Origin of the sequence: Pontibacter sp. 13R65, from assembly GCF_047525655.1 — a bacterium.
Taxonomy (GTDB): Bacteria; Bacteroidota; Bacteroidia; order Cytophagales; family Hymenobacteraceae; genus Pontibacter.
In genome coordinates, this window is record NZ_JBLIQL010000010.1 from 1 (window position 1) to 57671 (window position 57671).

Genomic DNA, 57671 nt, shown 5'->3' on the forward strand with positions numbered 1-57671 from the left:
AAGAAGCTCGCCTACCGGGGCGGGAACTGCTTTGCCGAGAAGGACCTGGCCAGGGGAACCACCGAGATCATCCCCAGGTGGAAGCTGGGCATCTACAAGTCCGACTGGAACAACGGCAAAACCACTGACACCAAGAAGCGCGTGCTCTACTTCGACGAGATCAGGATGGGAAACGAGAGGGCCACGCTTGCTGACATGAGCCTAAAACCGGCGCATCCTCCTTATTAACTAATCAAAAAATCTGAGACATGCTTTCCCTAATATTTACCTGCCTGTAACAGTTCTTTCGCCAATTGGCTTCATTTACCTGGACAGTGCAGGTTGTCCTAACTAAGTCAGCGATGGGAGCAGATAAGATACCACAAACTAACCTTAGCCATGAATCAACTAGATGTGTATCAGTGTCCTTATAATAGGCAGCTTCCGGTAGCCTAACAAGATGGTTTGTCCAAGCAAATTCTTTTTAACAGGTGAATTGACTTGTGCTTTAAAAATCACAACTACTTGTATTATGACAATTAAGATTCTCAAGAAAGCATAAAACTCTTGCTTTTTTGAGAATCTGACAGAGCATTGGCAAGCTTTGCTAGGGGTAGCAAAAACCAATTTAAATGAGCGGGAATAGTGGCCGGAGCAGTACGCAGCGCCACAAGGGCAACCTGCTGGTATTATAGAACCAGAAGCTCATGAACCGGCGCCCGTTAACGCGCTTTTTGAGCTGGAAGGGAAAAGACAATGTTTAATAAGACAAAATTTACCATTAACTGAAGTACAGCTCCTGGCTGATTTCTGTAGAGTTTGGGCTCCCGGTTTTGACGCGGCAGATATTGTAAGCCATGACCAAAAGTAAAGATAAACTACAAAAGCAAACGGAAAAGTGGCAGAAACAGAGAAACGGAAGGCAGGTGAAGGTTAGCAGGCATTTTACAACAAAGAATATCTGTTCAAACCTGAAGATGAACAGGAAGGCTTTTTGGCAAATTGTAGAAAAGGAGACGTTTTACCTACAGATTATTTGAATGAAAAGGCCCTCGTCGTATCCCCTTTACTGCTGATCTGGCTTATACCCGTTATGTTTAACTTGAGTAACAAGAGCATACGGAGCAGCTTCCTTTTGAACGCCTGCTCCCTTTTAGTGGCAGAGCGAGGTGCCAACCTTCTAGAAAGGCGAGTTAAAAGAAACGACGTTGGGTACTTTCAGACGGAAATTAATATACAGCAGAACTTATAAAATTCTAAAAGGCTGGGTGGAAACAACAAAATATGTTTCCACCCAGCCTTTTAGAATCCTTTTTAGATAATGATAACTATAACTCTCTAAATTAGGTCAATCCTCCAGTTTCCATTAATTTACTGCTCAACAACTTCTATAGCAGAGACAATGGCGTTGTTCTTCAGAGAAGCAAAGTCGATGTTGAGCGTCCCGTTGGTAACCGATACACCGGTGAAGGTTTTCACCACGGCACGCCCGAAGCCCGCCTCACGATGGATGTCGTAGCTGCTCAGCACGCGCTTGCCCTGCACAGACACATCAAAAACCCGTGCGTTGGAGGCTTTGAAGTACGGCTCCACAAAGTGTAGCTTCACGGTGTAGAGACCAGAAGACTTTACCGGCACGCTGTAGCCGAAGGTTCTCCCGGAGGAGGCATAGCGGTAGCTGCGGTAGAGGTTCGCATCACTGGTGCCTGATACGCTGATGGATTTCTCAGCCACTACTCCGCCCGTGAAGCCCCCGTCAGCCGACCAGGTACGCGATTGGCTGTCAATCAACTGCGTGCCTCCGACGTTAGTCAGCATGCTACCAGAGACAGCCGGCGGCGGTGAGGTCGTCCCTTTGCGTGGTGTCATGTCAGCAAGTGTGGCCCGCTCATTTCCCATCCTGATCTCGTCGAAGTAGAGCACGCGCTTCTTGGTGTCGGTGGTTTTAGTGCCGTTCCAGTCGGACTTGTAGATGCCCAGCTTCCATCTGGGGATGATCTCGGTGGTTCCCCTGGCCAGGTCCTTCTCGGCAAAGCAGTTCCCGCCCCGGTAGGCGAGCTTCTTCTCGCCGTTGACCCACATGTCGGTCACGCCGGCGTGGTGGTCGAAGACGATGTGGAAGACGATGCTCACCCACTGGTCCTTGGGCAGCGGGTTCCACCCCTCCACGGGCAGCTTGATGCTGCTGCCGGCAAAGCGCCGCACGTCGAGGAACATCCGGTCGTTGATGATGCGCAGGGACATGGGCGGGTTGGTCGGCCCTTGGTGCCACTGGGTAATAATTTCTTGCTTACTATCGCTCTGCCAGTGCTCCGAGGGCAGATACAACGAAAAAGCGTACCACCTGTCCATACTGTTCTGGGCGGGGAACAAGACTTCTGACCTTGTTCCATTACTAACCAGAGGATCAGAATCTCGCAACTCAAAGCGCCCTGCTTTGCTGCCGTTGTACACTGTAGTGCTAGATACACTAAAAGCATGGCTAGTACCGAACTGTTGCCTTATCCCCGAAAACAGAGAGCTGGTCTCAAAGGTCTCTTCAATTAATAAGTTAGCGGATGTGGCGAATTTTGTGTTCTCTAAGGAGAGGGTGTTAGCAGGGGCAATCTCTTCTAGTTCTTTTGGTTCACAAGAAATTGCTAATGCACCTATCAGTATAGGGGCAAAAATACCACTAAGTTTAAGTTTCATAAAGTTGGCTAATGTTGGCTAAAAGTTGAAATTTAATTTGGCTAAAAAAATTTATATAATGTGTATTGGTGAAGACATCCCTAAGAGACCGAAATAGTTAAAATAACTGATTCTGCAGGTTTAGCATTATTTCAATTATCAAAACATTAATTTATTGTTACTTTTTAATCAACATTGTATAAAAGTAGAGCAAGAGACAAGGCTTCAATCTTACTGTTGTTTAAGACTGGTTTATTTAATAACGTGGATTAGTTTTGCACATTTTATTTAAACAACCATGTACAAATGTAACGCACTAATAACCAATAATAAAAGCAGCATAAAATAATTCATGTAAATGGAAGAAACCTATAGGCGAATTGCTACTTTTAAAGGGTAAAAATAATTGTTCAATAAATTGCTAGAACTATAATAGCACTTATATTATTAAAAGTATTTCAAGATTTAAAACTGCCGATTAAAATAAGAATTTCAAGATTTAAATTTTATACAACTTCTACTGAATTGTTCATCTTGAATATATTTATACTATAAACTATCATCATATGTAAATACTTTGAACAACCTATTATAACTCCTTCCATATCGGAAAGAGGCAGCTTAAGAGTAGCTATATAATAAGTCTTACTTCTAAAGCTTTTTAACAATAGAACACCTGATGTTATGGAACCGGAAACTAAATATTATGAGTGCAACAATTTGGGCAAAACGCGATTTTTGAAGGATTTTTCAGACTCTTGTTTTAACACAGATTTAAAAGGAGTTTATAGGTCACAAGAGAAATAAGTAGTATGAAAGTCAATTTTTATTCTTAGCCATAGGAGTAGCGGGTAGTTCCTGTCTGCTCTTACTTTAGGCAAAAGTGTATCAGGTACAAAGAGTAGTTAGGACGTTAAAAAATGTAGAGATGCTAGAGGCAGCACGAACAAAAGCAGGAGCATAGCAACCAATACTAGGCAAAGGGCTAATTGGATTATGAAGAAATTACTCTAATGAAAATAGCCTTCCAGAGGGTTTTTCAGCTAATCCAGGCTTAGGGTATGTAGGTGGCGGCTAAATATTTTCGCCGGCTGATGTGTTGTCCGGTTGTTTCTGTGGCTGCTCTTCGTCTCCGTACACTTCCTCTGCAAATTTGCCCGGTTCCGCATTAACGGCAGAATGCCCCACCTCCAGCTCCTGCCGCACGAAACGCACCGCATAGTCGGCAGGGTAAATGTTGTGGCCGTATTTACGCGAATACACAAATGTGAACACAGCTCCAAAAAAAATCATCTGCGATATAAAGAATACCCACGAGAGAATAATGATTACCGTACCGGCAGCACCGTAAGCCGAGCCTACATCTGCCTTGCCCAGGTAAAACCCGACAATACCTCTGGCTATAGAGAACAGGACAGCTGTTACAAAGGCCCCAACCCATACATCGCGCCATTTTATTTTTACATCGGGCAGGTACTTGTAAATACAGGCAAACAACAGCATTACCAGCACCAGGTTCGATACAAAGTTGGCCGCATGCAGCACATAAAATACCCAGCCTGAAAAGCGCGCAGTCAAAAAGTCGCCAATAGCCACCAGCACCGCATTAGCCAGCAAAGACACCAGCAGCAAAATGGCAACGGCCAGTATCATACCAAACGACAGCACCCTATCGAGCAGCGCCTTCAGGTAGCCGCGTTTGTAGTTGGGGCGCACATGCCAGATCTCATTCAGCGAATCCTGCAGCGACACAAACACGCCCGTAGCCGCCACAAAGAGCACCACCGTGCCAACGAGCGTGGCAAAACTTATGTCGGTAAAGTCGTTTATGCTCTCTACCATTTTCTGCACCTCATAAGCCCCCTCAGAGCCAATTAGCTCTTTTATCTGGTAGTAAATTTCGCCAGACACAGCCCGCTCGCCAAAAAAATAGCCTGCTGCGCTAATAATAATGATTAGGATGGGTGGCAGGGCAAAAACTGTGTAATAGGCAAGGGCCGCTCCTTTCTGAAACGAATTATTGTCCAGAAACTCCAGCCAGGTTTCTACCAGCAGATACCACACTTTTTTTAACCTTCTTATTATCATCAGTGGGAGTCTCTAAACCTTTTGTTAATTTCTTACAGATACGGAAACCACTGATTATGTTTTTATTAGAAACTCAGCCATTTTTAAAGCTTAATATAGGTACCCTCCTACATTGCATGTACCCGCCATTACCGAAACGCAAGTTTATTTTGTACCTTTGTGGCAGATTTAGATAAGAATTTTTCAGTAACCATACATGGAAAGAGAAGTAAGAGTACGCTTTGCACCGAGTCCGACAGGGCCTCTCCATATAGGCGGCGTTCGCACGGCCTTATACAACTACCTGTTTGCCAAGAAAATGGGTGGCAAAATGATTTTACGCATCGAGGATACCGACCAGAACCGTTTTGTGCCTGGCGCTGAAGACTATATCATCGAAGCCCTGAATTGGTGCGGTGTAACGTTAGACGAGAGTCCGGTAGTAGGTGGCCCCTATGCCCCATACCGCCAATCGGAACGTAAACCCATGTACATGCAGTATGCCCTGCAGCTGGTAGAGAGCGGCCACGCTTACTATGCTTTCGACACAGCCGAGGAGCTGGACGAAATGCGTGAGCGACTGAAAGCCGCCAAAGTAGCCACTCCGCAATACAACGCCATTACACGCGCTACCATGAAAAACTCCCTCACCCTGCCTGAGGATGAGGTAAAGCGCCGCCTGGAGTCCGGAGATCCTTATGTAATCCGCCTGAAGGTGCCCCGCAAAGAAGAGGTACGCTTAAAAGATATGATCCGTGGCTGGGTAATGGTACATTCTTCTGCCATAGACGATAAAGTACTTATGAAGTCTGACGGTATGCCAACTTACCACCTGGCCAACATCGTAGACGACCACCTGATGGAGATCACGCACGTAATCCGGGGGGAAGAATGGTTACCTTCCGCACCACTGCACGTACTGTTGTATCGTTACCTGGGTTGGGAAGACACCATGCCCGAGTTCGCTCACTTGCCCCTGCTCCTGAAGCCAGACGGCAATGGCAAACTGAGCAAGCGCGATGGTGACAAACTCGGTTTCCCGGTGTTCCCGCTCCGCTGGACCGATCCTTTTTCTGGTGAACTCTCCAGCGGTTACCGCGAGGCTGGTTACTTGCCCGAGGCTTTCGTAAACTTCTTGGCATTTTTAGGATGGAACCCTGGTACGCAGCAGGAGATCTTTTCGCTGGAGGAGCTGGCGCAGGAGTTTTCGGTAGAGCGCATTGGCAAGTCTGGGACTCGCTTCGATATACAAAAGGCCCGTTGGTTTAACGAACAGTACCTGCGCGCCAAGCCGGATACTGAACTGGCCACTTACTTACTGGCGGCCCTGGAAGAGCACCAGATTACCTGCACACCGGAGAAGGCCGAGAAAATTGCCGGACTCATGAAAGAACGCGTGAGCTTCCCTCAGGATTTCTGGCAGGAGGCGGCCTACTTTTTTGTAGCCCCTACGGAGTACTCCGAAAAAGTAGCCTCTAAGAAATGGAACACGCAGGCAGTGGAGGTATTCCAGGAATTCAAGAACGAACTTCCGGCGCTGTCAGACTTTAACGCCGATTCGGTGAAAGCATTGCTGTTGCAGATTCTGGAGCGCCGTGGCATGAAGATCGGACAAGTAATGCAGGCCCTTCGCCTGGCTGTAACTGGCGCTGAGGCAGGACCAGACCTGATGCAGATTATAGAGGTAATTGGCAAAGAAGAAACTGCCAACCGCATAGATATGGCTACTGCCAAACTAAGTCATTTCGCCACTGCCTAAGCAGTCGCACTCAAAGCAAAAGAGGTTAGTCCATTTCGGTGGGTTAGCCTCTTTTTTGTTTACGGCTTTTGGCTTTATAAAACAGCTTAAGCCACCATTTGCAACTATTTCCTGATTTCACCTTATACAAGTGTTTAAGCATAAAGCGTTAGATACTAGTCAGCAATCAAGTACAGGTTCAGGATAGCAGCCTTACTGGCTATAAAGATCCTGCGCTTTTACACTGATGTCCCTCTTAAAACTAAAACTATGGCAAAGAACAAGAAAGAAAGCAAAAAGAAATCGCGGGTACACAAAGACCTCGAAGGCTTTGAAATAAAAGTAAACCAACAGGGAGAAATTATTTCGAACTACAACATAGATCAGATAAATGAGTTTCTAAACAAGAACGTAGAAGACAAAAAGCTACTGAAGCGCGATGCCGCTGAAAAAGCCCTTCGCCAGGAAGAAGACGAGTTTCATGTGGAAGAGACAGAGGAAGTAGAAGAAACAGACGAGGATTTTGTACGCAACACCAATGCCGTGTCTGACGACGAAGACGATGTGCCTGTACGCGGCAAAAAGAAAGACAGCGGTGAAGATGAGGACGAAGATTAACAAAATCTTATATTGCTTCTGAATCAAAACCCTGTTCAGACTATGAGAAACTCCCACGAAGTCGACTACAAGATCTTTGGCAACGATATACAGGTGCTGGAGATCGAACTAGACCCCAACGAAACTGTAATTGCTGAAGCCGGTGCCATGGTGTACATGGAAGAAGGCATCGATTTCCAGACTAAAATGGGCGACGGATCCAATCCTAGCCAAAGCATTTTGGGTAAATTAGCCTCTATGGGCAGCCGCATGCTTACGGGCGAGTCGCTGTTTATGACGCACTTTACGCACAGGGGCTATGGCAAGAGCCGGGTAGCTTTTTCGGCACCTTACCCTGGCACTATTTTGCCGATAGACCTGGGGCAAGTGGTCGGCAATACGCTTATCGTTCAGAAAGATGCATTTCTGGCGGCGGCACTGGGCACTAAGGTAGCCATGCACTTTAACCAGAAGTTAGGAGCAGGCTTGTTTGGTGGCGAAGGCTTTATTCTGCAGAAACTCTCCGGCGATGGCCTTGCCTTTATACATGCCGGTGGCACCATTGTAGAAAAGCAGCTTCAGAACCAGACCTTGCGTGTAGACACAGGCTGTGTAGTAGCCTTTGAACCTGGCATTGATTTTAGTGTGCAACGGGCTGGTGGCTTAAAGTCGATGATCTTTGGTGGCGAAGGCATTTTTCTGGCTACCTTGCGCGGCACAGGCCGGGTGTGGCTGCAGTCTATGCCAGTGAAAAAACTAATCGAAGCCCTTATGCCCCGCGGCGAAAACGCCAAAAAAGAGGGCGGCTTTATGAGCAGTTTCCTGGAGTAAACGGCAGCTTGAAATGGGCAGTAGTTTATTGCTGATAGCTATGGCTTTATATGTTTTTCACTATATTTTGCAAGCAAGCTCAGATCCTTTATTTTTAGATATTCTTAATTTAAAACGATGACATTAGATATCAAGAGTAACTGGAATACCATTAATAGTGCGTTGACCATTATCAACCTATTTCTATTTATGATGCTTACAGCGCAGGGTTTTAATTATGAAGAAGTTAAAGACAAGAAGGTCCCTATCGCGCTCAATATGCTTCTTCTGTTATTCTTAGGCTTCACAGTATTTGTAGCCATTTATAAATTGGTTTAACCTTTCGTTCAATCCAATGCTACACCACTATAACAAAGGTATAGCAGCTTAACAAAGAATGCCCGACAGGTATAAAAACTGTCGGGCATTCTTTGTTATGATTTCGGTTAGTGGGGAAACCCTGTGAGTATGAACAATGCTAATTACTTTCCATGGCACAAGCACCTTCTCTCGTGGCAACTAGTAATTTGTTTTGAAATACCCAATGCAGCTAATTACCCCTGAATTATTCTAATGAAAATGGCCTCCAAGAGGCTCTGCTAGCTAAAGTATTTCAAGGCGCCGGACATTTTTAATGATTAGCATATTAAATCAATAGTACATTATCCCAAGCCGTTTACCTCCATTATTTCCTCTAAGTATTCGCGGCTATTGCTGAGCCTTGGCACTTTGTTTTGGCCGCCCAACTTGCCTTTTTTACTGAGCCAGTTCGTAAAAGTGCCTTGTGGTGCAGCATGAATAATGGGTGCTACCAGGGCAATGTCTTTGTGTCGTTTGGCATCGTAGTCGGAGTTAATTTCGCGGAGAGAATCGTCGAGAACCTGCGTAAACTTTTGCAGGTCGCTGGGTTGTTTCTCAAACTCTATTACCCACTCGTGCCCGCCACGCTTGCCGCTCTCCATATACACCGGAGCGGCCGTAAAGTTGGTAATAATGGCACCGGTGGCATCGCAGGCTTTGGTAACGGCTACCTCTGCATTCTCTACAATCACCTCTTCGCCAAAAGCATTTATAAAGTGCTTGGTGCGGCCCGATATTTTAATGCGGTATGGGTCTATGCTCGTAAACCGAACTGTGTCGCCAATTTTGTAACGCCACAAGCCAGCATTCGTCGAAATAACAAGGGCATAGTTCTTACCCAATTCCACCTGGTCCAGCGTCAGCACACGAGGGTGCTCTTCTTCAAACTGATCCATTGGGATGAACTCGTAATACACGCCGTAGTCCAGCATGAGCAGCATTTCGTCTTCGGTGCCTGCCTGGTCTTGTATACCAAAAAATCCTTCGGAAGCATTGTACACTTCCAAGTAGTTCATTTTACTCGTCGGAATAATTTCTTTAAAGAGCTGCCGGTAAGGGCCAAATGCTACGGCCCCATGCGTAAACAGCTCCAGATTAGGCCATACTTCCAGAATATTCTGCTTGCCGGTTGTTTCGAGAATTCGCTTCAGGAGTACGTAGGTCCAGGTAGGAACTCCCGACATGCTGGTTACATTCTCCTGCACCGTGAGCTCCACCATCTTGGCTATTTTTTCTTCCCAATTGTCCATTAAGGCAACTTTTAGCGGTGGGGTACGCATGGCTTCGGCCCAAACAGGTAAGTTCTGCATAATCACAGCCGACACGTCGCCGCAAGAAGTTTTGGAATTGAGTTCGTTCGGGTGGTGAGTCCCTCCTATCGATAAGCCCTTGCCCGAGAATAACTTTGTTTCCGGGTAAAGGTTTACGTAGATCGAGAGCATATCTTTGCCGCCTTTGTAGTGACACTCTTCCAGCGCCTCAGGGCTTACGGGTATGTATTTGCTACGGGCATTGGTCGTGCCCGACGATTTAGCAAACCACTCAATATCGCTGGGCCAGAGGATATTCTGCTCCCCCTTCATACCCCGCTCAATGTACGGAAAAAGGTCCTCATAGGCCGATACAGGCACCCGCTCCTGATATTCTTTTACCGACTTAATGTCTTTGTATCCATACTTTTTGCCCCACTCCGTGTCTTTGGCAGTGCTTATCAGGTTATGGAACAATTCCTCCTGCACATCGTGCGGATATTTGCGAAACAGATCGATCTGATGGATCCGCTTTTTCATTACCCACGTTACTATCGAGTTTATTATTTCCACTGTTCTGGTTGCTGTTTGTTAATTGTTGATTGCTAAGAAGCTACTGCTGCAGGTTCATATTTGTTACTTTCATCAAGCTGTTAAGCTTTTTAGGCAGGTTTTGAAGTACAGAAAAAACATGGGCATAATCTTCCTGAGTCAGGAGTTTTCGTACTCTGCACTTCTCATTCCAATCCAGGCACTTGTATACAGATCCTCGTGTATACCTGAAAAACTGTATTTTCTCCTTCTTACCGTGCCGGCCAAAGCCCTCGGCTATATTAGCTGATATACTGTCTATAGCTCTTACAAACTGCTGTCCCACCGTATTACGGGCAAAGCTCTCCCATTGCTCTACCCTTAGCTATAAAAAATTACTTAGGTTGAATGCAGTTTTGTAAACCTCCACATCGTTTAACTGTACATGTTTTCGTTCCTGCATACTACAAACACAAAACAAATAACAATCAACAACTAAACCTTCCGCTTCAGCTCAAAGTGTTTGCCCAGGTATACACGGCGAACAGTTTCGTCAGCAGCCAGGTCTTCGGCAGTACCAGACTTCAGAATTTTACCTTCGAACAGCAGGTAGGCTCTATCGGTTATAGAGAGGGTCTCGTTTACGTTGTGATCCGTAATAAGGATGCCTATGTTTTTGTTCTTGAGCTGGGCTACAATACCTTGGATCTCTTCTACGGCAATAGGGTCTACACCGGCAAAAGGCTCGTCGAGCAATACAAATTTTGGGTCTACGGCCAGGGCCCGGGCAATTTCGGTGCGGCGGCGCTCCCCACCCGAAAGTACAATGCCTTTGTTTTTGCGCACATGCGTGAGCGAGAACTCCTCCAGCAGCTCCTCTACCTTCTCTTTCTGCGCCTGCTTCGACATGTTGGTCATTTCGAGTACGGCCAGAATATTTTCCTCCACGGTCAGCTGCCGGAATACCGATGGCTCCTGGGCCAGGTAGCCTACTCCCCGCTTCGCCCGCTGGTACATGGGCATGGTGGTGATGTCTTCCTTATCCAGAAAAATCTTTCCTTTGTTGGGCTTTACCAGTCCTACTATCATGTAGAAAGAGGTAGTTTTACCGGCACCGTTCGGCCCCAGCAGCCCTACAATTTCGCCTTGGTTTACTTCTACGCACACATCGTTTACCACCATGCGCGACTTGTATTTTTTAAACAGGTGTTCTGCCTTTAGTATCATTGTTGTAAGTTACTTAATAAACCTACGCCCTGCAACGGACGCTGCTACTGCATATTTCAGACTTTACCACTTGTGCCGGATAACGAATTTAAGCATCTTCCAGCTGAATTCTTCTAATGAAATTGGCCTTCCGGAGGCAATTTGCTCGCCAGGGTACTCCTGGTTAATATGGCTTAAGAAATAGATACCGGCAAAGTTCATGCTTATTTAGGTAAATACTCTATAAAAAGCTTGATTTTTACTCGCTTCGTGCTTAGCTTGTAGTAGTTATCGTCACCACTATGTCTTTTGTTTTCCTTTTATTTATTTCACAGAAGCTGGGCCACATTGGCTTACTGTTCCTGGCTGGCTTTGCCAGCTTAGTAGGTATTTCCGAGCCAGTTACAGAAGACGATGACAAAACCACCACCACCAAAGTCAGTAGCCTAAAAGGCATTGATGTATCAAGGTGGCAGCATGAGGTAGACTGGCACCAGGTAAAGGATGCCGACATTACCTTTGCTTTTGTAAAGGCCTCGCAGAGCGACTGCCGGCAAGACCCATACTTTGAACGTAATTGGCAGGAAACGAAACGCGTGGGCATTAAGCGTGGTGCTTACCACTTTTTTATTCCCACTGTACCGGCCATAGAACAGGTAAAGATATTTAAAAACCTGGTTCGGCTCGAAGCTGGCGACCTGCCTCCGGTGCTCGATGTGGAAGTGGCAGACCCTACTATTAGCGGGGAGCAGTTTCGGGAGCAGATAAAAATCTGGCTCGAAGCCATAGAAGACCACTATGGCATGAAACCTATGATTTACTCGAACCAGAATTTTTACCGCCGCTGGCTCAAAGGTCACTTCAATGATTACTCCTTTTGGATTGCCCGCTATAACACAGCACAACCCGTATTACACCAAACCGATAAGTGGACTTTCTGGCAATACACCGACCGCGGTATACTGCCTGGTATAAAAGCAGCCGTAGATCTTAACTTTTTTCCTGGCGATTGGGATACCCTGCACGCTCTTTGTCTGCCAGAGCTGCCAGCTCCTAAGGAGGACCATCTGCAACAGCTTAAGCATAGACAGCCACTGCCATAGCGAGCAAAGCATTACCTAATGGGTTGCAGCTTTTCGCAACAAGAAAAGAAAATAAGCTGTTTAACATTTATCATCAAAATCATGAAGCTAGCGAAGTACTTTTTCGGCTTTTGGTGCCTTGCCTTTTTGCTTTTCGCTTACTGGCAATTAAACGACCCAGATGCTTGGCTTTGGATACTGATTTATGGTTTTGCAGCACTTATGTGTGGGTTAGCTGCTTTTGGTATTTGTTACCGGTATTTGGCCGCAACAAGCGCTATGTTATTTATTTTTGGTTTTGCACTGCTTTACCCAAGCTCTATGTCGGAGTGGTTTAATCAGGAATGGGCTCAAAAAGATCTCTCCATGAAAACCGATGATATGGAACAGGCACGCGAATCGTTTGGGTTACTGATTGCCGGTGTTATAATGGCAATTGTGGCGTGGCATGGCTGGAGACAATCGGCAACAACGGCACCTGCAAAAACAAAGACCGCTGCTGGCAAAGCATAGGACTCCATTACTTGTTACCACCTTCGCCCCTGCCACCAAAGGAAAAGTAACACCATTGGTACAGGCTGAAGCAGGTATGAATTAAAACTCATAGCATACATGTGTTCCTGCCGTGAGTATAGGCGCAGCTTTAGTTCGTGGTAAAACTATTTTTCTCAGAAGCTATCTATCGGTTTCCGCACCCCCATTTATTCTAATGAAAATGGCCTTCTGGAGGCATATTAAGCTTTTGGAATACGGATGTCTTTGATGCGGAGCTGCAGATTAGACACTCCTCGGAACACGTTTTCTTCGATGGTATAGCATACATCAAAAGGAATGCCTTTGGAAATTACGTCGTAGTAGTCGCTGAGGCCAAAGCCAATGGCATCGATGCTGTGGTAGCCGTCTTGGGTAAGCGTTAGCTTGAGGTGCGAGCTACCTACCACACGCACAGCACCTGTATCATATACACACTCCGACACAAATACTGGTTTCATATTGCCAGGTCCGAATGGCTCCATTTGTTGCACGATCTTGTAGAAATTACGCGTGATCTGGTTTAGCTTTATTTTGCCGTCTATCTCGATCTGCGGTATCTTTTGCTCTTCGGTAATGGTGTCAGATACAAAGGCTTCGAAACGCTTTCTGAAGGCCGGTATATTCTCTACTGGCAGCGTAAGACCAGCGGCGTACATGTGCCCGCCAAACTGATCAAGCAGATCTGAGCAGCTCTCTATCGCGTTGTGCACATTAAAGCCATGCACCGAGCGGGCCGAACCGGAAGCCTTGCCATTGGAGTGAGTTAAGATAATGGTGGGGCGGTAATATTTTTCGATGCAGCGCGAAGCTACAATGCCAATAACGCCTTTGTGCCAGGAGTCTTTGTAAAGCACTGTAGAGTTAGCGGTTCTCAAAAACTCGTCTTCTTCTATCATCTGAAGCGCCTCTTTGGTAATGTTGGAGTCTTTGTCGCGGCGCTCCTTGTTCGATTCGTTTATGATGTCGGCCACCTTATAGGCCTCTTCTTTCGTTTCGGCAAGCAGCATTCTAACCGATCGTTTGGCATCACCCATACGGCCAGCGGCATTAATACGCGGCGCAAACCCAAACACAATGCTGGTTACGTCCATTTCGCCGGTAATGCCAGCTAGTTCTTTGAGCGCTTCCAGCCCAGGTCGCATCGGTTCCGGACCGTTTATCTGCAGCAGGCCGTAATGCGCCAGCACGCGGTTCTCGCCTGTAATGGGTACAATATCGGCAGATATACTTACCACTACCAGGTCCAGCAGCTTAAATGCTTCCTGCTGCTCTATATTATTCTGAAAGCAAAACGCCTGGATGAGCTTAAAGCCTACCCCGCACCCCGATAGTTCTTTGAACGGATACAGGCAGTCCGGCCGTTTGGGGTCTAGCACCGCCACTGCCTGCGGTATATCTTCGTCGGGGAGGTGATGGTCGCAGATTACAAAATCAACTCCGAGGGAGGTGGCAAGGGCTACCTTGTCTGCCGACTTTATGCCACAGTCCAGGCTGATGATAAGGGTAAAGCCGTTTTCAGCTGCCCACTCTACCCCCTGCCGCGACACACCGTAGCCTTCTTTATAACGGTCCGGAATATAAAACTCAATGTGCTCGGTGTGTTGGCGCAAAAAGCTATACATAAGGGCAACAGAAGTGGTACCATCTACATCGTAGTCGCCGTAGACCAGAATTTTTTCGGACTTGTGGAGCGCCTCATTAATACGGTTCACGGCTCGGTCCATGTCCTTCATCAAGAAGGGGTCGTGCAGACTGCTCAGGCAAGGGCGGAAAAAAGCTTTGGCTTCTTCAAAGGTGCAGATGCCACGTTGACAAAGAATGCTGGCCAGGGTTGTGCTGATTTTCAGACTTTCTGCCAGGCCAGTAATTACCTCCTGCGGTGCCTCTTCGTTGTAAACCCATCGTTTCTCCATATGCTTCAGCTACACGTATCGTATTAAGTTGCAAAGGTAGGAAATTTAGCAGGATTTTGCCTGCCGCATTAAGCCGCTGCAACACCCTGTCTCCGAAAATTTGTATCTTTGTGCTGCTATAACAGGTCAGGAGATGAAACGATTCAAAGAGTTTTATGAGAAGTGGAAAGATTATTCTCTGGATATTGTGATGTACGGGTTCTTCTTTGTTTTTCTGCTGCTGCTCTTCATTTTTTTCGGCGACTAAGGCTCTTTTTTATTGGTTCATAGGTTATCGCCGCGCAGGTTACGGAAGCGCTTACGGGCTTCTGCCACAAAAATGCTTCCCTGGTGCTTTACAAGCAGGTCGTTGTACAGCTGTTTAGCCTTCTCCGTATCTTTCAGGTTCTCTTCATAAATGATAGCCATTCTAAACAGGGCATCATCACTCAGAATATCTACTTGCGGGTTGCTCACGATCTTATCTAAATTGGCTATTGCCTGCTCAAAATTCCCCATTCGTTCATAAAGCGAGGCCTTCTTAAAATAAATTTCGTCGGTGAGGCTGTGGCCCGGAAACTTTTGGAGCATAGCGTCCAAGCGGGTGTGCGCCTCCTCCAGCTTATTCTGGAACACGAGCAGCTCTATGGCAGCATATTCTTCCATAGCCACAGTAGAGGTGTCGAGGCCGGTGTTGTCGGTAATGAGCAGGCTCAACTCCATGGCATCGTTGGCTATTTCGCGGCTGGTGGCCAGCTTCAGAATATCCAGGTGAGCCTGTGCCAGCTCAAAGTCGCCTTTGTAATAGTTCAGGCGGGCGTTGCGAAGTTTGGCCTCGTGCCCTATACTTGTTTCTTTGTGGGTTTTCTCTACTTGCGAATACAACAGCGTAGATTCCCAGGGCTCCCCGTTCAGGAGGTGAATATCACCTAAAGTCAGTTTGCATTCGGCCACCAGGTTTGGGTTGGCGCGCGGCATGTCTATGGCTTCCTGCAACAGCCTGATCGCTTTATCTTTTTCGTCGAGGTGAAAGGCGTAAAGGCTGGCCATGTGCGGCAGCACTTCCACAGAATTGGCATTGCGCCCCACTTCTGACAGCAGCGCCTCATACTCTGCAATCAAGCTTTGGATTTTGTTTAAGTCTACCGGGAAGGTGTTCTCCACCTGCTCCTCGCGGGCATTGATGAGCCGCTGCCGCGCCATAAAGTAGTAAGGTCCATCCGGGTACTCCTTCACCATATACTCATAGGCCTCAATGGCACCTTCGTAGTCTTTGTTTTTTGCGCTAATAGCTCCCAATTCCATTACACGGGTGCCGCCACTGCGGGTGCGTTTGTCTACGGACCGGGCCTGCAGCAAGGCGCTGTAAAAATCTTTGCGCTGCGTGTATAGCCAGATCAGCAGTTCGCTGTAAGCCAGCTTATCCGGTTCCTGTTGCACCTTAGAGAGCAGTTCCTTCTCCAGCACATCAAAGTCTTTATCTTCACGGAGGCTGTTCTGGAGCATGTTCTGAACATAGCCTAGCTCCTGCTCATTCTCCTGCAGCAATTTCAGCACTTCCTGTATCAGCGGTTCGTTTTTCTGGCGATGGGTATAGAGGGCAATCAGCGGGCGGTTATACTCCAGTGGGTTCTTGCTTAGCTCTCGCCCCTTCAGGTAAGTTTTTTCGGCGTAATCTAATAGGTTGTGCTGCATAAAAATACTGGCCACGCCTATTATCTCGCCCTGGCTCAGCTGACCAATGAGTTTATCGTAATGCTTTTCGGCTGCGGCCTTGTCTCCGGACTCCTGGTACACAATGCCCAGGTCTACGGCATAGGTAAGGGAGTTGGAGGAACGCTTCATGGTCCTCTTCACTAGTTTTTCTGCCTCTTTGTAATTACGCTGCGCCAACAATGTTTTCAGATAGTCGGGGTACACCACGTGGAACAGCCGCTGATCGTCTATTAGCTTAGAGAACAGGTTTTCTGCCTTTTCCAGATCTCCTTTACTTAAATACTCGCGCGCCAACTCTACTTGCTGCTGTTGCGACTGGGCAAGCAGGCGCAGAGGAGCCAGCAGCAGTGCCAACGAAAAAAACAGGCTTAACAATCTTCTTATCCGCATAATAAATCTACAACGCTATGGCAGCCATTTTGATATGAAAAATTACTCGTATTTTAAAGATAAGCAAAAGAACGCCGGCTCGGGAGTAATGCAGGCAAGACTTTTTTATCTTGCTCCTCCAGGTTTAAATTATACTAATGAATTTGCCCTTCCAGAGGCATTTTCTTCTTGCAAAGCCTTAGGCAAGCCCTGCTCCTCTTTTAAGCGATAAGGCGCTGGAAGCCCTGTTTCATTTGAATAATTTGCAAAGCCTGCTTCTGCTGGGTTATACCGCTAACATTTGTATTAAAAAGAAGAGCCGCTCATTGCTGAGCGGCTCTTCTTTTTAAGGTTATTCTTTATGTATTAAAAGAATTTTACACGGTTGTCTTTTACATCAGCCTTTTCTTTGATGGCTTCGTAGGCGTTAGACTGGTTGCGGCCGCTGCGGGTATTTACCAGCTGCTGCTTCACCTCAGTGTAATCGTTGGTTTCCGGCGCTTTGTTCAATTGCACCAGTTCTACCATCAATACACCATTCTGACCTTCGAAAGGAGCTGTGCGGGCACCTGGCTTTAAACCAAATGCTTTGCCAACAGCCACAGGCTCGAAACCTAAACCTGTAATAGAGCCAGCGGCAAACGTTACATCATCAGCGGTTCTTACAGTAGCTTCTGCACCATAGGCAGCTGCAATGGCTTCAAGCGTATTGCCTTTAGCGCCTTTCAGCTTTTCGGCAATTTGTTGCGCTTTCAGCTCGTTGCGTACAGCAGCCGTCAGCTCGTCTTTGATATCCTCTATTTTAGCGTATCCTTTTTCGCGCTTGGCAGTAAGGGCAGCTACCACATAGGTATCATTTACTTCAAACACCGGCGATACATCTCCTACAGATCTGTCTTTGGCGTAAGCCCATCGTACCAGCTCCCTTGCATTTTGCAAGTTGTTTACCATTACGTTGTTTTTGCCAATGTTCGGAGCTTCTTCTTTTACAAGGGTTCCGTTCTTTTCTACATTCTCTCTGAAACCTTGCAGGTCGCCGCTGGTACCAGAAAGCTCATCGGCTATACTGTAGGCAGCTCCACGAGTTGTTTCGCTGGCTTCTACGGCACGTTGCACTGCAGCAAGCTTGTATGTTTGCTTCGTTTTAGGAGCTGTAATTTTAATGATGTGGTAACCAAACTCAGTTTCTACAGGGTTTGGCAGCAAACCAACAGAAGATGCTCCGAAAATTGCTTTTTCGAAGGCTGGCACCATTCTGCCTTCTCCGAACCAACCCAGATCACCACCAACTGCGGCAGTTCCGTCTGTGCCATGTTGCGCGGCCATCTGGGCAAAGTCGGCACCGTTCTGGATCTGCGACAACACGTCTTTTGCTTTTGCCAAAGCAGCAGCTTTTGCTTCAGGAGAATCGTTGTCTGGTTTAATTAGTATATGGCTGGCACGAGCCACACTAGACTCACCTTCTTTAGCATCAATAACTTTGAACAAGCCTACTGTTCCGTTAGCAGTAAACGGACCGTACACCTTGCCTTGCTCCAGTGGCAGGCTGTTGCGCAGTTGCTCCGGCAATTCGCTTACAGGCAGGTAAGAGCCATCGTAAGACATATCGGAGTTCATGTTCACAAAAGCGGAGTCGTTATCGGCTGCGGCAAACTGCTCTTTCAGCGTGCTTATTTCCTGTTGGTAATATGTGCTGTCTTCAGCAGAGGCACTTACCGGAATGGTAACAAATTCGATAGAACGGCCTTCTTCTACTTTATAAGCATCTTTGTGCCGCTCGAAATAGTCCTTCAGCTGGGCATCTGTAACTTTCACGGTAGAATCGGCAATAGCACCATAAGGCACAAACAAAGCCTTGATGCTGGCTGTGGCATTTTGTGCGCTGTGGTAGTTCTTAGCTTCGGCAGCGGTAATGTAAACAGACTTTGTCAGCATGTTCATGTACTTGCTCTGGATGCGGTCTTCCACGAGGCCTTGCTCAAAATTAGTCCACATAGGGCGTGCCTGCGGCTCCATCTGGTCGAGGTTCTGCAGGTACTGCACAATCTGGTTACGGTCAAATTCGCCTGTTTGCGGATTGGTGAAAGCCTGGCGAACAGAAGGGTGAATGTTCTCCCCCTGTACCATGTCAAACAATTCTTCCTCTGTTACCTGTATACCAAGTCTGTCGTATTCTTTCTCAAGCGCAATCTTAAACACCAAGTTGTTCCAGGCTTGCTCCCGGATCATGGCCAACTCTGTTTCTGTTGCCGAACGCCCAGACTGGTTCTCGTAATTGGCTTTAATTTGCTGGAATACCTGATCGAACTCTTTGTAATCAATATCTTCGCCGGCTACTTCGCCAATTGTGGTGTCGTTACCGCCCATAAGTCTCGAGTTTGGAGCAAGCAGATCACCGCCTACCACAAACACACCAAGCCCTATGGCGATAAAGCCAACTGCCCAACCAGACTTCTCTCTAATCTTGTTAATTAATGCCATTTGTTATACAACTTAATAAAGGAATGTGCAAAATAAGGTTAATCGCGCTAAATTTCAAAATTTTATAAATATCTGTTTCAGAGCTTCATCAGATTCACCATTTTGAGATGCAAATGACTCTGGAAATAACAAGTGTTCGCATCTGTATTAGTGAATCTAAAAATATGAAACATTCCGGCTCGGGATTTTAATTCCCTGCATCTTCCTGATTTTCTGATGCTTTAACCAACTTTACCGCATTTATCCGGTTCTCGTCCATAGAAAGCACTGTGATGGTAAACGGCGGCACCTCCACTACATCGCCGGGCAATGGTATTTCGCCAGATTCTGACAATATAAAGCCTCCTAATGTTTCGTAATCGCCCTCCGGAATACCAAGCTCGTATTTATCGTTCAGGTAGTCGATTTCATGGCGGGCACTCAGCAGGTAAGTTCCTTGCTCCGGCAGCACCTGCTCCAGCAGCGAATCTTCATCATATTCATCGTGTATTTCGCCGAATATTTCTTCTATCACATCTTCTACTGTTACAATACCCGACGTGCCTCCAAACTCATCTACCACCACCGCAACCGAACGGTGCTCTGTTACCAGCCGCACAAACACTTCGCTGGCCAGCATACTCTCCGGCACCAGGCTCACCGGCGACAGTATTTCGGCAATAGTAAGCGGCTGCTTAAACATGTCGAGCTGATGGCAATAACCTACAATATTATCTATGGTTTCGTCGTAGACCAGTATTTTAGAATGACCAGTACTCACAAAAGCCTTCTGCAGTGCTTCAATGTTGTCACTAAGCTCCACGGCTTCTATCTCGGTGCGGGGAACCATGCACTCACGTACCTTCACCGTTCTAAATTCCAAAGCGTTATGAAAAATCTCAGAATCTACCTCTGGAGCATTTTCTTTTTCTGGGTGGTATAAGCGGTTCCGGATGTAAGCATTCACATCTGTGAGGCCAAACACGGGCTTGTCGACAGAGAATTCTACCCGCAGCACTTTTTCGGCCATCCACTGGCTCAGGCTCACGATGAGGTACACCACCGGGTAAAGCAAGTAATAGAAAAGCAAAATGGGCACTGCCAGCACCTGCAGCATACGGTTTGGGTTAATCACAAACAAGCTGCGTGGAATATACTCGGCCGTAAAGAGTACAATAAGGGAAGCAATCAGGATCTGGAGCACCAGTATAAGCAGGTTTAGCTGCAGGGGCTCAGGTAGCAGGTAAAATAAAATATTGTGGAGAATGCCTGCTATAATAAAGCCATAAAACACCAGCGCCAGCACGTTTCCTATAAGCGCCGTGCCCATAAGCCGCGACGGGTTCTTGAGCAGAAACGTAAGAATACGACCTGATAGTACGCCATTCTTCTCGTCAAGCTCAATCTGTATGCGGCTGGCTGAGGTAAAAGCGATTTCTATGCCCGAAAAAAAGGCTGAGCATAGCAGCGACACAAGCAATAATATAATCTGACTGGGGTCTATCATAGAGTTAGAGCAGCATCAGGCGCTGTTACGCTTTTTCCTGTGGCGGTACACCATAAACAGGATCAGCGAAATCATGAATATCCAATAATTAGTGGCTATATCCGACTCGTAAATGCTTTTATGTATGCCTATTACCATGGCCACAAATGCCAGCGATAATAAAATAGTATTTAACAGACCCTGGTTCATTCTTTTTCTAGTGCAAAGCTGCCGGTTACCTTTGTCATTACCCAAGGTGAAAACTTCTGGTTAGTCCGCAGCCCGTATCCTGTAATTACTTCGCTGTCTGTGGTTATTTTCACAAACTTATCAGTATAGATCTTGTCTCTGTTCTTATCCCAGAACAGCTCCTCGGTTTCTATCTTTTCTTTTTTCTGCAGGTTCTCTACCACTACGTTGCCTGTAACGTGGTAAAGGTTTTTGTTCCGATCCTGCTTGCCGTAGTTAGACCGTAAGGTAGATGTCATCACACCTGGCTCATCGTAAAACTCAATGTATACTCCCTTTGGGAAAATAGCGTCTCCATTTTCGAACTCCTGCTGCACCGGCGCCTTCATTTTAATGAGGAGCCTGGCCGAATCGCTGAAAAGCGTTAGCACATTGTTGTTTTCTATCAGCGGCCCGGTGTATTTTATTTCCTTATCCGGATCTTTCAGGTCTTTATCGCAAGCAGTGCTTACCACAGCTAAAACTGCCAGCAGCCCCACTATCCACGCTTTTGGCATAGAACAAAATATTTTATTTAGTGAATATACTAAAAATTGCGAATTCTGGTGTTTTGCCCCTAACATATTACCCAAGAGCCAACAAGCACCGATTCATAAAAAAAGCCGCTACAAGAACGGCTGCTTTTATATTATAATGCTTTTTTTATTAAAAAGGTTTATTCTAAACGACGCTTTAAGAACCATCTGCTGTTAATGGTAAAGCCTATGCTAAAGTCAAAGTAGTTTTCCTGAATCAGGCCATTGGCATTAGTCCCTCTTCTACCAACCGAGAAGGCAGTGTTCATCTGGTAGTAATCGTACATAGAGGCTTGTCCTATAGGAAAGGTGAACCCCCAAGTTAGAGCCATATCTTTGAGCTGCTCTCCGTTAACGCTGTAAGGTGAGTCGCCAAATCGTGCTCCCGCTCTGTACGTAACACGTTTAAAATAGCCGCTCACTGCGTTAGGATTGGGAGTATACTCGGCACCCAGGGCAATGGTATAGCTATCGCTGAGTTCGCGCACACCATCAAAGCTGCGGAAGTCAGACCATTTTTGTGTGGTGTATTCGGCGGCAAGGGTAAAATTGTTGCCATTATCGATGCTGAGGCCGGCACGAATGCTCGCAGGCACTGTAGAACTGCCCTTGGCACTATCTGCCAATATATTATCTTCTATAGTACTACCAGAAAGCGACCTGCGCTCATAAGCATTGATGCGAGTGGTATTCAAATCAGAATTAAGACTGTATACTGCTCCGGCCCCTAAAGACCATTTTTCAGTAAGTTTTCTACGATAGCTTGCTCCAGCCTTAAACAAGAGATCGCTGTAACGGGTGCGTTCGCTATACACGACCATCTCCTGGCTTATGTTCACTAAAGAAGTGTCTTGTATAACAGACGCAGACTCTTTTGTAATCGTGCCGAAAAGGTAAGAGGCACTTGCGCCTATACTAAGTCCATCTGCAATTCGGACACCATGCGCAAAGTTTACTTCTGTTATGCCACCCTCTCCGGTATAATACCGGTACTCCATGGCTTGCGGGTTACTGGCTAACTGGCTTGACTGTGTTATCTGGTAATTTACTGTACTGTAAGGGCGCAAACTAAGTGCTGATGTCCATCTTTTAGACAAGGGCACGCCCAGTGTAAGATAAGACAGGTTGGCGTTGCCATCGGTGCGCGACAAGGCAGAATTTTTGGCAGTACGAAGCTGCCCGGCAATGCCTATATCGAAAACCGTAGTTGTATTATAGTAAAGAAGCGCAGGATTAGCAGTATTGGCCTGAAAGTTATTACCGGCACTCACGCCCACACCAGCCATACCATTTGTACGAATGGTGCCATGATTTTCGTTGATGTCGCCTAAACCGTAGCGGGAGTAAGGGGAGTTAGAGAAATTTTGCGCCTGCACAGCCTGCGCCAGGCAAACTACAGCAGCGCAAATAAACAATCGGAGTATTTTATACATTATATGCTAATATTCTTTGAAGCCCAATCAGAATCAGTTCAGGAATTACAAAGATGCGTCCTTTTAAGTTACTTTCAAAAAAAGCTGCGTCGCCGCCACAAACTATAACCACCAGATCCGACGCATTTTCCGAATAATTCTGTATTATCCCGTTTACTTCGGCTACTGTTCCGGCTAATACTCCGCTTATGATAGACTCTTGGGTAGTTTGCCCGATCAACGAAAAATTCTGATCAATTTGCTGTACTAACGGCAACCTACCGGTAAAATTATGCAAGGCCTTGTATTTCATTTGCAAACCAGGCGAAATGCCACCGCCATGGTACTGCCCTTGGCTATCCAGGAAATCGTAGGTAATGCAGGTACCCGCGTCTATTACCAGGCAATTTCGGCCCGGAAAAAAGTAATGAGCGCCCACTGCACCGGCCTTGCGGTCGGCTCCAAGGGTTTCAGGGCTCTTGTATAAGTTAGAAACAGGCAAAGCTGTTTGTGCCGAGAGCTCCAGAAACTGGCCCGACACAGACAGCTTTGCCTGTAAAAAATGCGCTTTGCCAGCCACCGAGGCCACTATGGCATGCTCAAACTCCTGGTCCAGCAATTCCTGCGGAATACTGCCTTTGTTCCCGAAGCTGCCATTTGTAAGCAGGATCTCGTTCTCGAAAACTCCATACTTACTGCCTGTGTTCCCTATATCGATAACGAGGCTGCGCATAAGTTCTGATTACATGAAATATTTCAGCCTAACCACTTCTTTTTCGTTCAGGAAGCGCCAATTGCCGCGTGGAAGGTCTTTTTTGGTAAGACCTGCATACTGTACCCGATCCAGTGAAACCACATCGTAGCCCAAGTGCTCAAAAATACGGCGCACAATACGATTACGACCAATATGAATTTCAACACCCAGGAATCTGTTGGAATCACCAATCAGCGCCAAGTCGTCGACATCTGCTTTACCATCTTCCAGCTCAAGCCCTTCGCTTATCTGCTTAAAGTGTTCTTTGGTTATTGGCTTATCCAGTTCTACCTGATAAATTTTCTTGATGTCGTTTGAAGGGTGCGTCAGCTTATGGGCCAATTCTCCGTCGTTAGTAAACAGCAGCAGGCCTGTGGTGTTGCGGTCCAGGCGCCCAACCGGGAAGATTCGCTCTTTCGATGCGTTAGCCACCAGGTCCATCACTGTCTTTCTGCCTTCCGGGTCGTCGGTTGTCGTGATAAAGTCTTTTGGCTTGTTCAGCAGCACGTACACCATCTTCTCGCGGCTCAATAGTTTTTTGCCGTAGTGCACCGTGTCGCCAGGGTTTACTTTGTGGCCCATTTCAGTTACCACCTCCCCGTTTACTTTTATCTCACCAGATTCGATAAGTACATCGGCTTCGCGACGAGAGCATACACCTGCATTGGCGATGTAGCGGTTCAGTCGGATAGAGCCATCCTCTTCTTCGCCGGTACGGTTCGTTTTTTTAATGCGGGTACTGTCTTTGTAGCGGTTCAGGTTATAAGTAGGAGCTTCGGCTGCGTTTTCATCGTAGCTGCCGCGACCTTTTTTGCGATCGGCAGCATTTTGGCCTAAGCGGGAGCCTTTATCAAATGGCTTTTTATCGCCATAAGAGGAGCTTCTTTCGCCACGTTCCGGTCTTGCACCTCGGCTATCATCTCGTCTGTTGGAGTCGCCGAAAGAACGCCGTTCACCACGATCAGCACCAAACGACCTTTTCTCACCGCCTTCTCTTCTATCTCCTCCGAAAGAACGACGCTCTCCACCTTCACGGTTTCCTGTTCCAAAAGGTCGTTTTTCGCCACGGTTGTCGTCTCTGCGGAAGCTTCCCTGCTCATTACGGCCACCTTCTCTTCTGTCTGGTCTATCCCCTCCAAAAGAGCGGCGCTCACCACCTTCACGGTTACCAGCGCCAAACGGTTTTCTTTCACCGCCTTCGCGCCTGTCGTTGCTAAAGCTTCTTCTCTCGCCTCCTTCTCTTCTTTCCGGTCTGTCGGACTTGTAGCTTCTGTCGGAGTTAAAAGAGCGGCGTTCGCCTCCCTCCCTGTTGCCGGCGCCAAATGGTTTTCTGTCGCCACTCTCTCGTTTGTCAGCACCGTAAGATCTTCTTTCGCCTCCTTCGCGGCGGTCGTTTCCGTACGGCTTGCGTTCACCACCTTCGCGGTTACCGGCTCCAAATGGGCGTCTTTCGCCGCTGTTTCCACTTGGTCCTCTGTCGTCGCGACGGAAGCTGCCTTCTCCGCGGCCTCCTTCTCTTCTGTCGGACCCAAATGAGCGGCGCTCACCGCCAGCATCTCTGCTGTCTGGTCTGCCGTCTTTATCTCTTCTGTTAAAGATTTTCTTCTCTCCTCTGTCGTCAGATGGTTTGTTGAAGTTTCTTCTTTCAGAACCTCTTTCGCCTGCACCGCTGTTGTCGCGGGCAGGTCTTTCGTTATCTCTTGCCATTCTATAATTATTAATGATGCAGTATCGCTACTGTACCGGTATGTGCAGTAATAAATGTTAAAGTTGGGTAGCTTCTGGTTTGCTAATCGGCTATTTCGCCGATCATATTCTCTTCTGTAGTGAAGTCTTTGAGCTGAGGGAGGTCTTTGATGTGGTTGATGCCGAAGTAATCCATGAATTTTTGAGACGTGCCGTAGAGTACGGGTCTCCCAATGGTTTCGGCCTTACCTTTTATTTCAATAAGTTCTTTTTCCAGTAATTTATGGATGGCGTAGTCGCAACCTACTCCACGTATCTGCTCTACGCCTGATCTGGTAATAGGCTGTTTATAGGCAATAATGGCTAACGTCTCCAGCGCAGACGTAGACAGCTTCTTCTTTGACTTCTGTTTCAGATACACGCCTACCGTATCCTGAAACTCAGGTTTAGTAAGAAACTGATAGCCACCGCCTATGGCATAAATTTGAAAAGCGAAGCCGGCATTTGCCAGCTGCTCGTTTATCTCTTCTATACTTTCCAGCACATCGCTCACCAGTACTTCCAGCTCCAGCGATTCGGTAAGAGCACGCTGAATCTCTTCTATGCTGATTGGCGACTGGGCACAAAAAACCAGTGCCTGTATATGGTTCTGCAGAATATTCAAATGCAAATGGTACTAATCGTTACGTTGTAATTTAGCTTCGATAGAGTGCTGCGTATGCGGTACCGCACGCAGTCTTTCTTTTGGTATCAGTTTGCCAGTTACAATACAAACGCCGTAGGTGCCATTTTTAATACGTATCAGGGCATTTTCTAACTGCTGCATAAACTTCATCTGCCGAGAGGCCAACTGGTTTAAGCTTTCTTTCTCTGCCGTGTCAGCACCGTCTTCCAGCACTTTAGTTGGAGAAGCAGTATTGTCTGTTCCTGAATCGTTGCGGCGGCTTAGCGTTTCTTTGATGAAAGTTACCTCTTTGCGGGCATTCGTCAGTTTTTCAAGAATAATCTTCTCAAACTCTGCGAGTTCTTCTCTGGAATAACGCTGATTTTCTTGGTTCGTGCTCATTCTTATATTTTAGAACTTGATTTCTAGTTGATCTTTACTTCTGTTATGCTAACATTCGCAGCCTTACAAAGTTCATTTACAGATAAAAACAAAGGGTTGACGAGCAATTACCTGATTTAGTGTCTTTTACCCCTAGCTGTACCTATAGCCTGCTTAAAATAGCATTTGTACTAAATTTGGTGCAAAAATAGCAGTAATATCCTTAATACGCCACCTTCTTCTAAAATTTAATCTTTTAGCAACAAATAGAATCAGGAGCATACAATTATATCTGCTAACAAATGTACATTCAGGAGAAATTACACACCCTACCAAATAATTTCTTCATTAATTACCTGAGGCACCCGTACTCCCTCTTTCAGCCAAGCATCTGTAAAAGCATATAAGGTAAAAACCTAAATGCGAGCCAAATTCTCCTAATGAAAACGGCCTTCAAGAGCTGTTTTTTATCTTTACATTCCGACGCCTTTAATTTTAACAATGTTTAATATAAGTCACAAGCAAATTACGACAAAAATTTATTTTTAAAAGTAAAATTAAGTATACCAGGTTTGGCATGAATTTAGCTTCCAGAAATTTCATTATTCTACCAAAAAACATTCAAAAACTATGAAAAAATTTCTTATTATCCTGTTTGCACTTGTAGCAGTTGCCTCTGGAGCCGCAAAAGCACAAACCAACATTTTTAAAGTAAATGTTTTTAGCCCCATTGTTCGGACCGGCTCCGTGTTCTATGAAAGAAACATTTCTGCAGACAAAAGTGCACAATTAGGCCTGTTTTATACTGGCTTCTCAGTAGAAGGCACCTCTTTCAGAGGCTTTGGCGTAACACCGGAGTTCAGGCAGTACCTATCTAAGTCTAAAGAAGCTCCCGAAGGATTTTATGTGGCTCCTTTCTTGCGCTACCAATCGTTTAAGCTCACTGCCGACGAAGATGTTACAGAAGGCGCTGAAGGAAAAGCAACCTACAATACGTTTGGTGGTGGCTTGCTTATAGGTAACCAGTGGATATTAGCTGATCGTTTTGTAGTTGATGTCTTCTTAGGGCCGAGCTATAATAAAGGCAATATTAAAGTAACCAGTGGCACAGAAGACGATTTCGATACAGATGCTTTTGGTGGCTTTGGTATCCGAACAGGACTTGCCTTTGGCATTAGGTTCTAAAAAGCATTTGTAACAATATACAAAAGAAGCGGGGGCAGGCCATATAAATAGCCTGCCCCCGCTTCTTTTTAAGGCCTATATTTATCCTAAAAGCTTAGCATATGTATAACCGCTGCCGCCGCCTCTACACCTTTGTTGCCATGCTTGCCTCCTGCTCTATCTAACGCCTGCTGCAGGTTATTGGTAGTAACCAGCCCAAACGACACCGGCTTATTATATTTTAGCGAAACTGTAGTAAGCCCATTGGCTACCGCATGGTTTATGTAGTCATCGTGCTTGGTATCTCCTTTAATTACTACTCCTAAAGCTATTACTGCGTCTATTTCTTCATTCTGGGCCAGAAATTGTGCTCCTAACGTAAGTTCAAAGCTACCGGGAACAGTATTTCGAAATATGTTCTCCTTTTGAGCCCCATGTTGCAGCAGTGTTTCTATGGCTCCGGCACATAATGTATCTGTAATATCGTTGTGCCAGTCGGCCACTACAATGCCAAATTTTTTATCTGAAATATCTGCAAAGCCATGTTTGCTGTACTCGTTCAGGTTCTTTAATGAAGTTGCCATGGTTTTAGTATGCTGATTTATTAATATGCTGAAGCGCTAATTTAGCAATTTGAAAACTTGAAGATGTGGAAATTTGGAGATCCTAATATAAAACAGTTGTTCTACCTAAGGATTTATTTTCAGATGCCTAGGCATCTGAAATCCGAAAAAGCCTCTGGAAGACCCTTTTCATTAGAATAATCGTCTGCTCTGTTCCAAACATGTTCTTGCCTGCTATTTCTATTGGCTCTACAGACAATGGTCGCCAAGGGCAAAGCTACGAAGAGAGCAGTCTAACTAAGGAACTGGACCAAACAAAAAGCGCTTTTGCCCTGCATGCAAGACAAAAGCGCTTTATAAATTCTGGCAAATGCCGGAAGATTCTTAGTTTGTTGCTCCTGCTAATTCTTCTGCGCGTGCTTTGTACTTTTTAGCATCAGAAACCTCAGAGGCAGCGGCATAGTCTGTTATTATTTTATTGTAAGCATCGGCAGCTGCTTTAAAGTTGTTTCCAGCCTCAAATGCAATACCTGCTTTCATCAGGTACTGTGGCGAGAAATACTGGTTAGCATTGTGGTTGGCTGCTCTCATGTACATGTCGGCGGCCTCGCCATTTTTACCTTGCTCCAGCAGTGCATCGCCGATCAGGCTATAAGCACGAGCCTGCAACAAGTAATCTTTCGAGCTGAAATCTTCCAGCTGATCGATGGCCTCCGCAAACTTACCTTGCTTTAGCAAAGCTACACCAGCATAAAAGCGTGCTTGGTTACCAGCATCTGTTCCGCTGTACTCATTGGCTATTGCCAACAAGCCATCGTACTGCCCGTCGCCGTTCAAAGCTTTACTCAAAGAATCAGCTTCGAAGTAATAAACAGCCTGAAACATAGCTTCCTGCGCCTTCTGATTTTGTGAAGTCCGGTAATTATAATACAGAAACCCACCTACAATAAGCGCGGCAATTGCTATAAACACTCCGAGCAGCGTAGTTTTGTTCTTCTTTACAAAATCTTCCGACTGAGTAAAGCGATCTGCCAACGCATCCGGATTTTCTACCAACTCCTCTAACTCGTTGTGCTTTTTAAGTGTTTCTTTTGCCATTAGCTTTGAAAAAAATAATAATCTATGCGTAAAATTTGAGAATTAACGTCAAATATACCGCTCTTATGTGTTAAACCACAAGTGGTTACTTATTAATTCCGTCCTTTTATATTTTTTTTAATAAATTAATCCTGGATATAAGGATAATCTTGCTCCACGTAGATGTCGGTGTACAGTTCTTTCGGATCTGGATAAGGAGACTCCTCAGCAAATGTCACTGACTCAGCTACTAGCTGCTTTATTTTCTCGTCGATCTGGTTAAGTTCTTCTTCTGTAGCCCACTCGTTTACCAGAATAGTTGCTTTAACTGCCTCTATAGAGTCGCGGCCTTTGTAGTCTTCGAGCTCCTCTTTGGTTCTGTATTTGGCTGGGTCAGACATAGAGTGTCCTTTATAGCGGTATGTTCTGAACTCAAGTAAGCTTGGTCCTTCGCCGGCACGGGCACGCTCAGCAGCCTGCGCTACGGCATTGTGCACGTTTTCTACCGACATAGCCTCTACAGGCTCAGAAGGTATATCGTAAGAAAGGCCCAGTTTATAAAGCTCTGTTACGTTAGAGGTTCTGTTTACAGAAGTACCCATGGCGTAACCATTGTTCTCTATTACAAAGATAACAGGCAGTTTCCAGAGCATGGCCATGTTCAGGGCTTCGTGGAAAGCACCCTGACGCACCGCGCCATCGCCCATGTAGCACATACACACGTTTCCGGTGTTGTTATATTTCTCGGCAAAGGCAATACCTGCTCCAAGCGGAACCTGAGCACCCACAATACCGTGGCCACCCATAAAATTTACTTCTTTATCGAAGATGTGCATAGAGCCGCCTTTGCCTTTAGAGCAACCGGTTGCCTTAGCAAACAATTCAGCCATAATGGCGTTAGGGCTTGTGCCTAGTGCCAAAGGGTGTGCATGGTCGCGGTAAGCGGTAATCCACTTATCGTCTTTGGTAAGAGCCGAAACAGCTCCTGCCACACACGCCTCCTGGCCAATATAAAGATGGCAAAAGCCTTTAATTTTCTGCTGACCATACAGCTGGCCTGCTTTCTCTTCAAACCTACGCATAAGCTTCATTTGCTCATACCAGGTCATGTAAGTCTCCTTTGAAAATGTTGGTTCTGTCTCTACCTTTGCTTTCGCCGGCTTTGTTCTTTCTTTTGTATCAGCCATGGGTAATATTTGTATTCGTTATAAAATATCCGTTGTGTGCTGTTGAGGAGTTTTTACATCCTGTAAAACCAGAGGCATAAATGCCTAAACGGGTTTGGCTTGCGAATTTAAGGAAAAAGAAATCAAAGTAGAAACTAATGTTCCTCGAAAATATCAATTTGCTCTTTTTCAAGAACTACGAAGAAGCTTTCGTTAGTTTCTCGGAACATATAAACTGCTTTATCGGCGACAACGGAAGCGGCAAAACAAACCTGCTGGACGCGATTCACTACCTCTCTATGACCAAAAGCGCCTTTAGTAGCTCCGATGTGCAGAGCATTAAGCAGGACGAAGATTTTTTTATGGTAAAGGGGCGTTTTCTGATTGAGGGGGAAAAACACACGGTGCAATGCAGCCTGAAAGCAGGCCAGAAAAAGACTGTAACGCACAATAAAGCCGTATATGATAAAGTAAGCGACCACATCGGCCGGTTCCCGGTGGTGCTGATCTCACCCTACGACACCGATCTGATACGGGAAGGCAGCGAGGGCCGCCGCAAGTATTTCGATAGCCTGATTTCGCAGCTCCACCACCCTTACCTGGAGCAGCTCATAAAATACAACCACATTCTGAAGCAGCGCAACTTGCTGCTCAAGCAGTTTGCCGAGCGCCATACCTTCGACCGCGACTACCTGCACATCCTCAACGAGCAGCTGGCTCCGCTGGGCGAAGAACTGGCACAGCAGCGGCAGGCTTTTCTGCAAACCTTCGTTCCTATTTTTCAGAAACATTACCGCCACATCTCCGACAGCCACGAAACTGTGACGCTCGATTACAAAAGCCAGCTGCCTGGCGCCAACTTCCGGCAGCTGCTTGAGCAGAGCGAGCGCAAAGACATGGCCCTGCAGCGCACCACTGTGGGTCCGCACAAAGACGATTTCGTGTTTCTGATGGATGAAAACCCTGTAAAGCACTTTGGGTCGCAGGGGCAGCAGAAGAGCTATGTGATTGCCCTCAAGCTGGCGCACTTCGAGGTAATGGCTGCCCAACAGCACCACAAGCCCCTGCTCCTGCTCGACGATATTTTTGACCGGCTCGACGAGAAGCGTATTACCAAACTCATGCAAATGGTGGCCGCCCATACCTTCGGCCAAATCTTCCTAACGGACACGCACCTGGAGCGCACCGACAAAATACTTGAGAACCTATCAGAGCAAATTCGTAGATTTAAGGTATCGGAAGGAACGGTCTCTGTAATTTTGGATGAATGATCTTTGCTAATTCTGAATTTTGAATGAGCGGATGAGTGAATGAAATGTAGCAGGAGCAGCAGCAAATCAGGATAGGCATTTTCATTCAAATAATTTATTTTGAACATTCTATGACTCCATAACTTCTTGAAATAAGGGCTCTATTTAAAGATCCAGACAAAAATCACTCACTCAAATCTCTAAAACGTGCGCTATATATTCAGAAAGAAAAGTGACATCAACTACCGCAAAGCGGATATTCAGCCAATTGGGGAAAGTATTCAGGCGCTGCTGAAGGCCTATAAGCTGCAGGGCAAGCTGAGTGAGGTAAACCTGATCCAGAGTTGGGGCAGGATTATGGGCAAACCCATCGCCATGAAAACAAAAGAGCTATACTTCCGGGACCAGAAACTGTTTGTGCGCCTCGACTCTGCTCCGCTTAAGCACGAACTTAACATGTCGAAATCGAAAGTAATAGAAATACTGAACCGCGATGCCGGAGCAGAAGTAGTAAAGGACGTGGTGTTCTTATAGATTGTTGAGTGAGTGAATGAGAGGATGAGTGAATGAATTTTGTCGGAATTAAAATTTAGAATGTTCAGAATAGGTGTTTCTGAGAAAAGTTATTATAAATCTGTTGCTGCCACCACAGCGTAATTATTATTTATTCAGGCACTGATTCATCCAAAATTATTAATTCGCTCATCCACTCATTCAAAATAAAAAAATGACAACTCCAGTTTTCCGACCTGTATCGCACTCCCGCACTACGCTCACCGAGCTTATGATTCCGAGTTATGCAAACTTTGGCGGCAAGATACACGGAGGCATCCTGCTCTCGCTCATGGACAAGGTGGCTTACGCCTGCGCGGCTAAGCATGCCGGCAACTACTGCGTAACGGTAACAGTAGACGGGGTTAACTTTCTGCAGCCGGTAGAGGTAGGCGAGCTGGTTTCGCTTATGGCATCGGTAAATTATGTGGGCAACACCTCCCTGATGGTAGGCATAAAAGTGATAGCCGAAAATGTGAAGACCGGCCTGGTAAAGCACACCAACACCTCCTACTTTACCATGGTTGCCAAAGATGAAAAAGATCAGCCCACTCAGGTGCCCGGGCTGATACTGGAAAACCACAACGATGCCCGTCGATTTCTGGAAGCTCTGAAAAGGCGTGAACTCTCCCGGCGCTATCAAACCGAATTTACTGAAGCCAAAACAGTACTGGCCGTGGAGAAGGAGCTCTATAAGCTGCAAGGCGAGCGCTGCAAAATAGCTTACGCCGATTGATTGCACTTCACCTCTAAAGTAATTTTAAAAGTAAACGCGTACTGCACTAGCAGAATAGGCCTAGGCCAGTGCCTGCGTTCTACTTCTGTATTCTCCTGCCCAACTTTCCTTTTATAGTACTTCCTCAAATAATACAGCAAATTATGGAAGCAGACCGCTTTTATTAGGTCCACTTCCATAATTCTTCAAAGACGATTCAATTTTCTACCTCCTCCCCTTTTTTACTTTCTAACTAAAAAGATATATTTAACGATTCAAAACAGGGCACTCCTTCTCAACCAGTTTGTCTTACCTCTTCGTGTGCCACATTGGCTTGAAGAAAATTGGTCTGGCTGTTGCGTCTTTTGCGCCTTGTTTAGTAGACCTGTAACCATAAAACGCTAACTCTATCTACATGAATATCTCTACTCTTTCTAAACGGCTACTCACGCTGCTGTTACTCCTCTGCACCGCTACCACTTTTGCCCAGGTAAATGCCAACCAGGACGAAGACATACAAGAAATGGTAGGCGAAATATCAGCTCAGAACCTACGAGCGCTGGTAGAGAAAATGGTGAGTTTTGAGACCCGCCACACCCTGAGCACCACCACCGACAGAAAAAGAGGCATAGGTGCCGCCCGTGAGTGGGTAAAGTCGGAGTTTGAGAAATATGCCAAAGCATCAGGTGGGCGCATGACCGTGGAGATGGATCGTTTTATAGTGAAAGCTGACGGAAGGCGTGTGCCGCAAGACACGGAAATGGCTAACGTAATGGCGACTCTAAAAGGTACTGATGCTAGCGATAACCGCGTGATATTAGTTGGCGCCCACCTCGACTCTCGTGCCACCGATGTGATGGATGCTAAAAGCAAAGCCCCCGGCGCCAACGACGATGCCTCTGGCGTGGCCATGGTAATGGAAATGGCGCGTATCATGGCTTCTCGTCAGTTTTCGGGTACACTGGTGTTTGTTGCCTTTCAGGGCGAAGAACAGGGCTTGTATGGCTCACGGCATCTGGCGGAGCGGGTTAAAAAAGAAGGTTGGAACCTCGTAGCGATGCAGAACAACGACATTGTGGGCAACTCCTTTTCCGGTGAAACTGGCCTCCATGATAATACCCGCGTGCGTGTGTTCAGCGAAGGTACTCCCGCTAACGAAACAGAAGAAATGACAAAGCTGCGTCGCACCCTCGGCTCCGAAAACGACAGCCCCAGCCGCATTCTGGCGCGCTACATGAAAATGACCGGTGAGGCTTATGTAGACCAGATAGAAGTGGTGCTTGGTTACCGGGCCGATCGCTTTCTGCGTGGTGGCGACCACACGCCGTTCAACCAGCAGGGCTTTGCTGCGGTGCGCATGAGCGAGATGAACGAAGATTTCGATCATCAGCACCAGAACGTACGCATGGAAAATGGTACCCAATACGGCGACCTTATTGATTTTATGGACTTTGAGTACCTGCGCAAAAACACAGCCGTAAACCTGGCCACCATGGCCAGCCTTGGCCGTGCCCCATATGCTCCCGAAGCAGTGGCTGTTATCACCTCTAACCTCACCAACAAAACCGATCTTAGGTGGCAGGCACCAGCCAAAGGCAAAAAACCTGCCGGCTACTACGTACTGATGCGAGAAACCAGCAGCCCGGTTTGGGAAAAGAAGTTTTTTGTGAAGGATACCAAAACAACCCTTGGCTACTCTAAAGACAACTACTTTTTTGCTGTGCAGGCCGTTGATGCAGCAGGCAACGCTAGCCTACCTGTTATTCCGGTGCCAGCCCGATAAAACCTGTCCTATCCATGAAATCAGTGAAAATGCTACTTCGGCTCTGCCTGTTCTTGTTGCTAACAGCACCCGTTTATGCACAACAGCTGCAACTAGAGGTAAAGGAACTGGCGCCGCAGGTGTGGGTACACACGTCTTTCGGAGTTTTTGGGGGCAAAACGTTTCCTTCTAACGGCCTAATAGTGGCTACTACAGATGGTGTGCTGCTAATAGACACCGCCTGGGGCGAAGAGCAGACAGAGCAGCTACTAAGTTGGGTACAGGAGAACCTACAGCAGCCAGTAAAAATGTGCCTTATTACCCACGCCCACGACGACCGCATGGGTGGCATTGCGGTGCTACAAAAGCAACAAATACCTGTACTTAGTTCTGCCCTAACAGCTGAACTGGCCCCTGGAAAAAACCTTGGTAAGCCCGACCCGACGCTAGCTGTAGGTAAAAAACAGAAAATCGGGGGCCAGCAGTTCGAAGTATTTTTTCCGGGAGCAGGCCATTCACCCGACAACCTGGTGGTGTACCTGCCCAGGCAGCAGATTTTATTTGGTGGCTGCCTGGTAAAAGATGTCACCGCCACTAACCTGGGCAACCTCGCCGACGCCGACCTGGAGAGTTGGCCAAAAGCCATCCAGGAGCTACAGCAGCGGTTCCCCAAAACTAAAACAGTAGTACCCGGCCATGGCCACTGGAGCGACACCAAAGCCCTTGACCGCACCCTGCAACTCTTACAACAGCACGCTAACAAATAGCAAAGCCGGCCTTGTATTCAAATTATTCTAATGAAAATGGCCTTCAGGAGGCTATTTGAAGACTCAAGACATAGGACACAAGACACAGGGCTTTTTTGGTACAGGCTCCTCTAGTAAGTTTTTCATCATTTCTAATTTTAAATTGAGCGCAGCTACACCAATTCTTCTAATAAAAATAGCCTCCCGGAGCCATTTTAGGCCGTAGGTGGCTTAGGCTCCGTTACCTAAAATAAGCGGAATTAAATAAAAAAAGCAGCTCAGAAAGCTGCTCTTTAACTCAAATATGAAGTGTAATATCTTATAGCTTTGACACTTTGGCCGCTGCTGATGTTTCTGATGTAATGCTGGGGCTACCTCTGTAGGCTACATGCGAAGCTCCTGAAGCATTTATTTCCAGCGATTCTTTTGCAAACACATTTACCTTACTCGCGCCGCTTGCTTCAACTTCTACTTTTTTTGCTTCGAGCTTGTCGGCCATTACCTTAGAGGCGCCAGACAATTCAAGTTTCATATTATCTGCGCGGCCAGACAGGTCAATTTTAGCAGCGCCGCTCATATCGGCTGCCAGGGTTTTTACATCCATGGCCAGCGTTACTTTAGAGCCACCGCTCATGTCGAGTTTCAGTGTATTTGTTTTTACTGTGGAATTACCTACTACCTTCACGCCACCACTAACGTCAATAGAGTTAAGCTCTTTTAAGGTAATATGAGCCTTCATGCCTTTGCTGGTGCTTATATTTCCTTCATTATAAATGTGCAGCACCCCGTTTTTTACTTCCGTAGAAATCTGGCTCAACAGGTTCTCTTCTGCCTCCAGCACCACTCCCTCGTTGTTGCCCAAGGTTATGTCTACTGCAAATCCACCGCTCACATTTATGCCTTTAAAGCCCGAAACCTTTCTAGTTTGCTTCTGTATGTTACCGTTGCCCTTTAGCTGCTGGGCAAAAGCCGGCGCTTCTACAAGCAATAAGGCAAAGGCAAAAAAGGCCAGCGTGGTCACATAAAATTTAATGACTTTCATAGTTTTATTTTTTAGTGTATGGATAAATGACGTACTCTAAGCAGAAGCCGGCTTTCTGAATCGCTTCGGAACTAATAGATGCAGCAGAAAATGAAAGGTTGCTCGGGCCATGAAAATTTTCTCATTTTCTTTATGGCTCAAACAACCTTTTTACTAAAAAGCACGCTTACAGGCTAAAATTCTAAATTCTGGCCTTAAAGGAATGTGTAGCCTATCATTTCAGTTCGAAAAAGGCTCTTTTCCCTATTTTAATTTTCGTTTTTGGTACGAGTTTTATTTCAGCAAAAGGCGCTGTTATTTTCTCATTGTTTACCTGTATCGCGCCACTTTCAATTAATCTTTTTACCGCCGATTTAGTAAGGTCCCCTTTTAACAGGAGGCACAAATCGGCCAAGGCAAGAGATCCGGAACCTGCTTTTAAGTCTGCTATTGCCATCGGTGAAAAGCTCTTCTCCTCCAGGATCTTATTCTGAAACTGATTGGCAAAAAACCGTTCTGCTTTTTCCGCATCTTCTGCACTATGGTATTGCGAAATAATGTTTTTGGCCACCAGCTTTTTTATATTCATCGGGTTCTCGTGCTGCAGCTTTTGTTTTAAAGCTGCTTTTTCCTCTACAGAGAAATCAGTTACCAACTCGATAAACTCCACCAACAGACTATCCGGGATAGACATTGTTTTGCCGAACATCTCGTTTGGCTCGTCTGTTAACCCAATGGTGTTGTTCAACGATTTACTCATCTTTTCTTTACCATCAAGTCCCTTCAGCAAAGGCATGCACATTACAATCTGAGGGCTCATCTCATGCACCTCCTGCAGTTGCCTACCCATTGTACAATTAAAGAGCTGGTCTGTTCCACCCATTTCTATATCGCTGGCAATTTTAACAGAATCGAAACCCTGTAGTATGGGGTACACCAGCTCATGCATGGCAATGGGCGTGTTTTCGGTAAATCGCTTGTTAAAATCGTTGCGGTGCATGAGTTGGGCCACCGTTACTTTCGACAACAACTGAATTACCTCCGAAAAAGGCACATGATCCAGCCAATCGGAGTTGAACACGATCTCTGCCTTTTCCACGTCTATTATTTTAGCGAGCTGCCGTATATAGGTTTCGGCATTGTGCTTTACCTCCTCCACCGTTAGAGGCTTGCGACTTTTGTTCTTTCCGGTTGGGTCACCAATTCTTGCAGTAAAGCTTCCTACTAAAATAATGATATGGTGCCCCAGCTCCTGGAACTGCTTTAACTTCTTTAACACAACAGCATGCCCCAGGTGTAAATCGGGTGCTGTAGGGTCAAAACCGAGCTTAATCACCAGTTTCCGGTTTTCCTTGCTGGCTTGTTCCAATTTTACTTCCAGCCCGTTTTCAGGCAGAATAATCTCGACGTTTTCTTTTAATTTTTCTACGATCTCCATTTTTAGACAAAAAAAAGCCCGAACATTTCTGTTCGGGCTTTGGTGTATGATATACTAAATAATTACAATAGCTATTATTTTAGAGCAAGAACATACCTCTCCCGAACAAATATTAGCAAGTAATAATTGTTGAAAAACGGAAGCCGCAGTATGTTTCTTAAGAACTTCATTATGTCGGCAAAGATAGTTAGATTTTACTATTCCAAAAACATATTTATTGGCAGCTACCTTTTTGGCTTATTCAGAATGATCTGAAACACAGCTTCTCCCACGACATAAGCTAGTATATCCAGCACCTCAGCGGTGAAACGGGTATAGAAGCCAGGAAGCAGGGGTTACGAAAGATCAATTCTGTTGTTCGAAGGAAGGTGGTTTGGTAAGAAAAGGTTGCTTGAGCAACAGGTAACATAAAATTCTTTTCGTGAACTTAGCTTGTACTTTATCTGCCGGTAAAGCACAAGCTATAGCACATCAACAACTGTATGGTTCCAAGGTAAAAGAGGTAATTGACCTTTTGTTTATAGACTGGGGAGAATTGTTACTGGTATAGCTTAAAAGCAGGGCTTCTGTAATTTTCCAGAAACGATATGTATCAGACAACCTGGCAAGCAGCTGCTTAGGATTGCATGTTATGGTGCTGCTTATGCTCCTGTTCAACCAAATCGCCTAACACGCCTAGCACAAGCCCAACTGTAAAGAGAGCACACAACGACATGGCGTCCACTATTTCTAGCACACCACAGCGCATATAGTGCATAAGCAGCACCAACAAAAATACTGTGATAGTATATAAGATAGGTTTGTAAAATTTTGTCATGCCTTCTCCTCAACAAGTTACCATTATACAATAGTTAATTTTAGGTTTATTATGTGCTGGTTTCAAACAGGTTAAAGATAAATAAACTAATGATGGTTCACAAATTTATATATATACAAAAAGATGTGGCTCTATAACCTTAGCCGGTTTGGTAAGGTAAACAAAGTAAATCCTTCTAAAACAATCATGCAAGATAACCAACCATTTTATAAAACTATGTATGGCAGCTCGCCTCTTGTAGCTGCCGCCATACACGACGGGCAAGCAGTACGGGAGAACATCAGCCATTTGTTTGCTTTAACAGCGCCAGAGCGGCTCCGCGAAGAAGACCCCTGCACCGCCTATTGGACCTCTATTACCGATAATAAAATTATTGGTTTGCACTCCCGGTTCGAACTCGACTTAAACCGACCGCGTGATAAAGCTATCTACCAAAAACCAGAAGATGCCTGGGGGCTACAGGTGTGGCGCGAAGAGCTACCTGCAGAAATAGTACAGGAATCGCTTACGCGCTACGACCATTTTTATGAATCGGTTAAAATAATGCTGTCTGAAATACAGGAGCAGCACGGTTCCTTTGTAGTGTACGACCTACACACCTACAACCACAGACGCGATGGTGCCGATGCTCCGGAGGCAGACCCGGCCCAAAACCCTGACATAAATATTGGCACCGGCAACATGGACCGCCAGCGATGGGCACCCGTTGTAGATGCCTTTATAGACTCCCTCAGCAGCTACGACTACCAGGGCCGCAAACTTGATGTACGGGAGAATGTAAAGTTCCAGGGCGGGCACTTTATGCGCTGGATACATGATGAGTTCCCAGACAGTGCCTGCGTACTCTCTATTGAGGTGAAAAAGTTTTTTATGGATGAGTGGACTGGTAAAACCGATAGAGAGCAACTAGAGGAAATAAAACAAGCCCTAGAGCAAACCATTACCCCTGTAATGCAAGCGCTGGAGCAGGTACGCCAGAACACCCACTAATGACGGAAACAATAACTGAAAACTTTATTAAATCGGCTGTCGGCACCTTAAAACGTGGCCGGCAGTTGCGCCGGCGCCTGCCCGAAGGCGGTCTGCTGCACATAGACCGGCCCCTGCCCTTTCTGGTACTCTTTCGGCACCCGGCTGGCAAACCAGACTATGCCACAGCTGATTTTGTGAAAGCCGAAGCCTCCTATCTTATTGCCCACGAAGAGCAGACGCCGGAGCTGGCTATGTTACTGAAGGAAATAGCCAAAGCCATGTCGGCCAAGTTCGGGGCTTTTATGATTTTGGAGCTCTTTGCAGCACCCTCTTCCGCTCCTGAGGCTCCCTTGTTTCAGGTGCTGGGGCCGGAGAAGGCACTGCCAGCTACCGTTAACGTGCTGAAAAAAGAGCTGGAGCAGATAAAAATCGAACACCTGCCTGCCACTGTTGCCATTGCTTCGAATCAACCACTGCTCTCAGGGCCCCAGCGTCTGCTCTCAGAAGATGAATTGAAACAGATGAGCTGCCTCATGCTGGGGCTAGAACTGAAGCCTGTTTACAAGAATGCCGCTACTGGCAACGCTTACCCACTGCTGTTGCGCACCCTGCGTTCGCGCCTTTCCAGTGCCATTAAAAAAGCAGTCTTCGACTTTGTTCGGGTCCAGACAACGCACCACCCCACGCATTTTCAGGCGCTAGGCCGGCAAGCGGTGGTATCTGCTGTTTGGCGCATCGATAAGCAGCTGTCTTCTATCAGTGATCAGTTCCAGTTCCTGATGCTGGTTACGCCCGTAAACGCCCCCGAAGCCTGGGAAGCCTTCTGCAAGAGTAAGTTTAAAAAAGCACCTACCTTCCAGTACCGGCTTATGCCAGTAGATACAGACCTGCTCAAACGGAAACTATATAACATTCCTGTTGAGAAAGTTGAAGATCCTACGCTTGGCTACCTGTTCCGCGACAAGCGCCACGAGCTCGACAAAATGCTGACGATGCTCGCCGACCGCAACAGCCCGGATTTTTTGTACAGCAGCCTACAGCTTTTCGGAGGTGTAGATGAGCTGCTGCTAAAAGTGGCCGAAGGCATACTGGCTGCCCTACCCGAGCCAGAAGCTCAGAGCGAAACAGCACTTATACCGGTAGAAGAATTTGCGGCACTGGCCTCGCAGGAAATAGCCTTCCTCAGGAGCCAGAATGCAATCGTAAATACGGGCGTAGAAATAAGGAAAGACATTGTGGGCTTGCTGGTGTCTAAGGGCAAGCTCTACATAGGAACAGATGCCCAGATCCCGAGGAACCGCGCAGAAGCCCTCATCCAGCATGAGGTAGGTACGCACATACTTACTTATTTTAATGGCAAGGCACAACCTCTGCAGCAGCTTTATGTGGGGGTGCCGGGTTACGAAGAGCTGCAGGAGGGGCTGGCGGTGTTGAGCGAGTACCTGGTGGGCGGCCTGAACCACGACCGGTTGCGCCTGCTGGCAGCCCGAGTAGTGGCCGTGCACCACCTGGAGAAGGGCTGCAACTTTACCGATAACTTTTGGCGGCTGAAAGAAGAATACAAATTCGACAACGATACCGCCTTTGATATTGCGATGCGGGTGCACCGTGGCGGTGGCCTCACCAAAGATGCAGTATATTTAAAAGGGCTGGTTCACCTGCTGCAATTCCTAAAAGATGGTGGCGAGCTGGAGCCTCTGCTCATAGGCAAAATCCGCCAGGACTACATACCAATTGTGCAGGAGCTAATCTACCGTGAAGTACTACAAGCTGCCCCTATAAAACCCCGTTACCTCCTCGACCCTGCCATACAACCCAAGCTTGATCAGTTAAAAGGCGGTTTAACAGTTTTCAACCTGATTTAAACTAGTTTTGATGCCACCTGCACCGATAGCTTGTCTCTGTATTCAGTCCGGCCTTTGCCTTATATAGTGGCTTTCGCAACCATAGCGCTTCAGAACGAGTAACCCGTTAAAAATAAACACCCACGATAATGATTATAGGATTTGTAGTAAACGATATAAAAACAGAGAAGCCCTCCTACTCCACTGTTTTTCTGGCGCAGCGCATGCACAACCTGGGGCACTCGGTGTACCTGATGGGAGTTGGCGACCTGGCATATTACCCCGATGGCTACATGGGAGCGGCAGCCGTAACGGCAGAAACAGGTAAAAAGTACAAAACGCCCGCTACCTACCTGGAAGTGCTGCAAAGCGAAAAAACAGAGAAAACACGGGTAACAGCTCGCGAGTTGGATGTGCTCATGCTCCGCAACGACCCCTCTGCTGAGCCGGAAGGTCGTGGTTGGGCACAAAATGCCGGCCTTATTTTTGGGCAGCTTGCGCTGCGCCACGGTGTTATTGTGCTTAACGACCCCACCTCCTTATCCGATGCCGTAAACAAAATGTATTTCCAGCACTTTCCGGAGGCAGTTCGGCCACGCACCCTCATTACTCGTGACAAAGACGAGATTAAAAAGTTCTTTAACGAACAGAAAAGCGACATCATCCTCAAACCGTTGCAAGGATCTGGTGGCTCCGGTGTGTTTATGGTGAAAAAGGACGACTCTACCAACCTGAACCAGATTGTAGAAGCCATTAGCCGCGACGGTTATGTAATTGCCCAGGAATACCTGAAAGAAGCCACAGAAGGCGATGTGCGGCTATTTGTAATGAACGGCGAGGCCCTGCAGCATAAAGGCAAATACTGCGCCATCAGGCGGGTTAATAGCAAAGACGACATCCGCAGCAACATGCATGCTGGCGGCACAGCACAACCCGCCAATGTAGACCAGACGATGCTTGAGCTCGTGGAACTGGTTCGCCCTAAACTAATACAAGATGGTATGTTCCTGGTTGGGTTAGATATAGTAGGAAATAAGTTGATGGAGATAAACGTGTTTAGCCCCGGCGCTCTGCCAGAAGCCAGCCAGCTAGAAGGTGTAGACTTTTCCGAACCGATTATTGCAGCCCTGGAGCGCAAGGTTCACTACAAAAAAACCTACGGCACACAAGTTGACAATAAGACAGTAGCCATGATCTAAAAGTAGCCTTGAAGACCCTAAGCCCTTCCGACAGCAAAAAGCCTTCGGAAGGGCTTTTTCATTAGAAGAATTGGTTGTTGTCAGAGCTTTTGCCTTTGCTGGTTATTATTCTAGTGTAAACTTTACCGGCATGTTGTACCGCACCGGTACCGGCCTACCTTCATGTCTTCCCGGATACCAATCAGGCATTGCTTTTATTATTCTGATCGCTTCTGCATCTAATAGCTTATGCACTCCTTTTCTGATGAAAATATCTTGAATTTTGCCTTCTCTGGTTACAGTAAAAGAAATATACACAATGCCGGATATATCACGTTTTACAGCTGCTCCAGGATACTGGATGTGATCAGATAGGAACTGAAACATTGCCTTGATGCCACCTGGAAATTCCGGCATCTGCTGGTACCGGAAGAATGGATTTATCTCGGCACCATCTTCGCCATATACTATACCATCAACCAGCAGACCATCTTCATACACCTCAATCCGGCGTAAGGCACCTGTCTCATAAAATCCTTTTAGGGTATCTTGCAATATATCGCCTTTATAATTAAACAGATAGGAAATTTGGCCATTTTCGTACCACTGGGTTTGTTTCCCATGTAGCTTATTGTCTAAATAATGGCCTTCTTCTGACAGCTGCCCGTTATTGTGCCATTCCTGGTAAGGGCCATGTTTGATCGGGTCTTTCTGTTGCGGATGGTAGTCACGATACCTAAAAACACTCACCTTGGCACCATTTGTTTTATAAGTCTTTACTTCCGCTATATTGTCAGAGCTTATATAAGTTATTGTAAGGTAAAAGGCGTTGCTATCGGCTTTTTTTGTCAGGTTCCAATCTTTGTCATAGTACTGCTCTTTAACATGCGCCAATGTCTGCAGATTAAGGAGCAGGCACAACAGCAGCAGAGGCCCGCTTAAAAATCTCATGCTTGTAATATATGATTATATGAACATCTGTTAAAATGATCTACCTAATTATTTACTATGGCAGTATCATTTTCCATAAGCTCCTCCTCTAACATAGGTGGTTGCAGTTGCACCACAAAAGTGTTTTTTACCCGCTGCGATTTATAGAAATAAGGCACCCAGATGGCGGCCGTTATCAAAGAACCTGTTATTTCGCCTATGCCGGTGGCTGTAATTGATTGTAAACCTAAAGCTTCCAGGGCTGCATACTGCCCCACTCGCACGATTAAACTACTGAAATAGAAGATAGCCATAAGCTGAGGAACACTGCTCCGGCGTTGCAGAAAGAGGCTTATGAGCAATACAGCAAACACTAAAAAGCCAATATGCAGTACCATTTCCAGTGCCAAGACTGCTGCGGTGACAGGAGCATATGAGGCTGAAGTAGCAGTTAAAAACCCTTGCCACACGTTCTGATTAAAGTAATTGCCTGTCAGCAACACTACCAATGTTCTGAAAGGTGAAAAGAGAAGACCCATCATTATTAAGATAAGCCAGCCACCTATGCTTTCGGCATAGGCACTGGTGTAGCCACCTATTGGAGCCGGATCATAATAGTAGAGCTTATAAGCACCGAAAGCAGCCAAGGCAAGAACTATTAAAGAGAAGAACACAGCTGGCCAGCTTATAGGAGCATCGGCCAAGGTGCCTGCCATGTTCTGGTTATAGGTTAGGTTGTAGCCCAAGTCATCGAGTATAGCTTTCTGGTGCTTCACAAAAGCCGTCATTTGCTCGGGCTGCACATGGTCGTTCAGGGTGTTGTAGGTATAGCTAAGCGTAATCAAACTGCTCCTGCTGTTATAACTGACGTCGCTGGTGTATGTAAAAACCTGATCGGTTATTTTTTTGTTGGTTGCATTAACAGGCCATGGCTCCGACATGTATAGCAAAATATGGTGCTCTACTTGTGTGGGGTGGTTAAGGTGCAGGGGCATGCTGCGTTTGCTCACACGCGGCGAATTAATATAACTGCGCAGCACCTGTGGGTAAAAAGAGGCAGACAGCAAGCCAGCTGTTTCTTCAGATTCTTCCCAAAGGTCAGAGATGGTATACTCCTCCAGGGTTGTAAACTTGTTTTCAGAAGGAAAGTCAAGGAACTCGAGGTCGCGGGCAACTTCTATGGCCGGGTACGAATTAGCATAATAATTTAGAAACGACTTTTCTGTTTCCTTCAGGCTGGTAGAGGCAAAGCGGCTGCGCTGATAATCAGCATCAGCCCCGAAGTACTCTGTTTTTACCTCCAGTTTCACATCGCCACCTATATTGTTAAAAAAGAAGGCTTCCTGCACTATTACTTTGCTATGGCCTGCAATGGGTGCTACTACGTCTGTCAGGTTTTTGGTAGACGCGTGTATAACCAATGCCTTCTGGTAGTCTGGCAGCGAAATAGCATCGTGCCCACCGCGTTGCTTGCTTATGGTAGGGTCGTACCAAAAGGTTTTGTTCCAGAGCTTTACCTGCACAATGCAGTGGTTAAAGGCATAAGGCGATGGCAGCGCCTGTGTTAGTTGCCCTTTGTTAGTTGAGCTGACCAGGGCAGGATGTGCTTCTATACCCAGTTCTCGCAACATGGTAACCAGCAGCAGCGACTTGTCTTTGCAGTCGCCGAAGCGGGTGGTAAATACTTCGGAGGGCGATCGTGGTTTGTAGCCCCCGATGCCTGCTTCAAAACCCAGGTACCGCACCTCGTCCTGTACAAAGCGCAGTGCTGCCACCAGCCGTTGCTCATCGCTGCTAAACTGGTCCCGGATACTGTCTATCTGCGTCAGCAAGGCTTGGTTTGGCTTCTGCTGCTGGTTATAGAGTGGCAGCGCCCACTTTGCCACCTGCTCCCAAGATGTGTACTCCGAAAGATAAACGCCCGGATAAGGATCGTACCAGCCAGGTATTTCTTCTTCTACGGGAGTAGATGGCAGGTTTTGCGAATGCCAGGTATAGGTGGTATAGCCATTTTGCGTAGCCACAACCGGCTTCTGCTCCGTTTTATAAAGTTTATAGTTTATTTTCCGGTGCTCTGGCGCTACTACGTGCACAAGGAGTTCGTCTACTGGGTCATAAAACTGCAGGTTGAAAGAATTAAAGAACTTGTCGTTGAAAACAGGGTTCTTCCCCGATATGGTAACGGCATACTCCACCACGTCGCCTACACGGGTGTCTTCCAGAAAAATGATGGCTGTCAGGCTCTCGTCGAAAATTTTTTGTTCCATGCCCTGCTCCCGCTGCACCACTTTTACCTTTTTGAGGTCCAGTTTGTCGAGGGGTTTGCCGTTTCGCCACACAATTACCTTGTGGAGCTGCAGCTTTTCAAAATTGGGATCGTACGAAAATTTTAGTTCGGAGCTGTTCTGTACACCTTCATCTGTTGTTAGCTTATAAGTGTTGTGGTAGTACACTTCGCCAGTTGCCACATGCCATTGCAGCACACGTTGCAAATAATGGTAGCCATCGTTTACCTCTTTGGGGTTAATGGTGGTGCTGGTGCGGTGTGGGAGCGGTTTAATCCAGGCTGGTTCTTGTGTTTGAGTGGGCTGGCTTTTTGCTGCCTGCGTCTGCAAACTGGTAAAGAGAAAAGTAGTTAGTACAAAAGTAAGAAAGTACGGGTATAGATGCTTCATGCCTGAATCCAATAAATTATATAAATATAGCACATGGTTCAATATCTTAAAGACTGTATTTTGAATTTTATCAAGAAAATTCAAAATAATTTATAACAACTTGATTTACAGAACATAAAATGCAATAACCTGTGTTATAACTGGAGGGGCAAATTCTGCTAATGAAAAGAGCCTTCCGGAGGGTATTTCAAGGCTAAATGGACCAGGGCTATTAAACTTCTGAGGCATTGTCCTGTTATTGCGTACCATTGATACAAGTTTATACAGATAATTAAATTAGATGCTATCATGCAAAGCCCAAACCCAAAAGGAGCAAGAGGCGCATCGCGCAATGCCGGCACCGAAAAGAAAAGCTTTCGGGAACAGGTAGGTGCGCTGAAAAACCTGCCTAAGTTCTTTAAGCTGATCTGGGAAACCAGCCCTGCTATGATGCTGGGCAATCTGCTGCTGCGGCTCGTAAAGGCGGCTATTCCGCTGGCAGTGCTGTATGTGGGGAAGCTTATCATAGACGAGGTTATCCGGTTAATTGAAGTTACCGGCGAGCGCGACTTGTCGTACCTGTGGCTGCTGGTAGCGGTGGAGCTGGGCCTGGCGGTGCTGTCGGAGCTTATAAACCGCGGCATCACCCTGCTGGACAGTCTGCTTGGCGACTTGTTTTCTAACAGAACTTCTATTACTCTTATAGAGCATGCCGCCACACTGGACCTGGCGCAGTTCGAAGATGCCACCTTTTACGACAAGCTGGAGCGAGCACGACGGCAGACGATTAGCCGGGTTATGCTTATGAGCCAGGTGTTTTCGCAGATGCAGGACGTCGTTACGATAGGTTTTCTGGCAATTGGTCTGGTGGCGTTTAACCCCTGGCTCATCCTGATTCTGCTCCTAGCCGTTATTCCGTCGTTTCTGGGCGAAACACACTTTAACGAGCGCACCTACTCCCTCTCCCGCTCCTGGACTCCCGAGCGCCGCGAACTTGACTACCTGCGCTATATTGGGGCCAGCGACGAAACAGCCAAAGAGATTAAAACCTTTAACCTCTCCGGTTTTCTGGCAAGCCGGTTTAAGCTCCTCTCCGACCGCTATTATACCTTAAACAAAAGCCTGATTGTGCGTCGTGCCGTTTGGGGCAGTGCCCTCTCCACCATCGGCACCCTCTCCTACTATGGCGCCTATGTGTTTATTTTATTCCGAACAGTGGCAGGTGCTATATCGGTAGGTGACCTCACCTTTTTGGCGGGTTCCTTCAGTAACATGCGCGGGCTGCTGCAAGGCATCATGACGCGCTTCTCGCAGATTGCAGAAAGTGCCATGTACCTGCAGGACCTGTTCGATTTTCTGGAGCTTCGACCTGAAATTACGCCACCAGTTAACCCACTGCCGGTGCCGCGCCCGATCCAACATGGTTTTACCTTCGATAACGTTGGCTTTAAGTACCATAACAGCGAAAAATGGGCAGTACGTTATTTATCGTTCCACGTGAAAGCCGGGGAAAAAATGGCTTTGGTGGGCGAAAACGGAGCCGGCAAAACAACACTGGTGAAGCTGCTGGCACGCCTCTACGAACCAACTGAGGGCCGTATTCTGCTGGATGGTGTGGACCTTCGGGAATACGACCTGAATGACCTGCGCCACCAGGTGGGCATTATTTTTCAGGATTACGTGCGGTTCCAGATGTCGGCCTCCGATAACATTGCCATCGGCCAGATAAGCGACATCCAGAACAAGGAGCAGATTAAAGCATCGGCGCAGAAAAGCCTTGCCGACCTGGTTATAAACCGGCTACCGGATCAGTATGAACAGGTGCTGGGTAAACGTTTCGCCAACGGCATGGAGCTGTCGGGGGGCGAGTGGCAAAAGGTAGCGCTTGCCCGTGCCTACATGCGCGAAGCTCAATTACTTATTCTCGATGAACCTACCTCAGCCCTAGATGCCCGTGCTGAGCACGAAGTATTCCTTCGCTTCTCGGAGCTAATAGCCGGAAAAACTGCCGTTCTCATTTCGCATCGCTTCTCCACCGTCCGTATGGCCGACCGCATTTTGTTTCTGGAACAGGGGCAACTAAAAGAACTAGGATCCCATGAGGAGCTGCTGGCAAAAGGCGGCAAATATGCAGAGCTGTTTCTGCTGCAGGCAAGGGGGTATTTGTGAGTTAGAAAGGTAGAGAGTTTAAAGTCAGAAGGTTGTTTAGGTCAATGGAGTGTAAAGCTCTGACGTTTGAATGTGCAGAAAATTTATAAACAGAAGCTCAGTAGTCGTATAGGATCATGTATTAATCTAATATACCAAACTGGATTATGGGGGAATTGAAAAATTATGCTTTTGCGGAGCAGTTTAAGGGTAGAACAAAGTTCTTTGCTCTAAGGTTAATAAAACCATTTCAGGCCTTACCAAAAATTACTGAAGCACCTATATTGGGGAAACAACTACTAAGATCGGCAACATCTGTTGCAGCTAATTACAGGCCCGCTTGTAGAGCTAGGCTTAATAATAACTTTATTTCTAAAGTTGGAATTGCCCTTTAAGAAGCTGATGAATCTTTTTTTTGGATTGAACTGCTCGAAGAGTCTGGTATTCTTGCCACGCATTTGACCGCTTCCCTTAAACAAGAAGCAGGAGAAATTACAGCAATTTTGACTAAAGCCAAGCAAACAGCCCTATCAAGAGAGCAGAGAGCAACTTTTAATTCCTCAAGCCTCTTAACCTGTTTATCTAGTTCTACAAAACTAAATATAACTTTCTAACATTGAACTTTCTACCTCTCTAACTTACCTCAAAACGGAAAAAAGAAAGGAAGGATAAGTGAGGCCAGCAACCAGAGCAGGAGGTTTAGCAAAGTGCCTACTTTTAAATAATCTGAGAATTTATAGTTGCCAGGGCCGTAGATCATGGTATTGGTCTGGTAACCCATGGGGGTCATAAAACTGAGTGAGGCGGCAAAGGTGACAGCCATTAAAAATGGTCTTACGCTCACGCCCATCTGCTGCGCCGTAACAATGGCTATAGGGGCTAAGAGAGCCGCTGTGGCATTATTAGACATGAAGTTGGTCATCATGAAGGTCATGAAGAAAAAGGCTGACAACAGCACATGAGGGCCGTATAGCCCCACATAATTGATCAGGTAAGTCGAGATGTAACTGGCTGCGCCTGTTTTATCAAGCGCAGTTCCCATAGAAAGTACGCCGGCCAACATGAAAATCACTTTCCAGTCTATAGACTTATAGAGCTCGTCGAGCCGGATGCACTTTAACAGAAGCATGAGCATAACCCCAACCAGGGCACTCAGTACTATAGGAACCAGCCCGGTGGCAGCTGATACTACAACGCCCACACTTATAAGCAGTACCGGAATAATTTTGCTATAGTCGTAGGTGCTGCGTTCTGTTTCAGAAAAAATAAGCAAGTCCTCGTTTTTACGCAGAACGTTTGCCTGGTCTTTATCGGCCGCAATCAACAGCACATCGCCTGCAGAAAGTTTGCCGTGGGTAAGTTTTTCGTGCAGTATTTCGTCGCGGTGCCGTATGGCCAGCACCGTAGCCCCATGGTTGTGACTTCTGAAATCAAGTTCTTTCAGCGATTTTCCTTGCATGTAAGAGTTAGGCGTAACAATGGCTTCGTAAAGCTTTGTGTGGTTGCTACGGAGGTCGTTGTCTTTAAACTTTCGCTCCGATTTTAGCTCTATTCCCTTCTCCTCCTTCAGCTTCTTCAGTTTTTCTACGTCGCACCGTACCTTTAGCACATCGTTGGCGCGCAACAGCGTGTAGGGTGTCGGATTAAACTTATATTTCTTGTGCCGCGTTATCTCCAGCACATCTATGTCGAGGTTCTGCACCAGGCCCGCGTTCTTTAGAGGCATGCCAACAGAGGGTGAATCTGGCAGCAACACGATTTCGGTCAGGTAATCGCCCATGCCAAAGCTTTCGGTAAGGTCTTCGGCCTGTTTGCGGTCAGGTAGCAGGTGCCTTCCTATAAAAAACATATAGGCAATCCCAAATACCAGGAAACAGATGCCGGCCGGTGTAAACTCAAACATACTAAGCGGCTTCTCCCCATGAGCCAGCACAATACCACTTACCAATATGTTGGTGGAGGTACCGATTAGGGTACAAACACCTCCTAATAAAGCACCAAAAGAAAGCGGGATAAGCAGCTTAGACGGACTGATCCGGAGATCGCGGCATACCTGTATAATAATAGGCATGAGCAGGGCCACCACCGCCGTATCGTTTATAAAGGCAGAAAGCGTACTCGAAATTAGCATTACGGCTAGCAGGCACATCAGGTAATTTTTGCGCCCCATTCTGGTAAGAAGGCTTCCTACATTATTGAGCGCCCCTGATTTAAAGATGCCGGTACTGATAATGAACATCGTACCCACAGTAATAGTAGCTGTATTACTGAAACCCGCCAGGCCTTCTGCAGGTGTTAAAATGCCGGTAAGCATAAACAGCGTCATTATCAGAATGGCTACTGTATCGATACGGAACCGATCACTGATAAATAGCACAACAGCCAATCCAATAATAGCCAGTACAATTCCGATTTCAACTGTCATGTAGCAGGGAGTATGCGTTAGCCTAAACTACTTCTTTTATGTTGTATGTTAGTATATACTATGAGGAAGATACTGATTATATACTTATTCTTTGCAAATTCCTACCTAAAACTACAAATCAGCTGGTACGGTTACATTTAAGAGAAGGTGTGGCGCCACCTACTACAAGATCTAAAAGTTGCGCGAACCTGCGTTAGATCTGATTGCTTTGAAACAAAGCCTTAACACATATCAAGCTTTTTACTTATTTGCTGCTTCTAAAGCACTAAAGCTTTTTCAGCAGCAGCTTTGTGTATTAAGCTTAGCTGTATGAATGAAATTTAAAAGAGGAAAAATAAATCGGGCTTAGCGATTGCTTTGCTTATCAAGCCAAAGTTCTGCTTGGTGTTTAGAGTCAAAATTTCGCACAGGAATTTTACTTTGCTCGGCAATAGCCTCTACCTGCAGTTTAGCAATTTTGTCTGCAGGTATAACATGGGCTATACTTGCTACCTGTTGCTCCATTACCATTTGCTGCGCCTGCACATGTAGGAAGTTCAAATTCTGTGGATGGGTAATCATTTCCTGAAGATTTGAGAGTACGGTAAAACCCGGTTTTTTAAGACGCAACACTTTCTGCCAATCGTCTAAGTAATGCGGCACATTATCCAGAGATTTCCAAAAACCTCTAATACTCAAGTAAATCCGATTCTTAGCAGGATCGTAGCATAAGTCGTAACAAGTATTACTTGCTATAACGATTTTGGATTTGTCTGAGGTTATATTGCTTTGCATACTTTCCATACCTCTTACACAATACGTAACAATTCCTTAAACAACTATAATAAATTAAATGTATTTAAGGACTTAATTCATTTTAAACTGCCCAAATTGGGTAAAGTTAATTAAGAGTCAACTCTTGAACAATATAAAACTATAGAACTTTATTTATATTGTATCTTTATCTCTCTTCTTATTTTGGCCTTCTTTTGTTTATCAAACCTAAAGCTTAACGGCAGGTTTTGCTTTAGGATGATGTCTGGAAGTGCTCTATCATAGAATAATTTGGCACTAAAGAAAAGGCTGCCTGTTATAAAGTGAAACACCGACGGGGGTATATAAGACCTCTTAAAAAGACATAGTTGTACTTAGCTCGTGCACTACACCATTGCGCACATTATTATCTGGTGTAGATATGCGGACCCCATTTATAAGAGTCCCTCTTTTCCTGCAGACATTGAGATTGGCGCCAGATATTGTTTGTATTTGCTTACCATCTTTCAGATCTTTTTCAAGGTAGGTACCTTTTATGATGTACCCTGACAAGATTCTCTTCAGCTTTTCAGGAGATTCTCCCTGTAGTGCTGCCAACGATTCCTCGGATGGAGCCAGCAAGGTGTAAGACTCGTCGCTGGAGAGCAATGGCACTAACCCTGCAGTGGTAAGCATGCTTAAGAGTACAGGCCTATCATCGTTTATGATATACTGCAGTAGGGTAAGTCGCTGTGTGGGAACAACAGCTGTCTCCTGCGCATTAAGCTGAGCGGCAATAACTAAAAATAGTGAAATTAATACTGTTTTTAAAACGATATTTTTATAGAAATTTTGCATACGCTATAGGTCTTAATATAAGCTACTATACGCGTATGCAATTACATTAGGTTAGTATTTATTAGGTTTGCATTCTAAACAAAATCCAAAAAGCATCTATTTAGAAGATGCTCCAATTACTTATTTGCTGTATAAAAAGCGGGCCAGCCTGTGGCACTAAGGCTAAACTTAACCCAAAGCCGTACACCGCTCCGTAGAAGTGGGCGTCGTGGTTTATGTTGTCGCCCATGCGCTTGCCCTGGAAGTAAGAATACATAAGGTAGAGCACGCCCAGAATAAAGCCCGGTATACACAGCACTGCGTATAAGCAGATATCATTGGTCGGGTAAAAAAGAATACTAGCGAACACGACAGAAGCCACACCTCCAGATGCTCCCAAGGCGCGATAACCAGGGTCGTTACGATGCTTAAAGAAGGTAGGAATATCTGATACAATAATACCGCCCAGGTAAACCAGCAGGTACAGCACAATACCCATTACAGGACCAAATATGGCCATAAACGTCATTTCTACTGCCTGCCCGAAAAAGTAAAGCGTAAACATGTTAAAGAACAGGTGCATGAAATCGGCATGCAGAAAACCAGATGTAATAAAGCGATGCCAGGAATTGTCGCGTTGCACCACATACGGTTGAAAAATCCAGCTTTCCATCAGGTTGTTGCTGTCTTGCCAGGCATACCACGAGATTCCGACCGTTAATATAAGTAATATCAGGGTGACGCTTAAGTCCATTATTTACAAATTTTGGATGAGTGATTTTTAAAATTTTGAAGGAGTGGTTCTTTGAATTTTGAATGAGTGGATAAAAATGAGTGGATAAATGAATGCAAAGCTGCCTCTTCATTTACCGTTACAGGAGCAACAAGAGAACCTAAGCTGGAAAGGCGCTTTTATTTAAATAATAGCCTCCTGCTCCCGAAAATCCTGCACATTCTCAAGTTGTGTAATTTTTGATTAGACGAATAATTTATTTATTCTCCCAATCACTCAATCAACAATTAACTGTCCCGCTCCATGAGTTGAAGCGCCAGACCACGAACCATGGCTTTCTTTTCTGGTGCCACGGCTACAGCCTCTAAATGGGCCAAAGCTTTATGAAAATAAGTATCGATCTGCTGCTCGGTTTGCTGACGAATATTAAGCGCATCGTACACAGCCGTAACGGCCTGCACTTTTTCTTCGGCTATGGCTTCGTCGGTTTTGTTGCGCCACTGCCTGATGATGCTTTGCTGCTCCTCGTTCGCCTGCTGCAGGGCCGTTAGCATCAGAAATGTTTTTTTGTCAGAAAGAATGTCGCCACCTACCTGCTTTCCGAACTTGGCTTTGTCGCCGTACACGTCGAGCAGGTCATCGCGGAGCTGAAAGGCGATGCCGATGTTGTCTCCGAAAAGCTTCAGGTGGTTTGCGTCTGCTGCTGTGGCTCCCTGTAAGGTGGCTCCAAGCTCCAGACTGAACCCCACCAATACAGCCGTCTTCAGGGTAATCATCTGGATGTATTCTTCTATGGTTACCAGTTCGCGCTGCTCAAAGTTCATGTCGAGCTGCTGGCCTTCGCATACCTGAGCAGCCGTTTCGCTGAAGTTTTGCAGCACCTTTGCCAGCTTGTCCTGCTCTATGCCCAACAGCAGTTGGTAGGCCCGCACCAGCATTACATCTCCGCTTAGAATGGCGGTGTTAGCGTTCCATTTTTCGTGCACGGTTTGCTGGCCACGGCGCAACGGAGCCTTGTCCATTATGTCGTCGTGCATGAGCGTGAAGTTGTGGAAAACCTCTACTGCCGCAGCGGGCAGTAGCACGTTCTCCACATCATCGTTGTACATTTTTGCAGCCAGCAGCACGAGCAAAGGCCTTATCCGTTTTCCACCCAACGACATAATGTAGCGGATGGGTTCGTACAGCTCCGTTGGGTTCTCACCGTACTGAAGCGTTGACAAGGTCTGGTTAATCTGGTTGGTGAGGATCGAAATATCCACAGATTCTTTAGTGTTGTTTAAGGGTTTTTATCAGTTCCAGATCGATGGTGCGGTCGTTCAGGTTAGCACTTTTTACCTCTACCAGCACCTCATCGCCAAACGAGATAATGCGTTTCGACTGGCGGCCGATAATGCGGTAGTTGTTTGCGTCCAGGTCGTAGTAATCGTCGTTCATATCTGACAAACGTACCATGCCCTCGCACTTGTTTTCCTCGATCTCCACAAATATACCCCATTCTGTGACACCAGACACTATACCTTTGTATTGGTTGCCAATAGTATCTTTCATAAACTCTACCTGCTTGTATTTAATAGAGGCTCGTTCGGCATCGGCAGCGCGTTTTTCCATTTCGGAAGAGTGCTGGCAACGCGTGTCATATTCTTCTTTCTCTGCCGATGGCTTGCCATCGAGGTAGTGTTGCAACAGGCGATGCGCCATCATGTCGGGATAACGACGGATGGGCGAGGTAAAGTGTGAGTAGTGCGCAAAAGCAAGACCAAAGTGACCTTCCGGCTCGGTGCTGTACTTTGCCTTAGCCATGGTTCTGATGGCCAGGTTCTGCAGCACGCTCTGCTCTGGCTTGCCTTCTATCTGCTCCGTCAGGTTGTTAAGCTCTTCTGATATGTTGCCTTCTACGTCTACCTTATAACCAAACTTATTTGCGAAGATAGAGAACGTACTCAGCCTGTCGGGGTCAGGGGCACCGTGGGTTCGGTATACCATAGTAGGGCGCTTTTTGCCTTTGCCAAGGTTGTACACGTACTCGGCTACCTTCTTGTTAGCGAGTAGCATAAATTCCTCAATCAGCTTGTGTGCGTCTTTGCGCTCTTTTACATACACCGAAAGTGGCTTTCCATCTTCTGCTAGTTTAAACTTAACCTCGGTAGTTTCGAAACTAATGGCACCGTTTTTAAAGCGTTTGTCTTTTAACTTTTTAGCGATGCCATTCAGAATGTTAATTTCCTCGGCAAAGTCTCCTTCTCCTGTTTCGATGCGTTCCTGGGCTTCTTCGTAGCTGAAGCGGCGATCCGAGTAAATAATAGTACGGCCAAACCACTGCTCGTACAGCTTTCCATCATCGTCAAGTTCAAACACAGCCGAGAAAGTCAGCTTCTCTTCCTGTGGCCTGAGCGAGCAAAGTCCGTTAGACAGGCGCTCTGGCAACATCGGGATGGTTCTGTCTACAAGGTACACTGAAGTAGCTCTATGAAAAGCTTCTTTCTCGAGCAGGCTGCGCGTGTGCACATAATGTGTAACATCGGCAATGTGTACGCCTATCTCCCAGTGGCCGTTCTCCAGTTTCTGAATAGAAAGGGCATCGTCAAAGTCTTTGGCATCGGCGGGGTCTATGGTAAAGGTGGTTACATCGCGGAAGTCGCGGCGCTTGGCAATTTCGCCAGCCGTAATCTTCTCCGATATGCTGTCGGCTTCCTCTTCTACCGATTCCGGAAACTCGAACGGCAAGCCGAACTCAGCCATAATAGAATGGATCTCTGCTTCGTTCTCACCGGCCGGGCCAAATACCCGCGTTACTTCGCCGGTAGGGTTCTTGTCAGGTTTATCGGGCCACTGCGTAATTTTTACCAGCACTTTATCGCCAGCCTGTGCCCCACTCAGAGCTTTTTCGCCAACAAATACATCGAAATAGATTTTCTTGAAATCCGGCACCACAAAGCCGAAATTCTTCGACAGTTCCATAATGCCTACCAGTTCTTCGCGGCTTCGCTGCAGCACTTCAAGCACTATGCCTTCGGCGCGGCCGCCATGCACAGTTGGCAACACCTCCACTTTTACCAGGTCACCGTCGAGGGCATACTTCAAATGCTCCTTAAACACGCGCACATCCTCTTCCATGTCTTCCGACACAATGTAGGCGTACTTGCTGTTGGCCAGGTCTACTTTGCCTGTAATTATCTGCACGCGCAGGTTCAGCATGTACTTATCGTCGTCTACGAGTAGCAATTTATTTTCACGTACCAGCGTCTTTAAAAGGTCTGCCACTGTTTCGCGTCCTTTCTGATCGACAATACCTAATCGCCGGAAAATCTGGCGTTGGGTGAATACAGTATCGGGGCTGTTAGAGAAAGACTCCAGCACAATGGTTTTGGGCGTTTTGCGCTCTTTGCCACCTTTAGGTCCTTCTCTTTTAGAAGAGTCGCGGCGGGAGGAGCCTCCTCTTGTTGATGAACCTCTGCCTGCCGATGCTTCTTTTCCCCTGCGGGAGCTGCCTCTTTCGCTGCTGCGGTTGTCTTTGTCGCGGCTATTTTTATCTTTTTTACTTCTCATGAATATGTTTGTCGTGATGTTTAGAAGCTGTTCCCGCTATGGGTGCTGCTTCTTTTTAAACCTTACCGATTCTAAGATTAATCTATACGCCCGAAACAGGTGCTTTGGTTAAGGTGGGAAGTTATTTAGGTGTGAATTTATATAGAAAATTCTATATTGGAATCTTCTGCAAGGAAATTAGCAAGCCCCATGCCAGGATAAAAAACCAGTTTTGGCAGCAATTACTGAATTATTCTAATGAAATTACCCTTCCGGAGGCTTATCCGGAGATTCAAGACACAGGACGTAAGACACAGAATTTTTTCTCAAGCTGCTTAACTAAATGTTCGAAAAAGCTGCGCACGTGGCGCAATCTTCCAGCTGTGTTTGGTCAACCACTTAACAATCAGCAACCAAATTATTCTAATGAAAATCGCCTTCCAGAGCCAAAAAGCTATTTTCTAGCCTAGGGTCTGAAGTGGTTGACTTCCCGCTACATTAATGTTAACGCCTCTTAAAGCACCCCTGCCTTCAGTAGCTCCCGCTTCTGTTGAGCTGCCACAATATCTTCGGGCTCGCCTTTGGGTATGGCGCTGATGAGGGTGCGGGTATACTCTTGCTGCGGGTTCTGGTACAGCTGGTCGGGTGTGCCGCTCTCCACAATTTGCCCTTTGCTCATCACCAAGATTCGGTCCGACATGTACTTGGCTACGGAGAGGTCGTGGGTAATAAAGATGTAGGTGATCTGGAATTCCTGCTTCAGTTTGTTAAGCAAATTCAGTACCTGCGCCTGCACCGACACATCGAGTGCCGACACCGATTCGTCGCAGATGATGCACTTTGGCTGCAGTGCCAGCGCCCGCGCAATGCTGATCCGCTGCCGCTGCCCCCCCGAAAACTCATGTGGATAACGCTGAAAGTGCTCCGGCATAAGTCCCACCTTCTCAAGCAGTTCCATTGCTTTTCCACGGCGTTCTTTTTCGTTGCTGTAAAGCTTGTGCACATACATAG

At 46.4% G+C, this 57671-nt stretch carries 46 protein-coding genes and 2 pseudogenes (1 of these 48 running past the window's edge); 17 read left to right on the forward strand and 31 right to left on the reverse strand.

What is annotated here, in order from left to right; translation table 11 throughout:
- Positions 1–228, forward strand: a pseudogene (locus ACMA1I_RS13160) (hypothetical protein); the annotation flags it as partial.
- A gap of 1122 nt (positions 229–1350) precedes the next feature.
- Here ACMA1I_RS13160 and ACMA1I_RS13165 read toward each other — a convergent pair.
- Positions 1351–2670: a heparin lyase I family protein gene (locus ACMA1I_RS13165; protein ID WP_337068836.1), complete on the reverse strand. Its 1320-nt coding sequence runs from the start codon at positions 2668–2670 to the stop codon at positions 1351–1353.
- Between the two features lie 1053 nt (positions 2671–3723).
- Positions 3724–4737: a YihY/virulence factor BrkB family protein gene (locus ACMA1I_RS13170; RefSeq protein WP_337068837.1), complete on the reverse strand. Its 1014-nt coding sequence runs from the start codon at positions 4735–4737 to the stop codon at positions 3724–3726.
- Between the two features lie 196 nt (positions 4738–4933).
- Between ACMA1I_RS13170 and gltX the strand changes: the two genes are divergently transcribed.
- The 3 genes from gltX (at position 4934) to ACMA1I_RS13185 (ending at position 7882) form a co-directional block, all read left to right on the forward strand.
- Positions 4934–6475 carry a glutamate--tRNA ligase gene (gene gltX / locus ACMA1I_RS13175; RefSeq protein WP_337068838.1) on the forward strand — a complete coding sequence of 514 codons (1542 nt, stop codon included), beginning with the start codon at positions 4934–4936 and terminating at the stop codon, positions 6473–6475.
- Positions 6476–6724: 249 nt separating this feature from the next.
- Entirely contained in the window at positions 6725–7072 is a 348-nt protein-coding gene (locus ACMA1I_RS13180; RefSeq protein WP_337068839.1) for a hypothetical protein, read from the forward strand.
- Between the two features lie 42 nt (positions 7073–7114).
- Positions 7115–7882 carry a TIGR00266 family protein gene (locus ACMA1I_RS13185; protein WP_337068840.1) on the forward strand — a complete coding sequence of 256 codons (768 nt, stop codon included), beginning with the start codon at positions 7115–7117 and terminating at the stop codon, positions 7880–7882.
- A 641-nt stretch (positions 7883–8523) separates the two neighbouring features.
- Here the strand turns inward: ACMA1I_RS13185 and ACMA1I_RS13190 are convergent.
- The 3 genes and pseudogenes from ACMA1I_RS13190 to lptB form a co-directional block, all read right to left on the reverse strand.
- Positions 8524–10011: a GH3 auxin-responsive promoter family protein gene (locus ACMA1I_RS13190; protein ID WP_337068841.1), complete on the reverse strand. Its 1488-nt coding sequence runs from the start codon at positions 10009–10011 to the stop codon at positions 8524–8526.
- Positions 10012–10084: 73 nt separating this feature from the next.
- Positions 10085–10366 (reverse strand): annotated as a pseudogene (locus tag ACMA1I_RS13195) (four helix bundle protein); the annotation flags it as partial.
- Between the two features lie 131 nt (positions 10367–10497).
- Entirely contained in the window at positions 10498–11229 is a 732-nt protein-coding gene (lptB, locus tag ACMA1I_RS13200; RefSeq protein ID WP_337068842.1) for an LPS export ABC transporter ATP-binding protein, read from the reverse strand.
- 281 nt (positions 11230–11510) lie between these two features.
- Here lptB and ACMA1I_RS13205 point away from each other — a divergent pair, with 281 nt between their 5' ends.
- On the forward strand, positions 11511–12311 hold the full coding sequence (locus tag ACMA1I_RS13205; RefSeq protein WP_337068843.1) for a glycoside hydrolase family 25 protein: 801 nt from the start codon (positions 11511–11513) through the stop codon (positions 12309–12311).
- Positions 12312–12392: 81 nt separating this feature from the next.
- Entirely contained in the window at positions 12393–12803 is a 411-nt protein-coding gene (locus ACMA1I_RS13210; protein ID WP_337068844.1) for a transmembrane 220 family protein, read from the forward strand.
- A 221-nt stretch (positions 12804–13024) separates the two neighbouring features.
- Here ACMA1I_RS13210 and recJ read toward each other — a convergent pair whose 3' ends face one another.
- The 11 genes from recJ to ACMA1I_RS13265 form a co-directional block, all read right to left on the reverse strand.
- Entirely contained in the window at positions 13025–14737 is a 1713-nt protein-coding gene (gene recJ / locus ACMA1I_RS13215; RefSeq protein WP_337068845.1) for a single-stranded-DNA-specific exonuclease RecJ, read from the reverse strand.
- A gap of 264 nt (positions 14738–15001) precedes the next feature.
- Entirely contained in the window at positions 15002–16822 is a 1821-nt protein-coding gene (locus ACMA1I_RS13220; protein ID WP_337068846.1) for a tetratricopeptide repeat protein, read from the reverse strand.
- A gap of 345 nt (positions 16823–17167) precedes the next feature.
- Positions 17168–19282 carry a peptidylprolyl isomerase gene (locus ACMA1I_RS13225; protein ID WP_337068847.1) on the reverse strand — a complete coding sequence of 705 codons (2115 nt, stop codon included), beginning with the start codon at positions 19280–19282 and terminating at the stop codon, positions 17168–17170.
- A 187-nt stretch (positions 19283–19469) separates the two neighbouring features.
- On the reverse strand, positions 19470–20768 hold the full coding sequence (locus tag ACMA1I_RS13230; protein WP_337068848.1) for a hemolysin family protein: 1299 nt from the start codon (positions 20766–20768) through the stop codon (positions 19470–19472).
- Between the two features lie 15 nt (positions 20769–20783).
- Positions 20784–20957, reverse strand: a complete 174-nt coding sequence (locus ACMA1I_RS13235; protein WP_337068849.1) for a hypothetical protein — start codon at positions 20955–20957, stop codon at positions 20784–20786.
- On the reverse strand, positions 20954–21493 hold the full coding sequence (lptC, locus tag ACMA1I_RS13240; protein WP_337068850.1) for an LPS export ABC transporter periplasmic protein LptC: 540 nt from the start codon (positions 21491–21493) through the stop codon (positions 20954–20956). Before lptC ends, ACMA1I_RS13235 begins: the two co-directional genes overlap by 4 nt.
- A 158-nt stretch (positions 21494–21651) precedes the next feature.
- Positions 21652–22944 carry a hypothetical protein gene (locus tag ACMA1I_RS13245; protein WP_337068851.1) on the reverse strand — a complete coding sequence of 431 codons (1293 nt, stop codon included), beginning with the start codon at positions 22942–22944 and terminating at the stop codon, positions 21652–21654.
- Positions 22937–23656: a type III pantothenate kinase gene (locus ACMA1I_RS13250; RefSeq protein ID WP_337068852.1), complete on the reverse strand. Its 720-nt coding sequence runs from the start codon at positions 23654–23656 to the stop codon at positions 22937–22939. Before ACMA1I_RS13250 ends, ACMA1I_RS13245 begins: the two co-directional genes overlap by 8 nt.
- Before the next feature lie 9 nt (positions 23657–23665).
- On the reverse strand, positions 23666–25384 hold the full coding sequence (locus tag ACMA1I_RS13255; protein WP_337068853.1) for a pseudouridine synthase: 1719 nt from the start codon (positions 25382–25384) through the stop codon (positions 23666–23668).
- An 82-nt stretch (positions 25385–25466) separates the two neighbouring features.
- Positions 25467–26027, reverse strand: a complete 561-nt coding sequence (gene scpB, locus ACMA1I_RS13260; protein ID WP_337068980.1) for an SMC-Scp complex subunit ScpB — start codon at positions 26025–26027, stop codon at positions 25467–25469.
- Positions 26028–26039: 12 nt separating this feature from the next.
- Complete coding sequence (locus ACMA1I_RS13265) at positions 26040–26429, reverse strand: TraR/DksA family transcriptional regulator (protein WP_337068854.1); 390 nt, start codon at positions 26427–26429, stop codon at positions 26040–26042.
- A gap of 609 nt (positions 26430–27038) precedes the next feature.
- On the opposite strand from ACMA1I_RS13265, the gene ACMA1I_RS13270 reads away from it, so the two are divergent.
- Complete coding sequence (locus ACMA1I_RS13270) at positions 27039–27593, forward strand: DUF3575 domain-containing protein (RefSeq protein WP_337068855.1); 555 nt, start codon at positions 27039–27041, stop codon at positions 27591–27593.
- An 86-nt stretch (positions 27594–27679) separates the two neighbouring features.
- Here the strand turns inward: ACMA1I_RS13270 and ribH are convergent, their stop codons facing one another.
- From ribH to pdhA, 3 genes are all read right to left on the reverse strand, one after another.
- Positions 27680–28156, reverse strand: a complete 477-nt coding sequence (ribH, locus tag ACMA1I_RS13275; protein WP_337068856.1) for a 6,7-dimethyl-8-ribityllumazine synthase — start codon at positions 28154–28156, stop codon at positions 27680–27682.
- Positions 28157–28519: 363 nt separating this feature from the next.
- The gene (locus ACMA1I_RS13280) at positions 28520–29233 is read right to left on the reverse strand and encodes a tetratricopeptide repeat protein (RefSeq protein WP_337068857.1); all 714 of its coding nucleotides are present in this window, start codon (positions 29231–29233) and stop codon (positions 28520–28522) included.
- Between the two features lie 125 nt (positions 29234–29358).
- On the reverse strand, positions 29359–30399 hold the full coding sequence (gene pdhA / locus ACMA1I_RS13285) for a pyruvate dehydrogenase (acetyl-transferring) E1 component subunit alpha (RefSeq protein WP_337068858.1): 1041 nt from the start codon (positions 30397–30399) through the stop codon (positions 29359–29361).
- A 137-nt stretch (positions 30400–30536) separates the two neighbouring features.
- On the opposite strand from pdhA, the gene recF reads away from it, so the two are divergent.
- The 5 genes from recF (at position 30537) to bla (ending at position 35424) form a co-directional block, all read left to right on the forward strand.
- Complete coding sequence (gene recF / locus ACMA1I_RS13290) at positions 30537–31649, forward strand: DNA replication/repair protein RecF (protein ID WP_337068859.1); 1113 nt, start codon at positions 30537–30539, stop codon at positions 31647–31649.
- 186 nt (positions 31650–31835) lie between these two features.
- Entirely contained in the window at positions 31836–32162 is a 327-nt protein-coding gene (locus tag ACMA1I_RS13295) for a DUF721 domain-containing protein (RefSeq protein WP_337068860.1), read from the forward strand.
- A 193-nt stretch (positions 32163–32355) separates the two neighbouring features.
- Positions 32356–32916: an acyl-CoA thioesterase gene (locus ACMA1I_RS13300; protein ID WP_337068861.1), complete on the forward strand. Its 561-nt coding sequence runs from the start codon at positions 32356–32358 to the stop codon at positions 32914–32916.
- A gap of 394 nt (positions 32917–33310) precedes the next feature.
- Positions 33311–34678 (forward strand): M28 family metallopeptidase, encoded by a 1368-nt coding sequence (locus ACMA1I_RS13305; RefSeq protein WP_337068862.1) that lies wholly within the window; start codon positions 33311–33313, stop codon positions 34676–34678.
- Between the two features lie 14 nt (positions 34679–34692).
- Positions 34693–35424, forward strand: coding sequence for a subclass B1 metallo-beta-lactamase (bla, locus tag ACMA1I_RS13310; protein WP_337068863.1), 732 nt, complete (start codon positions 34693–34695; stop codon positions 35422–35424).
- Between the two features lie 298 nt (positions 35425–35722).
- Here bla and ACMA1I_RS13315 read toward each other — a convergent pair whose 3' ends face one another.
- The 3 genes from ACMA1I_RS13315 to ACMA1I_RS13325 form a co-directional block, all read right to left on the reverse strand.
- Entirely contained in the window at positions 35723–36445 is a 723-nt protein-coding gene (locus ACMA1I_RS13315; protein ID WP_337068864.1) for a head GIN domain-containing protein, read from the reverse strand.
- A 214-nt stretch (positions 36446–36659) separates the two neighbouring features.
- Complete coding sequence (tyrS, locus tag ACMA1I_RS13320) at positions 36660–37862, reverse strand: tyrosine--tRNA ligase (RefSeq protein WP_337068865.1); 1203 nt, start codon at positions 37860–37862, stop codon at positions 36660–36662.
- Positions 37863–38478: 616 nt separating this feature from the next.
- The gene (locus ACMA1I_RS13325; RefSeq protein ID WP_337068866.1) at positions 38479–38679 is read right to left on the reverse strand and encodes a hypothetical protein; all 201 of its coding nucleotides are present in this window, start codon (positions 38677–38679) and stop codon (positions 38479–38481) included.
- Between the two features lie 123 nt (positions 38680–38802).
- Between ACMA1I_RS13325 and ACMA1I_RS13330 the strand changes: the two genes are divergently transcribed.
- The 3 genes from ACMA1I_RS13330 (at position 38803) to ACMA1I_RS13340 (ending at position 42694) form a co-directional block, all read left to right on the forward strand.
- Positions 38803–39669 carry an N-formylglutamate amidohydrolase gene (locus tag ACMA1I_RS13330; RefSeq protein WP_337068867.1) on the forward strand — a complete coding sequence of 289 codons (867 nt, stop codon included), beginning with the start codon at positions 38803–38805 and terminating at the stop codon, positions 39667–39669.
- Entirely contained in the window at positions 39669–41516 is a 1848-nt protein-coding gene (locus ACMA1I_RS13335) for a flavohemoglobin expression-modulating QEGLA motif protein (RefSeq protein WP_337068868.1), read from the forward strand. Before ACMA1I_RS13330 ends, ACMA1I_RS13335 begins: the two co-directional genes overlap by 1 nt.
- 128 nt (positions 41517–41644) lie before the next feature.
- The gene (locus ACMA1I_RS13340; RefSeq protein ID WP_337068869.1) at positions 41645–42694 is read left to right on the forward strand and encodes a glutathione synthetase; all 1050 of its coding nucleotides are present in this window, start codon (positions 41645–41647) and stop codon (positions 42692–42694) included.
- Between the two features lie 105 nt (positions 42695–42799).
- Here the strand turns inward: ACMA1I_RS13340 and ACMA1I_RS13345 are convergent, their stop codons facing one another.
- Together ACMA1I_RS13345 and ACMA1I_RS13350 are read right to left on the reverse strand one after the other, a co-directional pair.
- Positions 42800–43624: a TonB family protein gene (locus tag ACMA1I_RS13345; RefSeq protein ID WP_337068870.1), complete on the reverse strand. Its 825-nt coding sequence runs from the start codon at positions 43622–43624 to the stop codon at positions 42800–42802.
- 44 nt (positions 43625–43668) lie between these two features.
- Positions 43669–46278 carry a DUF3857 domain-containing protein gene (locus tag ACMA1I_RS13350; protein WP_337068871.1) on the reverse strand — a complete coding sequence of 870 codons (2610 nt, stop codon included), beginning with the start codon at positions 46276–46278 and terminating at the stop codon, positions 43669–43671.
- A 288-nt stretch (positions 46279–46566) separates the two neighbouring features.
- Between ACMA1I_RS13350 and ACMA1I_RS13355 the strand changes: the two genes are divergently transcribed.
- Together ACMA1I_RS13355 and ACMA1I_RS13360 are read left to right on the forward strand one after the other, a co-directional pair.
- Positions 46567–48426, forward strand: coding sequence for an ABC transporter ATP-binding protein (locus ACMA1I_RS13355; protein WP_337068872.1), 1860 nt, complete (start codon positions 46567–46569; stop codon positions 48424–48426).
- Between the two features lie 146 nt (positions 48427–48572).
- Positions 48573–48800 (forward strand): four helix bundle protein, encoded by a 228-nt coding sequence (locus tag ACMA1I_RS13360; RefSeq protein ID WP_337068873.1) that lies wholly within the window; start codon positions 48573–48575, stop codon positions 48798–48800.
- A 248-nt stretch (positions 48801–49048) separates the two neighbouring features.
- Here the strand turns inward: ACMA1I_RS13360 and ACMA1I_RS13365 are convergent, their stop codons facing one another.
- The 7 genes from ACMA1I_RS13365 to ACMA1I_RS13395 form a co-directional block, all read right to left on the reverse strand.
- A complete protein-coding gene (locus ACMA1I_RS13365; protein ID WP_337068874.1) occupies positions 49049–50830 on the reverse strand; it encodes an SLC13 family permease in 1782 nt (593 codons plus the stop codon).
- A 345-nt stretch (positions 50831–51175) separates the two neighbouring features.
- The gene (locus ACMA1I_RS13370; RefSeq protein WP_337068875.1) at positions 51176–51613 is read right to left on the reverse strand and encodes a hypothetical protein; all 438 of its coding nucleotides are present in this window, start codon (positions 51611–51613) and stop codon (positions 51176–51178) included.
- A 324-nt stretch (positions 51614–51937) separates the two neighbouring features.
- On the reverse strand, positions 51938–52420 hold the full coding sequence (locus ACMA1I_RS13375; RefSeq protein WP_337068876.1) for a fasciclin domain-containing protein: 483 nt from the start codon (positions 52418–52420) through the stop codon (positions 51938–51940).
- Positions 52421–52520: 100 nt separating this feature from the next.
- Positions 52521–53153 carry a rhomboid family intramembrane serine protease gene (locus ACMA1I_RS13380; RefSeq protein ID WP_337068877.1) on the reverse strand — a complete coding sequence of 211 codons (633 nt, stop codon included), beginning with the start codon at positions 53151–53153 and terminating at the stop codon, positions 52521–52523.
- Between the two features lie 266 nt (positions 53154–53419).
- Positions 53420–54394, reverse strand: a complete 975-nt coding sequence (locus tag ACMA1I_RS13385) for a polyprenyl synthetase family protein (RefSeq protein ID WP_337068878.1) — start codon at positions 54392–54394, stop codon at positions 53420–53422.
- 7 nt (positions 54395–54401) lie between these two features.
- Positions 54402–56681 carry a ribonuclease R gene (gene rnr / locus ACMA1I_RS13390; RefSeq protein ID WP_337068879.1) on the reverse strand — a complete coding sequence of 760 codons (2280 nt, stop codon included), beginning with the start codon at positions 56679–56681 and terminating at the stop codon, positions 54402–54404.
- Between the two features lie 493 nt (positions 56682–57174).
- Positions 57175–57671: the 3' end of an ABC transporter ATP-binding protein gene (locus tag ACMA1I_RS13395; protein WP_337068880.1), read on the reverse strand. The gene runs 1333 nt beyond the window's last position; the window shows 497 of its 1830 coding nt (coding positions 1334–1830); the start codon falls outside the window, past its right edge; it ends in the stop codon at positions 57175–57177.

Bases quoted from the DNA above. Each gene is read 5' to 3' on its own strand.
- bla (WP_337068863.1), top strand. From the start codon at position 34,693: ATGAAATCAGTGAAAATGCTACTTCGGCTCTGCCTGTTCTTGTTGCTA.
- ACMA1I_RS13355 (WP_337068872.1), top strand. From the start codon at position 46,567: ATGCAAAGCCCAAACCCAAAAGGAGCAAGAGGCGCATCGCGCAATGCC.
- rnr (WP_337068879.1), bottom strand. From the start codon at position 56,681: ATGAGAAGTAAAAAAGATAAAAATAGCCGCGACAAAGACAACCGCAGC.
- ACMA1I_RS13220 (WP_337068846.1), bottom strand. From the start codon at position 16,822: ATGCGGATAAGAAGATTGTTAAGCCTGTTTTTTTCGTTGGCACTGCTG.
- lptC (WP_337068850.1), bottom strand. From the start codon at position 21,493: ATGCCAAAAGCGTGGATAGTGGGGCTGCTGGCAGTTTTAGCTGTGGTA.
- ACMA1I_RS13325 (WP_337068866.1), bottom strand. From the start codon at position 38,679: ATGACAAAATTTTACAAACCTATCTTATATACTATCACAGTATTTTTG.
- gltX (WP_337068838.1), top strand. From the start codon at position 4,934: ATGGAAAGAGAAGTAAGAGTACGCTTTGCACCGAGTCCGACAGGGCCT.
- ACMA1I_RS13335 (WP_337068868.1), top strand. From the start codon at position 39,669: ATGACGGAAACAATAACTGAAAACTTTATTAAATCGGCTGTCGGCACC.
- ACMA1I_RS13230 (WP_337068848.1), bottom strand. From the start codon at position 20,768: ATGATAGACCCCAGTCAGATTATATTATTGCTTGTGTCGCTGCTATGC.
- tyrS (WP_337068865.1), bottom strand. From the start codon at position 37,862: ATGGAGATCGTAGAAAAATTAAAAGAAAACGTCGAGATTATTCTGCCT.
- ACMA1I_RS13180 (WP_337068839.1), top strand. From the start codon at position 6,725: ATGGCAAAGAACAAGAAAGAAAGCAAAAAGAAATCGCGGGTACACAAA.
- recF (WP_337068859.1), top strand. From the start codon at position 30,537: ATGTTCCTCGAAAATATCAATTTGCTCTTTTTCAAGAACTACGAAGAA.
- ACMA1I_RS13300 (WP_337068861.1), top strand. From the start codon at position 32,356: ATGACAACTCCAGTTTTCCGACCTGTATCGCACTCCCGCACTACGCTC.
- ACMA1I_RS13185 (WP_337068840.1), top strand. From the start codon at position 7,115: ATGAGAAACTCCCACGAAGTCGACTACAAGATCTTTGGCAACGATATA.
- recJ (WP_337068845.1), bottom strand. From the start codon at position 14,737: ATGGAGAAACGATGGGTTTACAACGAAGAGGCACCGCAGGAGGTAATT.
- ACMA1I_RS13280 (WP_337068857.1), bottom strand. From the start codon at position 29,233: ATGGCAAAAGAAACACTTAAAAAGCACAACGAGTTAGAGGAGTTGGTA.
- ACMA1I_RS13380 (WP_337068877.1), bottom strand. From the start codon at position 53,153: ATGGACTTAAGCGTCACCCTGATATTACTTATATTAACGGTCGGAATC.
- ACMA1I_RS13235 (WP_337068849.1), bottom strand. From the start codon at position 20,957: ATGAACCAGGGTCTGTTAAATACTATTTTATTATCGCTGGCATTTGTG.
- ACMA1I_RS13340 (WP_337068869.1), top strand. From the start codon at position 41,645: ATGATTATAGGATTTGTAGTAAACGATATAAAAACAGAGAAGCCCTCC.
- ACMA1I_RS13305 (WP_337068862.1), top strand. From the start codon at position 33,311: ATGAATATCTCTACTCTTTCTAAACGGCTACTCACGCTGCTGTTACTC.
- ACMA1I_RS13370 (WP_337068875.1), bottom strand. From the start codon at position 51,613: ATGGAAAGTATGCAAAGCAATATAACCTCAGACAAATCCAAAATCGTT.
- ACMA1I_RS13205 (WP_337068843.1), top strand. From the start codon at position 11,511: ATGTCTTTTGTTTTCCTTTTATTTATTTCACAGAAGCTGGGCCACATT.
- lptB (WP_337068842.1), bottom strand. From the start codon at position 11,229: ATGATACTAAAGGCAGAACACCTGTTTAAAAAATACAAGTCGCGCATG.
- ACMA1I_RS13315 (WP_337068864.1), bottom strand. From the start codon at position 36,445: ATGAAAGTCATTAAATTTTATGTGACCACGCTGGCCTTTTTTGCCTTT.
- ACMA1I_RS13270 (WP_337068855.1), top strand. From the start codon at position 27,039: ATGAAAAAATTTCTTATTATCCTGTTTGCACTTGTAGCAGTTGCCTCT.
- ACMA1I_RS13225 (WP_337068847.1), bottom strand. From the start codon at position 19,282: ATGGCATTAATTAACAAGATTAGAGAGAAGTCTGGTTGGGCAGTTGGC.
- ACMA1I_RS13345 (WP_337068870.1), bottom strand. From the start codon at position 43,624: ATGAGATTTTTAAGCGGGCCTCTGCTGCTGTTGTGCCTGCTCCTTAAT.
- ACMA1I_RS13360 (WP_337068873.1), top strand. From the start codon at position 48,573: ATGGGGGAATTGAAAAATTATGCTTTTGCGGAGCAGTTTAAGGGTAGA.
- ACMA1I_RS13365 (WP_337068874.1), bottom strand. From the start codon at position 50,830: ATGACAGTTGAAATCGGAATTGTACTGGCTATTATTGGATTGGCTGTT.
- ACMA1I_RS13265 (WP_337068854.1), bottom strand. From the start codon at position 26,429: ATGAGCACGAACCAAGAAAATCAGCGTTATTCCAGAGAAGAACTCGCA.
- ACMA1I_RS13375 (WP_337068876.1), bottom strand. From the start codon at position 52,420: ATGCAAAATTTCTATAAAAATATCGTTTTAAAAACAGTATTAATTTCA.
- ACMA1I_RS13250 (WP_337068852.1), bottom strand. From the start codon at position 23,656: ATGCGCAGCCTCGTTATCGATATAGGGAACACAGGCAGTAAGTATGGA.
- ACMA1I_RS13210 (WP_337068844.1), top strand. From the start codon at position 12,393: ATGAAGCTAGCGAAGTACTTTTTCGGCTTTTGGTGCCTTGCCTTTTTG.
- ribH (WP_337068856.1), bottom strand. From the start codon at position 28,156: ATGGCAACTTCATTAAAGAACCTGAACGAGTACAGCAAACATGGCTTT.
- ACMA1I_RS13245 (WP_337068851.1), bottom strand. From the start codon at position 22,944: ATGTATAAAATACTCCGATTGTTTATTTGCGCTGCTGTAGTTTGCCTG.
- ACMA1I_RS13190 (WP_337068841.1), bottom strand. From the start codon at position 10,011: ATGAAAAAGCGGATCCATCAGATCGATCTGTTTCGCAAATATCCGCAC.
- ACMA1I_RS13350 (WP_337068871.1), bottom strand. From the start codon at position 46,278: ATGAAGCATCTATACCCGTACTTTCTTACTTTTGTACTAACTACTTTT.
- ACMA1I_RS13255 (WP_337068853.1), bottom strand. From the start codon at position 25,384: ATGGCAAGAGATAACGAAAGACCTGCCCGCGACAACAGCGGTGCAGGC.
- ACMA1I_RS13165 (WP_337068836.1), bottom strand. From the start codon at position 2,670: ATGAAACTTAAACTTAGTGGTATTTTTGCCCCTATACTGATAGGTGCA.
- ACMA1I_RS13330 (WP_337068867.1), top strand. From the start codon at position 38,803: ATGTGGCTCTATAACCTTAGCCGGTTTGGTAAGGTAAACAAAGTAAAT.
- ACMA1I_RS13170 (WP_337068837.1), bottom strand. From the start codon at position 4,737: ATGATAATAAGAAGGTTAAAAAAAGTGTGGTATCTGCTGGTAGAAACC.
- pdhA (WP_337068858.1), bottom strand. From the start codon at position 30,399: ATGGCTGATACAAAAGAAAGAACAAAGCCGGCGAAAGCAAAGGTAGAG.